The sequence below is a fragment of the Mesorhizobium sp. CA6 genome, from assembly GCF_020165035.1.
In the GTDB taxonomy this organism is placed as follows: Bacteria; Pseudomonadota; Alphaproteobacteria; order Rhizobiales; family Rhizobiaceae; genus Mesorhizobium.
Map to the genome: position 1 here is coordinate 1 of NZ_JAIUHI010000018.1, position 55,215 is coordinate 55,215.

The 55,215-nt window shown below is 64.3% G+C and carries 57 protein-coding genes and 1 pseudogene (1 of these 58 only partly in view); 30 read left to right on the plus strand and 28 right to left on the minus strand.

Annotation, left to right across the window (positions count from 1 at the left end):
- Positions 1-333 precede the first annotated feature (333 nt).
- The gene (gene argB, locus LB526_RS23935; RefSeq protein WP_140845333.1) at positions 334-1,227 is read left to right on the plus strand and encodes an acetylglutamate kinase; all 894 of its coding nucleotides are present in this window, start codon (positions 334-336) and stop codon (positions 1,225-1,227) included.
- Positions 1,228-1,270: 43 nt separating this feature from the next.
- Here the strand turns inward: argB and bchE are convergent, their stop codons facing one another.
- Together bchE and LB526_RS23945 are read right to left on the minus strand one after the other, a co-directional pair.
- Positions 1,271-2,839, minus strand: coding sequence for a magnesium-protoporphyrin IX monomethyl ester anaerobic oxidative cyclase (gene bchE / locus LB526_RS23940; protein ID WP_224630025.1), 1,569 nt, complete (start codon positions 2,837-2,839; stop codon positions 1,271-1,273).
- A 102-nt stretch (positions 2,840-2,941) separates the two neighbouring features.
- The gene (locus LB526_RS23945) at positions 2,942-3,418 is read right to left on the minus strand and encodes an Lrp/AsnC family transcriptional regulator (protein ID WP_095769494.1); all 477 of its coding nucleotides are present in this window, start codon (positions 3,416-3,418) and stop codon (positions 2,942-2,944) included.
- 135 nt (positions 3,419-3,553) lie between these two features.
- Here LB526_RS23945 and phhA point away from each other — a divergent pair, with 135 nt between their 5' ends.
- A complete protein-coding gene (gene phhA / locus LB526_RS23950) occupies positions 3,554-4,390 on the plus strand; it encodes a phenylalanine 4-monooxygenase (RefSeq protein WP_224630026.1) in 837 nt (278 codons plus the stop codon).
- 542 nt (positions 4,391-4,932) lie between these two features.
- Here the strand turns inward: phhA and LB526_RS23955 are convergent.
- The 3 genes from LB526_RS23955 to LB526_RS23965 all read right to left on the minus strand — a co-directional run bounded on the left by LB526_RS23955 (position 4,933) and on the right by LB526_RS23965 (position 7,462).
- Entirely contained in the window at positions 4,933-6,372 is a 1,440-nt protein-coding gene (locus LB526_RS23955) for a GMC oxidoreductase (protein ID WP_224630027.1), read from the minus strand.
- Positions 6,369-6,527: a hypothetical protein gene (locus LB526_RS23960; RefSeq protein ID WP_176477158.1), complete on the minus strand. Its 159-nt coding sequence runs from the start codon at positions 6,525-6,527 to the stop codon at positions 6,369-6,371. The genes LB526_RS23955 and LB526_RS23960 overlap by 4 nt, the downstream gene beginning before the upstream one ends.
- Before the next feature lie 173 nt (positions 6,528-6,700).
- A complete protein-coding gene (locus LB526_RS23965) occupies positions 6,701-7,462 on the minus strand; it encodes a GGDEF domain-containing protein (protein ID WP_224630028.1) in 762 nt (253 codons plus the stop codon).
- Positions 7,463-7,612: 150 nt separating this feature from the next.
- Here LB526_RS23965 and LB526_RS23970 point away from each other — a divergent pair, with 150 nt between their 5' ends.
- Positions 7,613-8,320 (plus strand): pyrimidine 5'-nucleotidase, encoded by a 708-nt coding sequence (locus tag LB526_RS23970; RefSeq protein WP_095769490.1) that lies wholly within the window; start codon positions 7,613-7,615, stop codon positions 8,318-8,320.
- Positions 8,321-8,716: 396 nt separating this feature from the next.
- Here LB526_RS23970 and LB526_RS23975 read toward each other — a convergent pair whose 3' ends face one another.
- The 3 genes from LB526_RS23975 to LB526_RS23985 form a co-directional block, all read right to left on the minus strand.
- Positions 8,717-9,178 (minus strand): hypothetical protein, encoded by a 462-nt coding sequence (locus LB526_RS23975; protein ID WP_224630029.1) that lies wholly within the window; start codon positions 9,176-9,178, stop codon positions 8,717-8,719.
- Positions 9,178-9,630 carry a hypothetical protein gene (locus tag LB526_RS23980; protein WP_224630030.1) on the minus strand — a complete coding sequence of 151 codons (453 nt, stop codon included), beginning with the start codon at positions 9,628-9,630 and terminating at the stop codon, positions 9,178-9,180. Before LB526_RS23980 ends, LB526_RS23975 begins: the two co-directional genes overlap by 1 nt.
- 191 nt (positions 9,631-9,821) lie before the next feature.
- The gene (locus tag LB526_RS23985; RefSeq protein ID WP_176477154.1) at positions 9,822-10,238 is read right to left on the minus strand and encodes a hypothetical protein; all 417 of its coding nucleotides are present in this window, start codon (positions 10,236-10,238) and stop codon (positions 9,822-9,824) included.
- Positions 10,239-10,461: 223 nt separating this feature from the next.
- On the opposite strand from LB526_RS23985, the gene LB526_RS23990 reads away from it, so the two are divergent.
- Positions 10,462-11,169 carry a sensor histidine kinase gene (locus tag LB526_RS23990; RefSeq protein ID WP_224630031.1) on the plus strand — a complete coding sequence of 236 codons (708 nt, stop codon included), beginning with the start codon at positions 10,462-10,464 and terminating at the stop codon, positions 11,167-11,169.
- Between the two features lie 292 nt (positions 11,170-11,461).
- On the plus strand, positions 11,462-12,085 hold the full coding sequence (locus LB526_RS23995) for a response regulator transcription factor (RefSeq protein WP_318013285.1): 624 nt from the start codon (positions 11,462-11,464) through the stop codon (positions 12,083-12,085).
- Positions 12,086-12,114: 29 nt separating this feature from the next.
- On the opposite strand, the gene LB526_RS24000 is transcribed toward LB526_RS23995, so the two are convergent.
- Positions 12,115-12,954: an LOG family protein gene (locus LB526_RS24000; protein ID WP_095769522.1), complete on the minus strand. Its 840-nt coding sequence runs from the start codon at positions 12,952-12,954 to the stop codon at positions 12,115-12,117.
- A 144-nt stretch (positions 12,955-13,098) separates the two neighbouring features.
- Between LB526_RS24000 and dapD the strand changes: the two genes are divergently transcribed.
- The 3 genes from dapD to LB526_RS24015 are packed head-to-tail and all read left to right on the plus strand — an operon-like array spanning position 13,099 to position 15,123.
- Complete coding sequence (dapD, locus tag LB526_RS24005) at positions 13,099-13,953, plus strand: 2,3,4,5-tetrahydropyridine-2,6-dicarboxylate N-succinyltransferase (protein ID WP_140845325.1); 855 nt, start codon at positions 13,099-13,101, stop codon at positions 13,951-13,953.
- A 24-nt stretch (positions 13,954-13,977) separates the two neighbouring features.
- Positions 13,978-14,349: a DUF805 domain-containing protein gene (locus LB526_RS24010; RefSeq protein WP_095769482.1), complete on the plus strand. Its 372-nt coding sequence runs from the start codon at positions 13,978-13,980 to the stop codon at positions 14,347-14,349.
- A 6-nt stretch (positions 14,350-14,355) separates the two neighbouring features.
- Positions 14,356-15,123, plus strand: coding sequence for a hypothetical protein (locus LB526_RS24015; protein ID WP_224630033.1), 768 nt, complete (start codon positions 14,356-14,358; stop codon positions 15,121-15,123).
- Here the strand turns inward: LB526_RS24015 and LB526_RS24020 are convergent.
- Positions 15,032-16,066 carry a 2-dehydropantoate 2-reductase gene (locus LB526_RS24020; RefSeq protein ID WP_224630034.1) on the minus strand — a complete coding sequence of 345 codons (1,035 nt, stop codon included), beginning with the start codon at positions 16,064-16,066 and terminating at the stop codon, positions 15,032-15,034. The two genes, LB526_RS24015 and LB526_RS24020, sit on opposite strands and share 92 nt — an antisense overlap.
- Before the next feature lie 174 nt (positions 16,067-16,240).
- Between LB526_RS24020 and dapE the strand changes: the two genes are divergently transcribed.
- Positions 16,241-17,440: a succinyl-diaminopimelate desuccinylase gene (gene dapE, locus LB526_RS24025; RefSeq protein WP_095769479.1), complete on the plus strand. Its 1,200-nt coding sequence runs from the start codon at positions 16,241-16,243 to the stop codon at positions 17,438-17,440.
- A 2-nt stretch (positions 17,441-17,442) separates the two neighbouring features.
- Entirely contained in the window at positions 17,443-18,048 is a 606-nt protein-coding gene (locus LB526_RS24030) for a transporter (RefSeq protein WP_095769478.1), read from the plus strand.
- Positions 18,049-18,383: 335 nt separating this feature from the next.
- On the opposite strand, the gene truA is transcribed toward LB526_RS24030, so the two are convergent.
- The 5 genes and pseudogenes from truA to def all read right to left on the minus strand — a co-directional run bounded on the left by truA (position 18,384) and on the right by def (position 21,436).
- A complete protein-coding gene (gene truA, locus LB526_RS24035) occupies positions 18,384-19,148 on the minus strand; it encodes a tRNA pseudouridine(38-40) synthase TruA (RefSeq protein WP_224630035.1) in 765 nt (254 codons plus the stop codon).
- Between the two features lie 23 nt (positions 19,149-19,171).
- Positions 19,172-19,678, minus strand: coding sequence for a GNAT family N-acetyltransferase (locus LB526_RS24040; RefSeq protein ID WP_224630036.1), 507 nt, complete (start codon positions 19,676-19,678; stop codon positions 19,172-19,174).
- Complete coding sequence (gene fmt / locus LB526_RS24045; RefSeq protein ID WP_224630037.1) at positions 19,675-20,610, minus strand: methionyl-tRNA formyltransferase; 936 nt, start codon at positions 20,608-20,610, stop codon at positions 19,675-19,677. Before fmt ends, LB526_RS24040 begins: the two co-directional genes overlap by 4 nt.
- Before the next feature lie 57 nt (positions 20,611-20,667).
- Positions 20,668-20,796 (minus strand): annotated as a pseudogene (locus tag LB526_RS24050) (plasmid stabilization protein); the annotation flags it as partial.
- Between the two features lie 109 nt (positions 20,797-20,905).
- Positions 20,906-21,436, minus strand: coding sequence for a peptide deformylase (gene def, locus LB526_RS24055; protein WP_040984875.1), 531 nt, complete (start codon positions 21,434-21,436; stop codon positions 20,906-20,908).
- Positions 21,437-21,539: 103 nt separating this feature from the next.
- On the opposite strand from def, the gene LB526_RS24060 reads away from it, so the two are divergent.
- Positions 21,540-22,793 (plus strand): DNA recombination protein RmuC, encoded by a 1,254-nt coding sequence (locus LB526_RS24060; protein ID WP_224532173.1) that lies wholly within the window; start codon positions 21,540-21,542, stop codon positions 22,791-22,793.
- Between the two features lie 243 nt (positions 22,794-23,036).
- Here LB526_RS24060 and LB526_RS24065 read toward each other — a convergent pair whose 3' ends face one another.
- Positions 23,037-23,441, minus strand: a complete 405-nt coding sequence (locus tag LB526_RS24065; protein WP_140845317.1) for a GFA family protein — start codon at positions 23,439-23,441, stop codon at positions 23,037-23,039.
- A 35-nt stretch (positions 23,442-23,476) separates the two neighbouring features.
- Complete coding sequence (locus LB526_RS24070) at positions 23,477-24,436, minus strand: cation diffusion facilitator family transporter (RefSeq protein ID WP_224630038.1); 960 nt, start codon at positions 24,434-24,436, stop codon at positions 23,477-23,479.
- Positions 24,437-24,634: 198 nt separating this feature from the next.
- Between LB526_RS24070 and LB526_RS29655 the strand changes: the two genes are divergently transcribed.
- Together LB526_RS29655 and sugE are read left to right on the plus strand one after the other, a co-directional pair.
- Entirely contained in the window at positions 24,635-24,760 is a 126-nt protein-coding gene (locus LB526_RS29655) for a hypothetical protein (protein ID WP_095769470.1), read from the plus strand.
- A gap of 187 nt (positions 24,761-24,947) precedes the next feature.
- Entirely contained in the window at positions 24,948-25,262 is a 315-nt protein-coding gene (gene sugE, locus LB526_RS24075; protein ID WP_140544826.1) for a quaternary ammonium compound efflux SMR transporter SugE, read from the plus strand.
- A 73-nt stretch (positions 25,263-25,335) separates the two neighbouring features.
- On the opposite strand, the gene LB526_RS24080 is transcribed toward sugE, so the two are convergent.
- Entirely contained in the window at positions 25,336-25,764 is a 429-nt protein-coding gene (locus LB526_RS24080) for a DUF6481 family protein (protein ID WP_095769468.1), read from the minus strand.
- Positions 25,765-25,992: 228 nt separating this feature from the next.
- Here LB526_RS24080 and LB526_RS24085 point away from each other — a divergent pair, with 228 nt between their 5' ends.
- Positions 25,993-27,054 carry an LLM class flavin-dependent oxidoreductase gene (locus tag LB526_RS24085; protein ID WP_224630039.1) on the plus strand — a complete coding sequence of 354 codons (1,062 nt, stop codon included), beginning with the start codon at positions 25,993-25,995 and terminating at the stop codon, positions 27,052-27,054.
- Positions 27,055-27,081: 27 nt separating this feature from the next.
- Here LB526_RS24085 and LB526_RS24090 read toward each other — a convergent pair whose 3' ends face one another.
- Both LB526_RS24090 and LB526_RS24095 read right to left on the minus strand, forming a co-directional pair.
- The gene (locus LB526_RS24090) at positions 27,082-27,921 is read right to left on the minus strand and encodes a helix-turn-helix domain-containing protein (RefSeq protein WP_224630040.1); all 840 of its coding nucleotides are present in this window, start codon (positions 27,919-27,921) and stop codon (positions 27,082-27,084) included.
- A gap of 136 nt (positions 27,922-28,057) precedes the next feature.
- Positions 28,058-28,621, minus strand: a complete 564-nt coding sequence (locus tag LB526_RS24095; RefSeq protein ID WP_095769461.1) for a carboxymuconolactone decarboxylase family protein — start codon at positions 28,619-28,621, stop codon at positions 28,058-28,060.
- A gap of 261 nt (positions 28,622-28,882) precedes the next feature.
- On the opposite strand from LB526_RS24095, the gene LB526_RS24100 reads away from it, so the two are divergent.
- The 4 genes from LB526_RS24100 to LB526_RS24115 all read left to right on the plus strand — a co-directional run bounded on the left by LB526_RS24100 (position 28,883) and on the right by LB526_RS24115 (position 32,926).
- Positions 28,883-30,049: an AI-2E family transporter gene (locus LB526_RS24100; RefSeq protein WP_224630041.1), complete on the plus strand. Its 1,167-nt coding sequence runs from the start codon at positions 28,883-28,885 to the stop codon at positions 30,047-30,049.
- 185 nt (positions 30,050-30,234) lie between these two features.
- On the plus strand, positions 30,235-31,056 hold the full coding sequence (locus tag LB526_RS24105; RefSeq protein WP_224630042.1) for an arylamine N-acetyltransferase family protein: 822 nt from the start codon (positions 30,235-30,237) through the stop codon (positions 31,054-31,056).
- A gap of 3 nt (positions 31,057-31,059) precedes the next feature.
- The gene (locus LB526_RS24110) at positions 31,060-32,058 is read left to right on the plus strand and encodes an LLM class flavin-dependent oxidoreductase (protein WP_224630043.1); all 999 of its coding nucleotides are present in this window, start codon (positions 31,060-31,062) and stop codon (positions 32,056-32,058) included.
- A gap of 67 nt (positions 32,059-32,125) precedes the next feature.
- On the plus strand, positions 32,126-32,926 hold the full coding sequence (locus tag LB526_RS24115) for an inositol monophosphatase family protein (protein WP_224630044.1): 801 nt from the start codon (positions 32,126-32,128) through the stop codon (positions 32,924-32,926).
- Here LB526_RS24115 and LB526_RS24120 read toward each other — a convergent pair.
- Complete coding sequence (locus LB526_RS24120) at positions 32,916-33,935, minus strand: LacI family DNA-binding transcriptional regulator (protein ID WP_095769456.1); 1,020 nt, start codon at positions 33,933-33,935, stop codon at positions 32,916-32,918. The genes LB526_RS24115 and LB526_RS24120 overlap by 11 nt on opposite strands.
- A 218-nt stretch (positions 33,936-34,153) precedes the next feature.
- Here LB526_RS24120 and LB526_RS24125 point away from each other — a divergent pair, with 218 nt between their 5' ends.
- The 9 genes from LB526_RS24125 (at position 34,154) to LB526_RS24165 (ending at position 44,538) form a co-directional block, all read left to right on the plus strand.
- Complete coding sequence (locus LB526_RS24125; RefSeq protein WP_224630045.1) at positions 34,154-35,749, plus strand: sugar ABC transporter ATP-binding protein; 1,596 nt, start codon at positions 34,154-34,156, stop codon at positions 35,747-35,749.
- On the plus strand, positions 35,746-37,041 hold the full coding sequence (locus LB526_RS24130) for an ABC transporter permease (protein WP_095769454.1): 1,296 nt from the start codon (positions 35,746-35,748) through the stop codon (positions 37,039-37,041). Before LB526_RS24125 ends, LB526_RS24130 begins: the two co-directional genes overlap by 4 nt.
- An 18-nt stretch (positions 37,042-37,059) precedes the next feature.
- Positions 37,060-38,028, plus strand: a complete 969-nt coding sequence (locus LB526_RS24135) for a substrate-binding domain-containing protein (protein WP_095769453.1) — start codon at positions 37,060-37,062, stop codon at positions 38,026-38,028.
- A gap of 521 nt (positions 38,029-38,549) precedes the next feature.
- The gene (gene dnaK, locus LB526_RS24140; protein WP_140845306.1) at positions 38,550-40,466 is read left to right on the plus strand and encodes a molecular chaperone DnaK; all 1,917 of its coding nucleotides are present in this window, start codon (positions 38,550-38,552) and stop codon (positions 40,464-40,466) included.
- Positions 40,467-40,668: 202 nt separating this feature from the next.
- The gene (dnaJ, locus tag LB526_RS24145) at positions 40,669-41,796 is read left to right on the plus strand and encodes a molecular chaperone DnaJ (RefSeq protein WP_095769451.1); all 1,128 of its coding nucleotides are present in this window, start codon (positions 40,669-40,671) and stop codon (positions 41,794-41,796) included.
- A gap of 146 nt (positions 41,797-41,942) precedes the next feature.
- Positions 41,943-42,548 carry a phospholipid N-methyltransferase PmtA gene (pmtA, locus tag LB526_RS24150; protein ID WP_224630046.1) on the plus strand — a complete coding sequence of 202 codons (606 nt, stop codon included), beginning with the start codon at positions 41,943-41,945 and terminating at the stop codon, positions 42,546-42,548.
- Between the two features lie 354 nt (positions 42,549-42,902).
- Positions 42,903-43,499 carry an NADPH-dependent FMN reductase gene (locus LB526_RS24155; protein WP_224630047.1) on the plus strand — a complete coding sequence of 199 codons (597 nt, stop codon included), beginning with the start codon at positions 42,903-42,905 and terminating at the stop codon, positions 43,497-43,499.
- Positions 43,500-43,522: 23 nt separating this feature from the next.
- Complete coding sequence (gene pyrF / locus LB526_RS24160; protein ID WP_224630095.1) at positions 43,523-44,206, plus strand: orotidine-5'-phosphate decarboxylase; 684 nt, start codon at positions 43,523-43,525, stop codon at positions 44,204-44,206.
- A 44-nt stretch (positions 44,207-44,250) separates the two neighbouring features.
- Complete coding sequence (locus tag LB526_RS24165; protein ID WP_095769448.1) at positions 44,251-44,538, plus strand: DUF1330 domain-containing protein; 288 nt, start codon at positions 44,251-44,253, stop codon at positions 44,536-44,538.
- Between the two features lie 298 nt (positions 44,539-44,836).
- On the opposite strand, the gene LB526_RS24170 is transcribed toward LB526_RS24165, so the two are convergent.
- From LB526_RS24170 to LB526_RS24200, 7 genes are all read right to left on the minus strand, one after another.
- Complete coding sequence (locus LB526_RS24170; RefSeq protein WP_224630048.1) at positions 44,837-45,889, minus strand: D-alanine:D-lactate ligase-like protein; 1,053 nt, start codon at positions 45,887-45,889, stop codon at positions 44,837-44,839.
- A gap of 529 nt (positions 45,890-46,418) precedes the next feature.
- Positions 46,419-47,291: an SMP-30/gluconolactonase/LRE family protein gene (locus LB526_RS24175; RefSeq protein WP_224630049.1), complete on the minus strand. Its 873-nt coding sequence runs from the start codon at positions 47,289-47,291 to the stop codon at positions 46,419-46,421.
- Complete coding sequence (locus tag LB526_RS24180) at positions 47,291-47,929, minus strand: 2-dehydro-3-deoxy-6-phosphogalactonate aldolase (protein WP_224630050.1); 639 nt, start codon at positions 47,927-47,929, stop codon at positions 47,291-47,293. The genes LB526_RS24175 and LB526_RS24180 overlap by 1 nt, the downstream gene beginning before the upstream one ends.
- The gene (locus LB526_RS24185) at positions 47,926-48,861 is read right to left on the minus strand and encodes a 2-dehydro-3-deoxygalactonokinase (RefSeq protein ID WP_224630051.1); all 936 of its coding nucleotides are present in this window, start codon (positions 48,859-48,861) and stop codon (positions 47,926-47,928) included. The genes LB526_RS24180 and LB526_RS24185 overlap by 4 nt, the downstream gene beginning before the upstream one ends.
- Positions 48,858-49,625, minus strand: coding sequence for an SDR family NAD(P)-dependent oxidoreductase (locus LB526_RS24190; protein ID WP_224630052.1), 768 nt, complete (start codon positions 49,623-49,625; stop codon positions 48,858-48,860). The genes LB526_RS24185 and LB526_RS24190 overlap by 4 nt, the downstream gene beginning before the upstream one ends.
- Positions 49,626-49,898: 273 nt before the next feature.
- Positions 49,899-51,248, minus strand: coding sequence for a putative bifunctional diguanylate cyclase/phosphodiesterase (locus LB526_RS24195; protein ID WP_140635945.1), 1,350 nt, complete (start codon positions 51,246-51,248; stop codon positions 49,899-49,901).
- Between the two features lie 246 nt (positions 51,249-51,494).
- Positions 51,495-53,288, minus strand: coding sequence for a GtrA family protein (locus LB526_RS24200; protein WP_224630053.1), 1,794 nt, complete (start codon positions 53,286-53,288; stop codon positions 51,495-51,497).
- A 128-nt stretch (positions 53,289-53,416) separates the two neighbouring features.
- Here LB526_RS24200 and LB526_RS24205 point away from each other — a divergent pair, with 128 nt between their 5' ends.
- From LB526_RS24205 to gshB, 3 genes are all read left to right on the plus strand, one after another.
- Entirely contained in the window at positions 53,417-54,421 is a 1,005-nt protein-coding gene (locus LB526_RS24205; protein WP_224630054.1) for a glycosyltransferase, read from the plus strand.
- Positions 54,421-54,795, plus strand: coding sequence for a GtrA family protein (locus LB526_RS24210; RefSeq protein ID WP_224630055.1), 375 nt, complete (start codon positions 54,421-54,423; stop codon positions 54,793-54,795). The genes LB526_RS24205 and LB526_RS24210 overlap by 1 nt, the downstream gene beginning before the upstream one ends.
- Before the next feature lie 81 nt (positions 54,796-54,876).
- A protein-coding gene (gene gshB / locus LB526_RS24215; RefSeq protein WP_224630056.1) for a glutathione synthase crosses the window boundary here: on the plus strand, positions 54,877-55,215 show its 5' end (the start). The gene runs 648 nt beyond the window's last position; only the first 339 of its 987 coding nucleotides appear in the window; it begins with the start codon at positions 54,877-54,879; its stop codon lies off the right edge, out of view.

Consider the following 55,215-nt stretch of genomic DNA (forward strand, 5'->3'; position numbering starts at 1 on the left):
GCGGCGTCGCGAAGACCCTGGAATCCATTCCGTGACCTTAGTCAAAAGTGCAGCGGAGCAGAATTCTGCACCGCGGCGGCGCTCGGACGTTACGGAATTGGATCCTCGGGTCTGCGCGCGTCGTTACGCTCCTTGCTCCGCCCGTGGATGACGAGGCAGGGCCGTTTCGGCGAGTCTCCAAGGCATGCCGCTTGCAACGCAAAGGCAGCCGGCCGTTCAAAATCCGTGTGCTGGGGAACTGGCAGATATCGTTATTGTGACCGCAAAGCCGTTTGCGACCTGCGGCAATTCCAGCTAAGAGGCCGCCATTCACGCTAGCTGGGATCGATACCGATGACGGACATCGCCGCCAACGCCGAAATGCAGGCCGCGCTGCTCTCTCGCGCGCTGCCTTATATGCAGCGCTACGAGAACAAGACGGTGGTGGTGAAATATGGCGGGCATGCCATGGGCGATACGGAGCTCGGCAAGGCGTTCGCCCGCGACATCGCGCTGTTGAAACAATCCGGCGTCAATCCGATCGTCGTGCATGGCGGTGGGCCGCAGATCGGCGCGATGCTCACCAAGATGGGCATCGAATCCAAGTTCGAGGGCGGCCTGCGCGTCACCGACCAGAAGACGGTCGAGATCGTCGAGATGGTGCTGGCGGGCTCGATCAACAAGGAGATCGTGGCGCTGATCAACGCCGAGGGCGAGTGGGCGATCGGGCTCTGCGGCAAGGACGGCAACATGGTGTTCGCCGAAAAGGCGCGCAAGACCATGGTCGATCCGGATTCCAACATCGAGCGGGTGCTCGATCTCGGCTTCGTCGGCGAGCCGGTCGAGGTCGACCGCACGCTGCTCGACCTTCTGGCGCGCTCGGAAATGATCCCGGTGCTGGCACCGGTGGCGCCCGGCCGCGACGGCCACACCTACAACATCAATGCCGACACCTTTGCCGGCGCCATCGCCGGCGCCTGCCGCGCCTCGCGCCTGCTCTTCCTCACCGACGTGCCGGGCGTCCTCGACAAGAACAAGAAGCTGATCGACGAGCTGACCGTCGCCGAGGCCAGGGCGCTGATCAAGGACGGCACGGTGTCGGGCGGCATGATCCCGAAGGTCGAGACTTGCATCGAGGCGATCGAGCGCGGCGTCGAAGGCGTCGTCATCCTCAACGGCAAGACGCCGCATTCGGTGCTGCTGGAGCTGTTTACCGAGCACGGCGCCGGCACGCTGATCGTTCCGTAAGGAAGGCAAGTTCACCATTTCCATGCAATGGTGAGCCGCCATGTCAGCCGGCTAACTTTCTTGTCGCCGGCGCGCCTCGATCTTCAATGACCGGCGCGACGGACTTGCGTGGCTGACGCCCGACGATCATCGATTCCTCCTCGGCGTCCTGCGGCGCGCCCCAGAATTCGGCTAATGTCGGCCCATCCGTGATGCGGCCGTCGCGGACCAGAAATCCCCAGACCTCGCGGAACCAGACGCGGCGGCCCATCTTCGTGTACCAGCGCATCGAATGGCGCTGCTCGGGATCGGGGTGGAACAGGATGCGCGCCAGCGCCTTCGGCCGCGACTGCACCGCCACCTCGATCAGCTTGACGGCGAAGAACAGCATCCAGGGTTTCAGCCTGGTCATGTGCAGAACCTGGTGCTTGTAATCCCACAGGCGCACATCCTGCTGGATCACCTTGCGGTCCTTGGCGATGCGGAAGAACGGCGTCCAGCGATGCGGCGTGACATAGAGCGCCTGGATCTGGTCGGGGTCATAGGCGATGAGCTGGCGGAAGCCGCGCCAGAGATCGCGCAAGGTCTCGTCCTCGAAGCCGGCAACCCAGGTCGCCATCGACAGGATGCCGTGCCGCCTGAGCAGCCGGATCGCCTCGCGGTCGGACTTCGTGCTGCCGCCCTTGCGGATCAGCGACAGCGTCTGCTCGTCGGTGTTCTCCATGCCGAGCAGCCAGCGGATGACGCCGGCCCTGCGATAAAGATGCAGGATATCGGCATCGCGCACGATATCGTCGGCGCGGGTCGAGCCGACGATCAGCACCGGCACGTTCTCGGCGATCATGGCGTCGAGAAAGGCGCGCCAGGCCTTTTTCGAGGAAGTCGGGTTCTCGTCGGCCAGATTGATCAGCTCGACGCCGTGCTCGCGATGCAGCCAGGCAATCTCTCTGGCGAATTTGACCGGGTCGCGATGGCGCCAGCGGGTCCAGAAACCGCGCTGGCCGCAATAGTTGCACAGATGCGGGCAGCCGCGCGAGAACTGCATGACCACGGCCCGCTTGCCGCCCCAATAGGAGTAGCGGCGGTGATCGATCAGCTCCCAGCCGACTCGCCAGGCATCGAGGTCGGCTATGGTCATCGCCGCCTGCGTCGCGACAGGACGGCCGAAATCGTCGCGATAGGCGATGCCGGCGACGCTCGCCACCGGCTGGCGCATCTCGATTGCCTCGACCAGCGCCGTCGCGGTCGCCTCGCCTTCGCCCCGCACGATGAAATCGAAGACGTCGCTCGCGGCGAGAATGTCGCGCCAGTGATAGGTCGGGAAGACGCCGCCATAGATGACAACGACGCCCGGCGCGCGGGCCTTGATCATTTCGGCGATCTTCAAGGCGGTCGGATGCGCCGAGGTCGAGCCGGAATGGCCGATCAGCACGAAATCCGGATCGCCGCGCAGCGCCTCGTCCACCACCGCCGCAAGTGGCATCGGACCGAACTCGGCGTCGACCAGGCGCACCTGATGGCCGGAATCGATCAGCGGCCCGCCGATGGCCAAAAGACCGAGCGGCGGCAGGTGGTCGTCGGGCACACGGCTGCCGATGGCGGTGTGCGGCGGATTGATAAGCACGATGTTCAAGGCGGACCTCCATGTTGGTCCGCTTGTGTTAATGACAGATGCCGGAGCCGCCTTGGCGCGGTTCAGCAGTTTCCACGCAGCTTTTCGCCAGATTTGACCGGATCAGCGCCGCAGATGGCTGAGCGGCACGTGGCCGGGTCCCTTGATGTTCTGCAGCACCAGTTGCGTATGGACGTCGCGCACGCCGGGCAGACGCATTAGTCGGTGCATGACGAAGGCGTTCAAATCGTCCACCGACGGCACCAAGACATGCAGCAGGAAATCGTAATCGCCTGTCATGGTCCAGCAGGACGAGACCTCGTCCATGCGCTGCACGGCGGCGATGAAGCTTTCGGGCGAGCCGTCGCTGTGGCTGACCAGCCGCACCTGGATGAACACCTCGACGGTCAAGCCCACGGCGCGGCGGCTGAGCACCGCGGCAAAGCCCTTGATGATACCGGCTTCCTGCAGGGCCTCGAAGCGGCGCGCGCAAGGCGTGGTCGACAGGCCGATCTCTTGCGCCAGCTCCGAGACGGGCTTGCGGCCATCGCGCTGCAGGATGTCGAGCATCCTTATCTCGAAATCGTCAAATTGAGGCATTTTTTCTCAGACTTGCGTTGAACTGAGCGTTTTTACCCCCAAAACAGCTAGTGTGCCATAAACAAAGCTGATTTGCCTCAGCGGTCGCTTCTAAACTCCCCTTCACGATCCGCCGATCACGATCTTGAGGAGGATATGATGACGATCAGCGTTGCCGATTATGCCGCCGAATGCGCGGCGCAAGGTCTGCGGGGCGACTATTCGGTCTGCCGCAGCGATTTCACCGTGGCGCAGGGCTACGGCTACTCCGCCGAGGAACAGGCGGTGTGGCGCACGCTTTGCGATCGCCAGACGAAGCTGACGCGTAAGCTCGCGCACCGCTCGTATCTGGACGGCGTCGCCGCGCTCGGCCTGCTCGACAGGATTCCGGATTTCGATGCCGTCAGCGAAAAGCTTGCCAAGCTGACGGGTTGGGAGATCGTTGCGGTGCCCGGCCTCATTCCGGCCGGCCCCTTCTTCGATCATCTCGCCAATCGGCGCTTCCCGGTGACCAATTGGCTGCGGACCAAGAAAGAGCTCGACTACATCGTCGAGCCGGACATGTTCCACGATTTCTTCGGCCATGTGCCGATCCTGACCCAGCCGGTGTTCGCCGATTTCATGCAGATGTATGGCCGGAAGGCGGAAGATCTGATCGCGCTCGGCGGCGACGAGATGATCACAAGGCTCTACTGGTACAGCGCCGAATACGGCCTCATCCAGGAAGCCGGCCAGCCGTTGAAAGCTTTCGGCGCCGGGCTGATGTCGTCCTTCACCGAGCTGCAATTCGCGGTCGAGAGCAAGGACGCGCACCATGTGCCGTTCGACCTCGAGACGGTGATGCGCACCGGCTATGAGATCGACAAGTTCCAGCGCGCCTATTTCGTGCTGCCGTCCTTCGATGCGCTGCGCGATGCTTTCGCCCATGGCGACCTCGCCGGCATCGTGGCGCGGTTCAAGGGCCAGCCGGCGCTCGACCCGTCAACAATCTGAGGTCGGTTTTCGCCCAACCGACATTCAGCGCGGTTCAGCTGCCGACAGGCGGCTGGGCCGCTTTGTGCTTTTTGCAATTAGTTCCCCAGCACAGGGATTTTGACCGGTTGGCTATGTTTGCGTTGGCAGATGCCATGCCTTGGCGGTTAGCCGAAACGCCCACCCAGTCGTCATCCACGGGCGGAGCAAGGAGCGAAGCGACGCGCGCGACCCGAGGATCCAGTCCGTGTCGCATGAGCGCTGCCGCGGTGCAGAATTCTGCTCAGCTGCACTCTTTGATCAGAGCCACGGAATGTATTCCAGGGTCTCCGCGACGCCGCTTCGCGGCTGCTCCGCCCTGGAATGACGAGGTTGGAAGGCTTCCGCCAATCGCCAACGTCACCGAAAGAAACGGTGAAAATCGTGCCCGTCGACAAACGGCAATTTTTCAAAATCCTGCGCTGATCCTCTGGCTATGCCTTGTCAGGCTCGGCCTTGATCCTGGCCAACTGCTCGCTCTGCAGGGCGTGTGCCGCATTGATGAATGCGCAGCACGGTCGAGATCAGACGGCGATCACCTTGCCCAGATGCTCGCCGAGGCGGCAGGCGAGCGCGGTGATGGTCGTCGTCGGATTGCACTGGCCCGACGTGCAGAACACCGACGAGCCGCCGACATAGAGATTGTCCATGCCGTGCACCTTGCAATTGGCGTCGACGACGCTCTTCAAGACGTCGGTTCCCATGCGGGTGCCGCCCATATGGTGGTGGCCGGCCGTTTCCTCATTGGTCGGGTAATCGCCGCCATTGCTGATCCAGTCGTCGATGCGGACGCGGCCGAGATTCTTCTGCGCCATAGTCGTGCCGAAAAGCTTCAGGCCTTCGAGCAGCGTGCGGCGCTCGAGCGGCGATTTCTTCCAGTGCAGTTCGATACGCGGCACGCCGGCGTGGTCGACATCGGACTTCGACAGCGCGATCTGGTTGGAGGCAAGCGGCGCCTGTTCCCAGGCGACGTAGAGCTGGGCGGCGCAGTGCAGCCTCTGGTCCAGCTGGGAAGACATCCATTCCGCCATATTGGGCGCCGTGCAGGCGAGATCGGCGATCAATTTCTTGACATTCGGATAGGGGCTCTCGATCAGGCGGATACCGAAATTCATGATCTGCAGCCGCTCCATCGCGGCAAGCGTCGGCGAGAAGAAGGCTTCTTTCGAGGCGTCGACCTCGAACTCCGAGTAATTGGCGAGGATGGCATTGCCGCCCTGGAAGGTCGGATGCTCCATCCAGTAGCGGCCGAGCGCCGCCGCATTCGGCACCACGCCGCCATTCGAGCGCTCATTCGACCACAACAGCAGCCGCGAGTTCTCCAGCCCGCCGGTGCAGGTGACGAAATAGTCCGCCGCGAAGGTGCCGGCATCCTGGCCGTTCGACCAGAGCTTCGCGCCGGTGACGCGCTTGCCGTCGCCGGTGAGCTCGGTCGCGTAGGTATTGAGCACGACGGCGATGTTCCTGCTCTTGTCGAGCTCGTCGGCGAACTTCTCGCCGAAGCGAACCGCCGGGCTCTTGATCAATTGAACCCAGCGGATGTCGTCCGAAACCGGGACGTCGGGACGGAAATCGGGCAGCTCGAGGATATTGTGAACTTCGCCAAGATAGGGCTCGATGTCGGCGCGGCCGATCGGCCAGCCGGTGTCCGGCGCCCAGGCCTTGGGCTCGAAGTCCTGTTTGTCGAGCACGCGGCACCAGCCGGCCCAGTGATTGGACGAGCCGCCCATGAAGCGCAGCCTGGTGATGTCGAGGTCGAAATAGAAATCGCCGACCGTCTTGCCGCGGTAGAAATCCTGCGAATCGTCGCTGAACTCGCGCGAACCCGCCTCCAGCACGACCACCGGGATGCCGGCTGCGCCGAGCTTCCTGGCGATCGTCGTGCCGGCCGGGCCGGAGCCGAGAATGCAGGCCTTGGGTCTGAAGCCGGCCTGCTTGTAGGCCTCGTAGCTGTCGAAGATCATGTGAGGTCGCTTCGCCGCAGGATCCAGCCATTGATCTCGACGATCTCATCGGCATCGACCACGGGTTGCTGGCTGCGAAACAGCGACAGGGCAGGAAGCGCGATCAGCGCCTGCACGATCGCGCGGCGCGACATTTTTCTCATGAACCTGCTCATGACACGTCTCTCGACAGGGGCCTCGATCCACGCATGCCGTTCCTCAACGGCACATATGCCGCCTGGGAGCCCAATTCCGTGCCAGACCCAGGTGAAAACGGCGTTACACCAGGAAGTTTAGCGCGGTTGAATATGGACATGGTTAGGGCATTCCTAACGCCTGCGGCGAGGCTTCATGCCGCCTCGGGCAATTCGCGGTCGAGGATCGAAAGATTGCGGCCGCGGCTCTTGGCTTCGTAAAGCCTGCGGTCGGCGGCGCGCATCAAATCGGATACGGTCGCGCTCTCGCCGCAGCAGATGCCGCCGATCGAAACCGTGAGCGGCACGGTCCGCTCGTCGATCGGGCGGAAACGGATCAGCTCGACCTCGCGGCGGATGCGTTCGGCGATATGCTTGGCTTCCGGTTCGCTGGCGCCAACCAGGAAAGCCGCGAATTCCTCGCCGCCTATGCGGCCGAGCAGGTCGCCGCTGCGAATGCCGCGTTCGATGGCGCCGGCGATCAAAAGCAGCGCTTCGTCTCCGGTCAGATGACCGTAACTGTCATTGATCCTCTTGAAGTGATCTGCGTCGATGATGAGCAGCGCGCCGCGATCGCTCTTGCGCCGCGAACCGTCGAGCGCGGCGAAAAAGGTCTCGCGGTTGAGCATGCCGGTCATGTCGTCCCGGCTTGCCTTTTCCGACAGGCGCCTGTGCGCCGCCGCGAGCTGCGCGTGGGCCCGGGCAAGCTCGCGATGAGCATTCTGCAACCGATCGCTCTGCCAGAAGCTGCTGGCGCTGGCGGCCCAGGCGAGGACGAGCGGACAAACCGTCGACGCCAGCCAGACCGTGCGGCTCATCGGAAAGCCCATCGCCGGCATCACAATCAGCGTCAACAACAGCGAGGCAGCGACCGAAGCGAACGCCACGGCAGCGGCCCTCAAAATTATGCGACTCATCACTTGCTCCCAAGGGTCAGCTTGTGTGCCAGCAAGCGTTAAAGGCGACCTTTCCAGGACTTTTAAAATTTGAAGCGAGGCGCCATTTTCACATTTCGTGACGCGCATAAGTTGTGGATAAATCCAGCGTCGGCATGCCATAAGAAACCCATGACAACGACACCCGATCCCGCCCGCTTCGCCCATGTCACGGACTGGGTGTTCGACCTCGACAACACGCTCTATCCGCATCACTCGAACCTGTTCGCGCAGATCGACGTGAAGATGACCGCCTATGTCGGCGAGCTGCTGACGCTTTCGCGCGACGACGCGCGCAAGCTGCAGAAGGAGCTCTACCTGGAATACGGCACGACGCTGAACGGGCTGATGAAGCGGCACGGCATCGATCCCGACGATTTCCTCGAGAAGGTGCACGACATCGACTATTCGCGGCTGGTGCCGGATCCGGTGCTGGGCGCAGCGATCCGCCAGCTTCCCGGGCGCAAGTTCATCTTCACCAATGGCGACCGCAGGCACGCCGAACGCACCGCGCGCCAGCTCGGCATACTGGAACATTTCGACGCCATCTTCGACATCGTCGCGGCGGGGCTGAGCCCCAAGCCGGAGCGCCAGACCTATGAGCGTTTTGCCGAATTGCACTCGGTGACCGGGCACAATGCGGTGATGTTCGAGGATCTGGCGCGCAATCTGGCCGTGCCGAAAACGCTCGGCATGACGACCGTGCTGGTGGTGCCGCGCAATTTCGAGCCGACCTTCTCGGAGATCTGGGAACGCGACCCCGCAAACGAGGACGACGTCGATTTCGTCACCGACGACCTCGCCGGTTTCCTGACCGCGATCGTCGACGTCGTAGCCTAACGATGTTTGCATAGGCATGCCTTGGCGATTGGCCGAAACGCCCATCGCGATCGTCATCCACGGGCGGAGCAAGGAGCGAAGCGACGCGCGCAGACCCGAGGATCCATTCCGTGACGTATGAGCGCTGCCGCAGAATTCTGCTCCGCTGCACTCTTTCATCAGGGTCACGGAATGGATTCCAGGGTCTCCGCGACGCCGCTTCGCGGCTGCTCCGCCCTGGAATGACGAGGTTCGGGCGACTTCAGCCAATCGCCGGCGTTTGCGCTGATTTCGGAAATGGGCGGTGAATATCTGGCCTAGGCCTGCGACCTTGTATCGAAGACCTAGGGCCGTCTCACGGAAACGGCGAAACGCAATTCCGGGCGGAAGACCGCTGCGCACTTTCCTGGAATTGCTCTAATCGAAATCCGGAATCGTGCCGGGCGGCAGTCCCAGCCGGCCGTTCAGCTCCTTCAAAAACCGGCACAGGTCCGGATTGCCTGCTGCTCTCGTACTGTTGCCATTGCCGTCCGACGCATAGCCGTTGCCATGGCCATTGCCGCAATTGGTGTTGCCGTTGAAGCTGCCGCCATTGAAGTTGCCGCTGAAACTTCCGGCATTGCCGTTGCCGTTGAAATTGCCGCTGTTGCCATTGCCGTTGAAGTTGCCGGAATTTCCGTTGCCGTTGAAATTTCCGGTATTGCCAAGACCGTTGGCGACACCGGCCCCGATTGGAAGCTCGGCAATCCTGACCAGGGTCGAGGCGTCGGCGGCCAGGAACGCGGCAAGCAGCGAGCCGACCGCGAGGCCGTTTCCGTCAGCGAGCCTTGCGGCCACCCGGCGCCTGCGAGGCCGGGTGGATGAGCTGAAGCCGGTCATCAGCGGTTTCCCCGGCCGTTGGAGTTGCCGTTGAAGGCGCCGACGTTGCCGTTTCCGTTGAAGTTGCCGCCGTTGAAGTTGCCATTGCCTGCACCGATGTTGCTGTTGCCGTTATATTGGCCGGTGTTGGAGTTGCCGTTGAAGGCGCCAATGTTGCCGTTGCCGCTTGTCGACGAGGTGTTGTTGTTGCCGTTGAAAGCGCCGACATTGCCGGTGCCGCTGTTGAAGGCGCCGACATTGCCCGTACCGCTGTTCTTGTAGCCGACATTGCCGCCGAAATTGCCGAGCGGGTTCATGCCCCTGACGTTCGCGCCGATGGATTGGCCGTATTTGCCGACCGCTCCCTGGACGGCCGACATGCCGAAGGCCTGGCTGCCCGTCGCGGTGTCAGCCTTCGCCGCGGTTGCGCTCAACAACCCCAGGCATAGCGCCAGTATGATGTAGCGTTTCATCTGCGAGCTCCTTCCATGGCTTAGCTTTTGAAATTGGGATCTGTTGCAAAAAGGATTGGGCGAAAAGGACTGGGACCGCCGGCGACATGTCGCGGTAGCCTTGCGCGGGGGACGGGCGCTTGGCTCGACGGTCCCAGAACCGTCAGCGTCTTTCCAAGCTGAAGCTTGGCGACGCCGGCGGTTGGGCGGGACTAGTGGTTCCCGTTGCCGTTTCCGTTGCCGTTGCCGACACCGGCGTTGCCGTTGCCGTTGGCGCTTCCGTTTCCGATACCCCAGTTCCCGTTGCCGTTCAGGTTGCCGTTGCCGAGGCCGAAATTGCCGTTGCCGTTGCCGTTGCCGTTGGCGGCGCCGGCATTGAGGTTGCCGTTATAGTTGCCGTTGAAGGCGCCCATATTGGCGTTCCCGTTCCCATTGCCGTTGCCGAAGCCGAAATTGCCATTGCCGTTGAAGTTGCCGTTGAAGGCGCCGGTGTTGGCGTTGCCGTTGCCATTGCCGTTGCCGACGCCGACATTGCCGTTGCCGTTGCCGTTGCCGCTACCGACCGAAAATGCGGATGCCGAACCGGTCAGAGCCGACAGCACGGCCGCGGCCAGGATGATCTTTCTCATGACGTTCTCCTTGGTTGGTGTTGAGCTTCCCGGCCAGTTCAAGGTGACCGGGAGGACGCTCTAAGGATGCACGCGGAAATAGCGCCCATGAATTCGGGCTGATCGGCAGGTGCGGCCGGTTTTTCTGCTGACCCCCGTGTCAGGAAAAGTTGAAGCAATCGGGAAAAAACTGACAGGCATAAAGGCGTATGCCGGGTGTATATTGCGCGCAGCATCAACCCTTGTGCCTCTTCTCGCGGGCGCGGCGTTGACGGTGGAGGGTGGCATCGACACCGGCAAAGGTGAAAGCTCGGGAAAGCGCCGTGGTCTGGCGCGGCATCTGGTTGCCGTGCAGGAAGAGCAGCGCCTGCGCCTGTCGCGCGAGCTGCATGACGATCTTGGCCAGCTGCTCGCCAGCGTCGCGCTCGAATTGCACATCGTTCGCGCCGGCTCGCCGGAGATGGACGTCCGCCTGGAGCGCGCCGCGATGCTTATCGACCAGCTGAGCGCCAGGGTGCATGACGCCGCCTGGAGCCTGCGACCCGCGGACCTCGATCACCAAGGCCTCAGAGCTTCGGTCGAGGACCTAGCCACCGTGCTTTGCGGTCAACTTGGCATTGCATGCGAGATGGATCTTGAAGCCCTGTCGAGCCCGCCGCCTGCCGAGATCGCGCTCACTTTGTACCGCATTGCGCAGGAAGCGCTCACCAATATCGGCAAGCATGCCGCGCCGGGCCGCGTAAGCGTCACGGCGCACATCCAGGACGATCGGATACGCCTGACGATCGAGGATGACGGCCGCGGCTTCGACGCCAGCGCCGAACCCGGTCCGGGCCATTTGGGCCTTGCCGGCATGAGGGAGCGGCTGGCGCTGGTCGGTGGCAAATTGTCGGTTGAAACCGCCAGGGGCAAGGGGACCACCATTTACGCCGATGTGCCTCTGGCCGGCTGATCGACGGTCCGGCCGACAAGACGCGAACAAGTCTGAAACGGCATCTTCTGCGTCAGGTGGGGTTACGTGAAGCGCTGCACATCCCGGACATTAGCGGTGGCTTACAGTCCGGCTTCATTGGGTTAGGCGGGGGATGGCTTACCCGTTGCGGCCGTTCAGGCCGCCAGAACAGACGGGCGTCCCGCGCCAGGCGGGCCAGTTGCCTAGACCATCAAGGACAAGAGGACCCTTTCCGCGTGACAGGGCCTTTGGCAGACTGATGGAGGTTAAGGTGTGCTGCAGGCGCATATTCGTGGTCGATGACCATCCGATCATCCTGTCGGGTGTCGGCGCGATGATCGACAGCCAGGACGATCTGGCGATCGTCGGACTGGCCGGAAATGCCGAGGATGCTCTTGAAGGGATCGGCAAGACGCTACCCGATGTGGCCGTGGTCGACATATCGCTTCCCGGCGTCAACGGGGTCACGCTGATCGAACGGCTTGGCGAACGCTTTCCCGAGGTCAGCTGCATAGCGCTGACGGCGCATGAGGACCCAGGGTGCCTGCGCCAGGTGCTTGCGGCCGGCGGCCGGGGCTTCGTGGTCAAGCGGTCGACGGCGACGGACCTGCTGCAGGCCATCCGCTGCGTGTTGGCCGGCGACAACTATGTCGATCCGGCGCTCGCCGCGCGTATATTGAGCCCGCGCGGCACCACCCAGGGCGATCCCGGCAATCTCAGCGAACGGGAACGGTCGGTCATCCAGCTGGTGGCGCTCGGCTACAGCAACAAGGAAATCTCATCCAGGCTCAATCTCAGCATAAAGACGATCGAGACCTACCGCACCAGGGCAACCGAGAAGCTCGCGCTGCACTCACGGGCGGCCATCGTGCGTTTCGCGCACTCGAATGGCTGGCTGGTCGAGCTGCCGGCGTAGGCAGACCGGGCAGGTTTGTCTTCCCGCCCTTAAAGCTTGTAGAAGCGGCGGATGATCTCCCAGGCCTCTTCGGCCGTGTCGACGAAATCGATGATGTCCTGGTCGCCGGGCGAGATCGTGCCCTGCTCGGCGAGGAAATCGAGATCGATCGCCCTTTGCCAGAACGCCTTGCCGAACAGGATGACCGGGACGCGCTCCATGCGTCCCGTCTGGATGAGCGTCAGCGTCTCGAAGAACTCGTCCATCGTGCCGAAGCCGCCCGGAAACACCGCGACCGCCTTGGCGCGCATGACGAAATGCATCTTGCGGACGGCGAAATAGTGGAAGTTGAAGCACAGCTCCGGCGTGACATAGGCGTTGGGCGCCTGCTCGTGCGGCAGCACGATGTTCAAGCCGATCGACGGCGCGCCGACATCGTCGGCGCCGCGGTTGCCGGCTTCCATGACGCCGGGCCCGCCGCCGGTGACGACGACATATTCACGATAATAGGAGGTGGCCGACTGCTGCGAGCACAGACGCGCGAATCTGCGCGCTTCTTCGTAATATTTGCTGTTCGCCTCGAGGTTCTTCTTCTGCGTCTCGTTCTTGGCCGCCCAGGCCTCGCCGCCTGGTTCCGGCAGGCGGGCGCCGCCGAACAGGATGACGGTCGAATGAATGCCGCGTTCGGCCAGGATCATTTCCGGCTTCAGGAGCTCGAGCTGCAGCCGCACGGCACGCAATTCGCGGCGCGTCATGAACTCGGGATCGTTCCAGGCCAGCCGGTAGGTCTCGGCACGCGTCTGCGGGGTATCCGGCACGCCTTTCGAGCGCTCCAGATCCTCGTCCGAATGCGGCAGCGGCGTCCACCCTGCCTTTTCCATGGGAGTCATCGAATCCACCCGTCCAATTCCTTCACTTGCGCCGTCCCGTGCCGCAGGCGCGATTGACCCCCATTGAGCCTTAACATAGGGTCCGCGCGACTTTTAAACAGGTTAAGGCGTGGCCCCTTAACAGCTTGGTAATGGAGCGAAATCATGTCGAAGCCCGATCTGGCGAGCCTCGAAAGAACCATCGAGAAGGCCTTCGAGGAGCGCGACGCGATTTCGACCGCGACGCGAGGCGAGACGCGCGATGCCATCCAGTCGGCGCTCGACCTGCTCGACCGCGGCGTCGCCCGCGTCGCCGAACGGCAGGACGACGGCAAGTGGCACGTCAACCAGTGGCTGAAGAAGGCGGTGCTGCTCTCCTTCCGGCTGAACCCGATGGAGATCATCAAGGGTGGTCCCGGCCAGGCCGTGTGGTGGGACAAGGTGCCGTCCAAGTTCGACGGCTGGAGCGCCGTCGACTTCGAGAAGGCAGGCTTCCGCGCCGTGCCGTCCTCGATCGTGCGCCGGTCGGCCTATGTCGCGCCGGGCGCCGTGCTGATGCCGTCCTTCGTCAATGTCGGGGCCTATGTCGACACCGGCACGATGGTCGACACCTGGGCTTCGGTCGGCTCCTGCGCCCAGATCGGCAAGAACGTGCATCTTTCCGGCGGCGTCGGCATCGGCGGCGTGCTGGAGCCGATGCAGGCCGGCCCGACCATCATCGAGGACAATTGCTTTATCGGCGCGCGCTCCGAAGTGGTCGAAGGCTGCATCGTTCGCGAAGGCTCGGTGCTCGGCATGGGCGTGTTCATCGGCCAGTCGACCAAGATCGTCGACCGTGCCACCGGCGAGGTCTTTTACGGCGAGGTGCCGCCGAACTCGGTCGTCGTCGCCGGATCGCTGCCCGGAAAGCCGCTACCCAATGGCGAGCCGGGCCCGAGCCTCTACTGCGCCGTCATCGTCAAGCGCGTCGACGCCAAGACCCGCTCGAAGACCTCGATCAACGAATTGCTGCGCGATTGATCCTCCACGACGGAGCGGACGCCATTGGCTGAACGATCGCAATTCCTCTGGCTGTTCTTCAGCCTTTCGGGGCGGCTGAGCCCGGTCGCCTACGCGCTGGCCGGGATTTTGCTGGTCCTTGTCCAGTTTTTCCCGTTCTACCAGTTCGCGCGGGTGGAGCTGAACACGACCGCCAGCCAGAACTGGGCCATGATATGCTGGGGCGTGCTGCTGATCTCGGCCTGGGCCACCTTCGCGGTGACGGCGAAGCGCTTTCATGATTTCGGCAAGCCGACCTATTTTGCACTGATCTCGCTCATCATCGGTCCTATCCTGCTCATCATCCTTTCCTGTTTCCGCAGCGATCCCGGACCGAACCGCTACGGCAGGCGCACCAACGCGCCGGGCGATAGCTGAAGTCGCATGCGCTATCGAACGCTCGACCCGGCGCGGATCATCGAGACTGCCCAGAGGCTCGAGGAGCGCGTTGCGGAGCGTTTCCCGGAAAGGGGCCTGCGCGCCGTTGCCGCCGAACTGGTGTCGCTGTCGCGCGACCTCGCCAAGGCCGCCAAGGAACTGGAAGCGCCGATCTGGTGGCTGCGCGGCGTTATCGTCGCGGCCTTCGTCGCCGGCGTGGCGATGTTCCTGTTCGTCGGCACCATCCTGCCGCTCGACCGCATTTCGGGCGCCGACGATGCCGTGCAGTCGATGCAAGGCATCGAGGCGACGATCAACACGGTCATCCTCGCCGCGTTGGGGCTGCTGGCGCTGATCCGCACCGAGGAGCGGATCAAGCGCAAGAAGGTTTTCCGGCAGCTGCACGGGCTGCGCTCGCTGATCCATGTCATCGACATGCATCAATTGACCAAGGATCCGGCGACCTTGTCGGCCGATTTCAAGCCAACCTCGCACTCGCCCGCCCGCATCACCGATGCGGCCGACCTGGCGCGCTATCTCGACTATTGCTCCGAAATGCTGTCGATCGCCGGCAAGGTCGCGGCGCTGTTCGCGCAATCGGTCAATGACGATGTCGTCGTCAATGCCGTCAACGATATCGAGAATCTGAGCTCCAACCTGTCGCGCAAGATCTGGCAGAAGATCACGCTGATCGAGGACCGCCGCCGACCGCTTCCGGCCCGAGCCCGGGCGGACCGCGCTTTTCCGCTTCCGCCTGACGCACCAGCGTCGTGACGCGTTCGTTGACCGGCGTCGGTATGCCCGTTTGCCTGGCCAGGCGAATGACAGCGCCCTGCAATTCGTCGATCTCGGTCGGGCGGCCGCGTTTCAGGTCGTCCCACATCGACGAGCGCGCCTGAGGGTCGATCGCAAGCATGCGACGCGCCAGAAGCCCGAACAGCCAGTCGGGCAGCCGCAGCACTTTCGGCAGCAGCGACGGCGGCAGGCCGGTGATGCGCGCAGGTGCTATGCCCGCCGCCCACATCGCGGCGAGCGCTTCATCGATCTGGCCGGCCAGGATGACGCGCCAGCTTCGGTCGGCCAATTGCTTCGCCAGCGGCAGGTCGGAAAGCGCGACGAGGGCATTGTTGAGGTTCATCAGCAATTTGCCCCACTGCACCGCCTTCATGTCGGCGCGCGCTTCGACGGCAAGCCCATCGACGTCGAGCAGATCGACAAGGCCGTCGACGCCGTGGTCGATCATCACCTCGCCCTGGCTGGCGCGATGCGCACGCAATGGCGCCTCGCCATCGGGCGACAGGACGACGTTGAACATCACCATGCCGGTCAGCACCCGCCGTCCAGGAAGCGCGGCGCGCAGCCTGTCCGCGTTGTCGACGCCGTTCTGCAGGCTGACCACCACGGCATCAGCGCGTCCGTGGGCGGCGACCAGCCCGGCCATCTCCTCGGTTGCGCCGCTCTTCACCGTCACCAGGATGACATCCGCATCGGGGAGCGCTGCTGCCGGATCGTCGGAGGCCGAAATCGCTTGCGCTTCGATGCGGCATTCACGGCCATCAAGATCGCTGACGCGCAGCCCGCTTTCGCGCATGGCCGCGACGACACGGCCGCGGCCGAGGAAGACGACCTTGCGTCCAGCGAGCGCCAGGCAGCCGCCGACATAGCAGCCGATGCTGCCGGCGCCGGCTATCGCGATCGTCTTCGTTTCACGGGCCATGCACTCGTCCTCGCGCGGCCGGCACCTTACTATTATGCATGTCGCTCTCCCAGAACCGCTGCACACTTGCGGGCGATATGCATTTACCCGTCATGAAAACCATATTGTCGGCGACATGAGCGGCGATCATCTGCCACCGTGACACGACAAACGCTTTCGACTATCGCTTTGCCCATGACATTGCCTACCGATCCCGCCGCGAATCTTGCCGCCCTGATCCGCTGCCCGTCCGTGACGCCCGCCGAGGGTGGCGCGCTTGCGGCGCTTGAAGACATGCTGAAGCCGCTCGGCTTTTCGGTCGAGCGTCCAATCTTCTCGGAAGACGGCACGCCGGACATCGAAAATCTCTATGCGCGGCGCTCGGGCAACGGCCCGCATCTGATGTTTGCCGGTCATACCGATGTTGTGCCGGTGGGCGACGAGGCGGCCTGGACGCATCCGCCCTTCGCCGCCGAAATCGCCAATGGCGAGATGTACGGCCGCGGCGCCGTCGACATGAAGGGCGGCATCGCCTGCTTCGTCGCCGCGGTTGCGCGCCATGTCGCGCAGAATGGCGGCCCGAAAGGCTCGGTGTCGCTGCTGATCACCGGCGACGAGGAAGGGCCGGCCATCAACGGCACCACCAAGCTGCTCGACTGGGCGGCGGCCAAGGGCGAGAAGTGGGACGCCTCGATCGTCGGCGAGCCGACCAATCCCGATGCGCTCGGCGACATGATCAAGATCGGCCGGCGCGGCTCGCTGTCGGGCAGCGTGACCGTCAACGGACGCCAGGGCCATGCCGCCTATCCGCAGCTTGCCGACAATCCGGTGCGTGGCCTGATCAGCCTTGTCGACGCGCTGCTCCATCCGGTGTTCGACAAGGGCACAAAGGATTTCCAGCCGACCAACCTCGAAGTGACATCGATCGATGTCGGCAATGCGGCGACCAACGTCATCCCGGCGAAGGCGACGGCCATTTTCAACATCCGCTTCAACGACACCTGGGACGCCGAATCGGTCCAGTCCGAGATCCACAACCGGCTCGACCAGGCCGCCGCGCGCAAGAAATACCGGCCGGGCAAGAAGGCGCCGGTCGACTACGAGCTTGTCTGGCGCGACCGGCCGAGCCATGTCTTCCTCACCCGCGACGACAAGCTGATCGATACGCTGAGCGGTTCGGTCAAGGCGGTGGTCGGCAAGAGGCCGGCGCTCTCCACCTCCGGCGGCACGTCGGACGCGCGCTTCATCAAGGATTATTGCCCTGTGGTCGAGTTCGGGCTGGTCGGCAAGACCATGCATATGGTGGACGAGCGCGTCGCGCTTGCCGACCTCGAGACGCTGACGCAAATCTACGAACGCTTTATCGAAGACTGGTTCGGACAAGGCCTTTCGTGACCATGCTTTCGGCAGACGAAACCTATGCTTCGCTGGCCGGCGCCTGGCGGCTAATGTTCGGCAAGGCTGATGGCCTGCGCCTGCTCGACCTTTCGGCCGACGGTTTCTGGAATTCCTTCTTTGCCATCGTCGTGGCGGCGCCGGCGCTGATCGTCGGCTGGGTCGGGATAGCCAATGAGGTCGGCGACCCCGATGCCTTCGCCGGGCGCCTCGGCATGCTGGTAAGGCTGGCGACCGTCGATATCGGCTCCTGGGTGCTGCCGCTGGTGGTGCTTGCGCTGGTGGCGCCCCGCGCCGGCATCGGCGGCCGCTTCGTCCACTATGTCGTCGCGTCCAACTGGGCGTCGGCGATCATCGCCTGGCTGATGCTGCCCTCGGCGCTGCTCAGGCTGCTCCTGCCTTCCGCCAGCGAGGTCAGCAGCCTGGTATCGCTGGCGCTGTTCGCCCTGTCGATGGTGCTGACCTGGCGCATGACCAATACAACCATCGGCAAAGGCGCCGCGGTGGGCACGACCGTGTTCATCGGCATGTTCGTTGCCTCGCTGCTGGTCCTGTTCGGCCTGCAGGCGCTGCTCGGCATCGACATACCGGACGGCACGACGGGTTGACGTTGCAGCGGGGGCGGCTGTTTCCAGAACAGTCGCTTCGGATTTGAATCCACCCTCGTTTTTCACCATTCAAAGTCAGCGCTGCCCATCACCTGCCTGCCGGCATCCTCTCCCCGTATAGTGACGGGGAGAGGGGCGCTGTCATCCGCGGCTTCGCCAATTGCTAACGGTGCAGGAAGGAAGCCGGCGCTGCGGCCAGCCCCTTCTCCCCGTCACTATACGGGGAGAAGTGCCCGGCAGGGCGATGAGGGGCAGCGGACGCCGACAATTCCCGTCTCCAGCACAAGTTCGAAGCTGAAACAATTGCCTCGCGTCATTGGCAGAATGAGAGGCTTTCACTTGGCCGTCTCTGTCTCCGGATAATCCACCCCGACAAGAAACAGCCCGTCCGGCGGGGCTACCTGGCCGCAGGCGGCGCGGTCGCGCGCTTCGAGCGCCGCCTTGAGATCGGCGGCGCGCCAGGAGCCGTCGCCGACGCGCTTCAGCGAGCCGACCATCGAGCGAACCTGGTTGTGCAGAAAAGAGCGCGCCGAGCTGCGCAGCTCGATGAAGTCTCCATCGCGGCTGACGTCGAGGCGGTCAAGCGTGCGGACCGGGCTTTCGGCCTGGCACTGGGTTGAGCGGAAGGTGGTGAAGTCATGCTTTCCGAGCAGCACCTTGGCCGCCTCATGCATGGCCTCGGCGTCGAGCCGCTTCGGCACCCACCAGACCTTGCCCTTTTCCAGCGCCGCCGGCGCCCGGCGGTTGAGGATGCGATAGAGATAATGCCGGCCGGTGGCGGAAAACCGCGCGTCGAAACCGTCGGCGACGACGGCAGCCTTCAGGATGGCGACACGCGTGCCCGCCACATGCAGATGCGCGTTGAGGGCGTCGCGCACCTTGTCGCCCGACCACGCTTTGGCCAGGTCGACATGGGCGACCTGCGCAGTGGCGTGCACGCCGGCATCGGTGCGGCCGGCGGCACGTATTCTTACCTCTTCGCCGCAGAACTTCTCGATCGCCTGCTCGATCGCCTGCTGCACCGAGGGCTGGTCGGCCTGATGCTGCCAGCCGGCGAATTGGCTGCCGTCATATTCGATATCGAGCCGAAAACGCGGCATGTCCTGCTGCGCTTGCCGCTCGCCTAGGCGGCTAAAGCGGTAAAGGCGGAAGCGTAGACCAGCCTGCCGGTCTCGGGCGCGTCGCCCCAGGCCAGCGCCTGCAGCGCCTCGCCCTGATACTCGCTCTCGAATCCCGCGGCGCGGGCATGGCTGTAGCCGAAGCGGCCATAATAGACCGGATCGCCCAGCACCACGGCCAGCATCTCGCCGGCTTCCTTGAGCCGCACATGCGCTTCGCGGATCAGCGCGCCGCCGATACCGGTGCCGTGGAACGACGGCTCGACCGCCAGCGGCGCCAGCGCCACGGCGTCGAACTGCTTGGTGCCGTTCTGAACGAACAGTCGCGAGAAAAGAATATGGCCGACGACCTGCCCGTCTTCCTCCGCAACCAGCTCGACGACGGCATCGCCGCCGGTGACAAGCGCGTCGACCAGGCCGGCTTCCGCCTGCTGGCCAAAGGCATGTTCTTCGACGAGGCGGATCGCCTCGCGATCCCGCGGCGTCGCCGCGCGTATCGACATCATGCTCATGTGAGTTTCGTTCCTTTTTCGATCTTGGCTCCGCGCAAAAACTCCTGCGCAGTGGCAGGCTTTCCGCCCGCCCGTTGAACTTCGACCAGCCTGACCGCGCCTGTCCCGCAGGCGACCGTCAGCCGGTCATCGAGAATTCCTCCCGACTCGCCGACGCCATCCGAGAGCGTCGAGCGAAGCAGTTTCAGCCGCTCCATGCGGCCGCCAATGTCGACCTCGCACCACGCACCCGGAAAGGGCGAGAGGCCGCGAATGTGATTGTGGACTTCGCCAGAAGGCCGCGTCCAGTCTACGCGTGTCTCCGATTTATCGATCTTTCGGGCGTAGGTCACCCCTGCCGTTGCCTGTTGGGTAAATGTCAGACAATTTATCCCCAACTGCGCGAGCGCCTCAACCATCAGCGAGGCGCCTTGAATCATCAGTCGGTCATGCAATTCGCCGGCTGTCATGTCGGGCGCGATGGCGACTTTTTCAACCATTGCCACCGGCCCGGTGTCCAGACCCTCTTCCATCTTCATGACCATCATGCCGGTCTCGGTATCGCCGGCCATGATGGCGCGCTGGATGGGAGCAGCACCACGCCAGCGTGGCAAAAGCGAGGCATGGCCGTTGAGGCAGCCCAGCCTTGGCGCGTCCAGAACGGCCTTTGGCAGCAGCAGGCCGTAGGCGACGACCACGGCGACATCGGCCTGCAGGGCTGCGAAAGCCTGCTGCTCGGCCTGGCTTTTCAGCGACGTCGGCGTCCGAATGTCGAGCGCCAGCCGCTCCGCCTCGCGCTGCACCGGCGAGGGCGTCAGCTCCAGCCCGCGCCGGCCGGCGGCGCGCGGCGGCTGGGTGTAGACGGCCGCGATCTCATGGCCGGCCTCGGCGATGGCGCGCAAGGTCGGCACGGAGAAATCCGGCGTGCCCATGAAGATGACGCGAAGCGGCATGACGGATGTGCTCCTCTTCCTACCGCCCGCTTTGGCGCTTGCTTTCGCGAATCTCGATCAATCGTCGAAATCGCGGCCGAAATCGCGCTTCCTCTGAGCCTCGATCTCATTCATCATATCGGCAAATTCGTCGCTGATCGCGTCTTCAGACACGAATGCGCTGCGGATCGCATCCCATGTGGAGACTTGTGGCTTTGGGCCAGGTTCAGGAATGTTGCTGATCGGGGTGTCGCCCATCGAAACCTTCGACTGATATCCATGATCCAGGGTTCTTTCAGGCGCGGAAAGGCGTCGCCTAGCCCACCATCTTGCCCGGCGCCTTGTCCTTGGCGAGCTTCTTGAACTTCCGCACCACCATGTCGCGCTTGAGCTTCGAGATGTGGTCGATGAACAAAACGCCATTGAGATGGTCGATCTCGTGCTGCAGGCATGTGGCCATCAGGCCTTCCGCCTGCATCTCCTGCAGCTTGCCGTCGCGGTCGAGATACTTCACCCGCACCGAAGCCGGGCGCTCGACCTCGGCGTAATAGTCGGGGATCGACAGGCAGCCTTCCTCATAGACGGACCGCTGGTCGGAACTTTCGAGCACTTCCGGATTGATGAAGACATGCGGCTGAGGCTCCTCGCCTTCCTTGGCAAGGTCTATGACCAGCAGCCGCCGCGGCTCGCCGACCTGGATCGCCGCGAGGCCGATGCCGGGCGCGTCATACATGGTCTCCAGCATGTCGTCGGCGAGCTTGCGCAAATCGGCATCGACGCGCTCGACCGGCTTGGAAACCTGGCGCAGGACGGGATCGGGAAGGATGATGAGCGGCTTGATCGACATGGCGTCTCACCTAAGACCTCGCTTGAAAAGCGTCAACCGGGGCATCTTTGACCTGTTCACGTTTTGATCTGTGCCAGGAGGCCGAATCGGTTATGCTGCCCAAATGAACGACATGACCTCCGTCCTTTCCGAGCCCATCGCGCGGCTTGGCGCCACGACCGTGACGCTTGGCCAGGCGCTGGCTTTCGGCGCGATCCTTCTGCTTGCGCTGTCCGTGGCGCTCGTCGTCGCCTTGTGGCGCGCGGCCGGGGCACGCGCGGCGGCGGCCGCCGAAGCCGCCGACCATGCCCGCGATGCCGAGGCGAGGATGGCCGACATCATGCAGGCGCAGGCAGAGATGCAGGGGCGCATGGGGGCGATCGCCGAGGTGTTCGGGGCGCGGCAGGCCGAGCTCACCCAGTCGCTCGGACAACGGCTCGACGCCATGACGGGGCGCCTCGGCCAGACCATGGCCGAGCAGACCAGGTCGACGCATGAGAGCCTGGCCAAGCTGCAGGAGCGGCTGGCGGTGATCGACACCGCGCAAGGCAACATCCAGTCCTTGGCCGGCCAGGTCGTGCAGCTGCAGGCGATCCTCTCCAACAAGCAGACGCGCGGCGCCTTCGGCCAGTCACGGATGGAAGCGATCGTCGCCGACGGCCTGCCGCACGGCGCCTACGAGTTCCAGGCCAGTCTCTCCAACGGCAGCCGGCCCGATTGCCTGGTGCGGATGCCCAACGGCGCGCCGTCACTCGCCATCGACGCCAAGTTTCCGCTGGAGGCGTGGAACGCCATCCGCGCCGCCGAGGGCGAGGCCATGCAGAAGGCGGCGGCCCAGGCTTTCCGTCGCGACATCGAGGTGCATATCCGCGATATCGCCGAAAAATACCTGATCCAGGGCGAGACACAGGACACCGCCTTCATGTTCGTGCCGTCGGAATCGGTGTTTGCCGAGATCCACGAGAATTTCGAGGCGGTGGTGCAGAAGGCGCATCGCGCTCGCGTCGTCATCGTCTCGCCCTCGCTGCTGATGCTGTCGATCCAGGTGATCCAGGCGATCCTCAAGGACGCGCGTATGCGCGAGCAGGCGCATCTGATCCAGGGCGAGGTCATCCGCCTGATGGAAGATGTGGGTCGGGTCGACGAGCGGGTACGTCGGCTGCAGACACATTTCGGCCAGGCGGCGCGCGACATCGACGACATCCTGGTGTCGACGTCGAAGGTGACCAAGCGCGGCCAGAAGATCGAGGCGCTGGAATTCGCGGAAGGCGAGACCGAGGCCGCGCGAGGTGCCGCGCCAAAGGCCGAAGGCGGTTCGCGGGTAGCAGACTCCAAGACGGGTCAGCTCAGGCTGCGCGTCGTCGAGGGCGACGAGTAGTCGCTCGACGCCGACGTTGGAACGACCGATTCTTCCTTCGCTGGCGAGGTCGCATCCCTTGGAGATTGTCTGGAACGCCTTGCATGCCATGAGGCTAACGCAATGAGACGGCTAAGAATTTTGCTCCGCCGAGCCCCTCATATCGGTCACGGCATGGATCTTCGGGTCATGCCCGAGGATGACGAAGGCGCGAAACAGTCAGCCAATCGCCGAGGCTTCCGTCAACGGGCCGATCCGACAGTGCTACTGCTCCTCGATGGTCGCCATCCCTTCAAACTCCGGCAGCCAATGCAACGCCGAGCGGTGCCAGACCTGTCTTCTCGGCACCAGTTGGTCGCGCTGGCGCGCCGTGCCCACCCTAATACCATAGATTTTCGGTCCATCGCCAACCGACGTCGCATAAAGATGCGATCCGCATTCGCCGCAAAACCCCTGCGCGCGCTTGGCCCCGCTGGATCCGGTCTTGATATAGACTTTCGGTGTGCCCTTGGTAATCCGGTAATGCTCTTCCGGCGCGCCGACGGTCACGCGAAAGGCCGTGCCGGTCAGCTGCTGGCAGTCGGTGCAGTGGCAGATCGAGGTCTTTTCCGGATCGACCTCCGCTTCATAGGCGATGGCGCCGCAATGGCATCCGCCGTCGATCTTCATAGGCCTTCCTCCTGACAAGTTCGCGTTGTCAAAATCTATCCCTCCTCCGAGGCCTCGGCCATGGCCTTGCGCCGCCGCTCCCATGTGCCAGTTGCCTGCGGCTTGACGAAGAGCCTCGATATTTGCGGCATTTCCTTCTTGAGCCTGGCTTCCAGGCGCTCGACGCAGGCCTCGATATCGGGCGCGCTGAGATGATCCTCGAATTCGATGCTCAAGCCCGCGACGATTTCCTCCGGCCCGATATGGACGCTCAGGATTCCGTTCGCGCGCTGCACCGCCGGATCGTCCTGGACGATCGCCAGCACCTTGTTCTGCACTTCGGATGAGGCAGGTTCGCCCAGCAGCAGCCCTTTGCTCTCGCGCGCCAGGAAGATGGCGGTCGCGCCGAGGATGATGGCGATGCCGATCGAGCCGAGGCCGTCGAGCTCGGGGATTTCCAGAAGCTGGGCCGACAGGATGCCGGCGAAAGCGACTGCCAGCCCGAGCAGCGCGGCGCTGTCCTCGAACAGCACCGTATAGACGCTGGGATCCTTGCTCGATTGCACGGCCTGCAGCCAGCCTTGCTTGCCCTTCTGCTGCCGGAACTCCTTCAGCGCTAACAGCCATGAGCTGCCTTCGAAGACGAAGGAGAGGGCAAGCACGATGTAATTGACCTTGGCGTTGACGAACGGCTCGGGCGCCATGATGTGGATGACGCCTTCATAGAATGAGACGCCGGCGCCGAGCGCGAACACCAGAAGCGCCACGATAAAGCTCCAGAAATAGAGCTCGCGTCCGTGGCCGAGCGGATGGGTTCGGTCGGGCGGCCGCGCGGCGCGACGCATGCCGTGGAGGAGCAGCGCGCCGTTGCCGGTGTCGACCAGCGAATGCACGCCTTCCGACAGCATGGCGGACGAACCGGTGAGGGCGGCCGCCGCGAATTTGGTCGCCGCGATCGCCAAATTGCCGGCGAGCGCGGCGTAGATCACCCGTCTCGACCCGCTATGTCCTGCCATCCGATCTCCGAGCTGCCCCGCGCCCGAGCCTAGCGGCCCGCCTCACAGACAATGCACCAGCCCTTGCGAGGTTTCGAACCGCGCTGTGCCCGGAAATCGGTTGACAGCCGGTCGACCGGCTTCGCAAAGCGGCACAGCCTCTTGCAGCCGGGCATTTCTCTTGTTTCACTCGCACGTCCACAATCGGAGGAGCGAATCATGGCTAAAGGTGCGATGAAGGCGGGCAAGGAAGCCCGCAAGCCGAAGAAGGACGCCAAGAAGCCCGCCGCGGCCCCGGCTCCGAAGGCGCCGCCGGTCAAGGCGTTGCGTATCAAGGAAAAGTAAGCGGCCGAATTCGGCCGACCCGGCTCAATGCTGACTTTGAACCGGCGGCATGACAATGCTGCCGGTGTTTTGTTGATCGAGGCCACCCCATATCAAAGGGCGAGGACGACCTCGCTTCCCCGAAAACCGGCCGGGACGACCCGCCGCCAAGCATCTCAGGCGATGCTGGAATGACGGAGTGTCTTCGATGTCCTGGATTTTTCTTTTCTTCGCCGGCCTGTTCGAAATCGGCTGGGCCATCGGCCTCAAATATACCGACGGCTTCTCCAAGCCGCTGCCGACCCTTCTCACCATCGCCTCGATGATCGTCAGCCTCGGCCTGCTCGGGCTGGCGCTGAAGACGCTGCCTGTCGGCACGGCCTATGCGGTGTGGACCGGCATCGGCACCGTCGGCACGGCGCTGCTCGGCATCTGGCTGCTCGGCGAGCCGGCGACGATCGTCCGGCTCGCCTGTATCGGCCTGATCGTCTGCGGCATCGTCGGGCTTAAACTGGTCGCCTAGCCTGCTATCCGTAGCACAAACGCGTTCAGGGCCGCTTTCGGCGACCCTGACTTAATTTCCAACGAATCCAAACCTAGCGGGCGGAGAAGCCCGGAGGCGTACGGCCGACACGTGCCTTGCGCGCGGCGTAGCGTGCGTCACGCTTGGCCTTGCGCGCGGCCTCATCGGCAAGCTCGAAAGCGATGCGCTCGGATTCCTCGGCCTCGCGGCGCTTGGCCTCTTCGGCCGCCGCCGCTTCCGCCGCGAGACGCGCCGCTTCGGCAATCGCCTCGCGCTCGGCCTTCTCGGCCGCTTCGCGTGCCAGCTTTTCCTGCTTCAGCCTTGCCTTTTCCGCCTCGCGGATGGCGCGGGCCTCAAGGATCGCCTTGCGTTCGGCCTGGCGAGCCAGCACTGTCGGATCATCCGCCGCCGGCTTTGCCTTGAAGCGCTCGAGCAGCGCCTTCTTTGCCTCGTTCGCGGCATTGCGCCGCTCGAAAATGTCTTTTTCCCTGTAGATAGCCAAGTGTACTTCCCTGCAGTCTATTCGCGACGCTTACATACGCGTGAAAGCGCTAAGTTCAAGCGCCAAAACGGTATGGCAGCCATGAAAAATCCGGGCTTGTTGCCGCAGGGATACGGCCCGGCAGCGCGATGCACTGTTCGCAGACCGCGCGTCTGGCGGGCAGAACGGGGGATAGTTACCTCTAGCGCCGACGACAAACGCTGACATGAACATTGAGGACGCAACCAGATGGAACTCGGTCTCTACACTTTCGCCGATGTCAGCCCGGAGCCGGGCCCCGGCGCGATCGGCCCGCATGAGCGGCTGCGCAACCTCATCGAGGAAATCGAGCTGGCCGACCAGGTCGGCCTCGACGTGTTCGGCCTCGGCGAGCATCACCGTCCCGACTATGCCGCCTCGGCGCCGGCGGTGGCGCTGGCCGCGGCGGCCGAGCGCACGAAGCGCATCCGCCTGACCAGCGCGGTCACGGTGCTTTCCTCCGACGATCCGGTGCGCGTCTTCCAGCAATTCGCGACGCTTGATCTTCTGTCCGGCGGCCGCGCCGAGATCATGGCCGGGCGCGGCTCCTTCATCGAATCCTTCCCGCTGTTCGGCTACAATCTCGAGGACTATGACGAGCTCTTCGCCGAGAAGCTCGACCTGTTGCTCGCCATCCGCGACCAGGTGACAGTGACGTGGCAGGGCAAGCTGCGCGCGCCGATCAACGGCCGCGGCGTCTATCCGCGTCCGTTGCAGGAAAAACTGCCGGTCTGGATCGCCATCGGCGGCACGCCGCAATCCGCCGCGCGCGCTGGCGTGCTCGGCCTGCCGCTGGCGCTGGCCATCATCGGCGGCGAGCCGGCGCGTTTCGCGCCGTTGTTCGATATCTATCGCGAGGCGGCGCGGCGCGGTGGCAACGATCCGGCCAGCCTCGCCACCAGCATCAACGTGCACGGCTTCATCGCCGAGACGACCGAACAGGCGGCCGACGATTTCTACGGACCGCAGGCCGAGGTGATGAACCGCATCGGCCGCGAGCGCGGCTGGGGCCCGACCTCGCGCGCGCATTTCGATCACGCGCGGGGTCCCAGTGGGGCCCTCTTCGTCGGCAATCCTGAGGCCGTGGCGGAAAAGATCGTCGCCCAGCACAAGATCTTCGGCAACGACCGCTTCCTGCTGCAGATGGCGATCGGCACCATGCCGCACGCCAAGATCATGAAGGCAATCGAGCTTTACGGCACCAGGGTGGCGCCGATCGTGCGCAAGGAGACGGCCAAAACCGCGCCCGCCACCGCGGCGCCGGCCGACTGAGCGGCAGTCGACGCCGGTCTCCAGATGCTAGGCCGCTGGATGCCCGGCGCCGACGGCCATCATTTCGGCATGAAGCGTCTCGGTTGCCTCGTCGGCCGGGAACATGCACTCGACACGCAGTTCCTGGGCAGCGACGGTTTGCGGCGTCCCGACCGTGGTGACCATCGAAAAGTAGTTGAGAACCCTGCCTTCCCTGACGAACCCCAGCGGAATGACTGGCGTGAAGCCCAGTGCGACCGGGTTTTTCCATTCGTTTTCAACACCCGGATAGGCGAGCAATTCCGCCAGCAGGACCTTCGTCTTCTCGTCGACAACGCGGCCGATGGATTCGCGATAGACACGCTCGAACAAGCTCCTGGCGACATCGGGCCAATTGGCGATGAACGGACGCATGCCTTGCGGATCGAACATCAGATGCAACATGTTGCGCGGTCCCTGGCGGGCGGACATGTCGATGAAGCAGCCGAAGAAGCGCGGCGCGGATTCATTGGCCATGAGCACATTCCAGTAGCGATCCATCACGACTGCTGGAAAGGGTTCGTGCTGCCGCAGGATGCGCGTCAGGGCGTCGGTAACGCTTTTCATTTCCACCGAATCCCACGCGCTTTCGGAAAACATCGGCGCATAGCCCGCAGCGAGCAGCAATGTGTTACGCTCGCGTAAAGGCACATCGAGCCCCCGGGCGATAGCCATCAGGGTTTCGCGGTTGGGCACGCTGCGTCCGCTTTCGATGAAGCTGATCTGTCGTTGGGAAATGCCGGTATCAAGCGACAGATCGAGCTGGCTTGTGCCGCGCAAATCGCGCCAGTGGCGCAAGAGCACACCCAGATCGGGCGTCATGCCTGTCCTGATATTCGACGGGTTCATGGTCAGCAATCCTCGGGCACCGCCGCTGCGGTACGCTTCAATCCGGCTCAAGTTTTGGCGGCGCAGGGATCGTGCCGATCCATGCGTCGCCAATCACGCTGAAGTGCGTCGCGCTCCAGGTCTCGGTTTATGCGGGTCAGGCTGCCACCGCGAGCGGAGACCATGCCTGCGCCCGGAAGCGCTCCTCGATCGGCGTACCGGCCATGTTGGTCGTGGTTGCCGCCATTGTCGAAACGCCGACGCCGGTCACCACCTCCAGAACTTGGGCTTTCGAGTAACCCGCCGCGGTGAACGCATCGATGTCGGCATCGGTGACGTTTCCCTTTTTTTCGATCAACGTCTTCGTCAACGCCGAGAGCGCCGCGTATTTCGGGTTGGCTGGCAGCCTGCCCTTTCGGATCGCTTGGACTTCGCCCTCGTCGATGCCGTCTTCGATGGCGAATGTCGAATGCGCGGCAACGGTCCAGGGGCACTTGATCGTCACCGCATTGGTAAGCAGCAGGACCTGCTTTTCGATTTCATCGAAGCTGCCGCCGTGAAAACTGCCGAAGGTGGCGACGAATCCGTTGAGAAGCACCGGACTGTTGGCCATAGTCGCCATGACGTTCGGAAGAAAGCCGAACTTCTCTTCCAACGCCTTGAGCGCAGGCCTGGATTTTTCGGGTGCCGAGCCGATCGTCTGGAGGTTGAATCTTTGCATTGTAACGTCCTCTTGCAAAATCGGATGTGATCGCGCGGACGAAGTCGTCGCCGCGCCAGCCTTCTGCTCTGTCGTCGCAAAAGCCTGCCCCGTATTAGGCCTGGCCGGCGCAGCGGCTCAATTACACGTCATGTAATAGCGCAACCGCATGTGCGATGCCGCGGACAGCCGGCTCATGGAACCTTGCCCGGAACTCCCGCGTTTCGCCCAAAAGCCTGCCATGCATTCATTGTTTGGGTGGTGGGCTTGCAAGGGGAACCGATGAAAGCCGAGCCGATCGTTTCGGGCGCGAGCGTTGCCGAAAGCCCTGATCCGCGTGCCAGCGCCCGGGCGGACATGCGCTTGACGCGGTCGCTGGTGATCGGGATCTTCATTCTGATGACGGCGGCGGCGCTGTACTTCGCGCGCGCCTTCTTCATGCCGGTGATACTCGCCTTCCTGCTGGCGCTGACGCTGACGCCGATCGTGCGTTTGCTGCGCAAGCACGGCATCCCTGAGGTTGTCTCGGCGACGCTGCTGGTGCTGCTTTCGATCTTCGTCTTCGCCGCCGCAGGCTATCTGCTCAGCGGTCCGGTCATCGACCTCATCAACAACAGCTATTCGATCGGCCAGCAGCTCACCGAGCGGCTGGCCCCGTTCAAGCGGCCGCTCGAACGAATGATGGACCTCGCACATCAGTTGGAGGCGCTGACGGAGACGTCTCAGGAACCCGGCCTTCAGCAGGTCGCGGTAGCGCCTTCCGGCATCCTGTCCACGGCGGCCAGCAACATCCTGGAAGCAGGCACGGCGATCACCATCGTGTTCGTGCTGTCGCTGTTCCTGCTCGCCTCCGGCACGCTGTTCTACGAGAAGATCGTCCAATCCTTCGCCAGCATGACGCAGAAGAAGCGGGCGCTGCGCATCGTCTATGACGTTGAGCGCGAGATTTCGCACTATCTGCTCACGGTCTCCATCATCAATGTAAGTCTCGGGACGGTGATCGGGCTGGGCTTGTGGGGGCTCGGCATGCCCAACCCGCTCGTCTGGGGGGCGATGGCGGCATTGCTGAATTTCTTGCCCTATGTCGGCGCGCTGATGACGGTCGTGATTGTCGCCGTCATCGCGCTGATCAGCTTCGACACGATCGCCTATGCGCTCTTGGCGCCGGCCTTCGTGGTGCTGTGCGACATCATCGAAGGCCAGTTCGTGACGCCGACGGTGGTCGGGCGGCGCCTCGAGATCAATGCGGTGGCGATCTTCATCGCCATCGCCTTCTGGTCCTGGCTGTGGGGCTTCGTCGGCGCGCTGATGGCGGTGCCGCTGCTGGTCGTTATCAAGGTCTTCTGCGACCATTTCGAGGGCTTGAGCCATGTCGGCAACTTCCTGGCGGCGCAGCAGTCCATGGCCGTCGAGGAAGAGCCGGCCGAAAACAATCACAAACCGGCCTGAAGCACGTCGCGCTGAAGTGGATTCGGGCGACGCGCTCTGGGGACCTGTGTCATCGTGGTCCCAGAACCGCTGCGCACTCCGGGCGACATGCATTGGCATGTGGCCCAATCGCAAAGCGTGGCCGTTATTTGCAGCGTTGGCGGGCAGTGCCTATATCGGGCCGGTCAAGCCGGACCTGCCCCTGAATGAGCGACTTCGATCTCGATGGCTATTTCGCCCGCATCGGCTATGACGGGCCGACCGACGTTGCGCTCGCCACGCTGCAGGCGCTGCATGCAATCCACCCGCAGGCGATCCCGTTCGAGAACATCGACGCCTTGATGGGCGTTTCCGTCGGGCTCGACATCGCCTCGCTGCAGGACAAGATTCTTGGCCAGGGCCGCGGCGGCTATTGCTTCGAGCACAATCTCATCTTCATGCATGCGCTGAAGGCGCTCGGCTTCACGACCAGCGGGCTGGCGGCGCGCGTGTTGTGGGGCCAGCCCGACGATGCCGTCACCGCGCGCAGCCATATGCTGCTGCGCGTCGAGCTCGGCGGCCGCACCTACATTGCCGATGTCGGCTTCGGCGGCCTGACGCTGACGGCGCCGCTGCTGCTTGAGCCCGGGCTGGTGCAGCAGACACCGCACGAGGCCTTCCGCATCGTCGAGACCGGCGACGATCTTCGCCTGCAAGCAGGCATTGGCAGCGATTGGCGCACGCTCTACCGCTTCGACATGAGCCAGGCCTATGAGGTCGACTACCTGGTCGGCAGCCATTTCCTGTCGACGCATCCGAGCTCGCATTTCCTGACCACGCTGGTTGCCGCGCTCGCCTTGCCCGACCGGCGCTATGCACTGCGCAACAACCGGCTGTCGACACATCATGCCGGCGGCCGCAGCGAGCAGCGCGAGATCGCGACCGCCGCTGAGCTCGCCGGCGTGCTGGAGAGCCAGCTCGCCATCGTCATTCCCGACCGCGCTGCCTTCGAGGCGAGACTGCGGGAAAAACGCATCGTGGAGACCTGACCAATGACGGCCCTTTCGGTTCTCGACCTGTCGCCGATCACGCAAGGCAGCACCGCCTCGCAATCGCTTGCCAATTCGCTCGACCTTGCCCGCCATGCCGAGCGGCTGGGCTACCGGCGCTACTGGCTGGCCGAGCACCACAACATGCCGGGCATTGCGAGCGCGGCGACGTCCGTCGTGATCGCGCATGTCGCCGGCGGGACGAAGTCGATCCGCGTCGGCGCCGGCGGCATCATGCTGCCCAACCATGCGCCGCTGCTGATCGCCGAGCAGTTCGGCACGCTGGCCGCACTTTTCCCCGGCCGCATCGATCTCGGCCTCGGCCGCGCGCCGGGCACCGACATGCTGACCGCGCGGGCGCTGCGGCGGAATCTCGAAAGCGCCGACAATTTCCCGCAGGACGTGGTCGAGCTGATGGGCTATTTCCAGCCGGCCGAGGAAGGCCAGCGCATCCGCGCCGTGCCCGGCGAGGGCCAGAGCGTGCCGGTCTGGATCCTCGGCTCCAGCCTCTATGGCGCGCAGCTCGCAGCCCTTCTCGGCCTGCCTTACGCCTTCGCCTCGCATTTCGCCCCGGCCGAGCTCGATCATGCGCTGGAGGTCTATCGCACGCGCTTCCAGCCGTCGGCGCAACTCGACAAGCCTTATGTCATGCTCGGCCTCAATGTCTTCGCCGCGCCGTCGGACGCCGAGGCGAAGCTTCTGTTCAGCTCGCTGCAGCAGGCCTTCGTCAATCTGCGCAGCGGCCGGCCCGGCCAATTGCCGCCGCCGGTCGAGAATTACGACCGCGACCTCGACCCTGCGGCGAAAACCATGCTTGCCCAAGCGCTGTCCTGCGCCGTCGTCGGCTCGCCGGAGACGGTGCGTCAAGGCATCGACGCCTTCATAAGCCGCACCGGCGCCGATGAATTGATGGTGACGGCGCAGTGCTTCGACCATGCGGCGCGCGTGCGCTCCTTCGAGATCCTCGCTGACGTGCACAAATCGATGTCGAAGGCGGCCTGACGGCGCCATGGCTTCTGACATACCCATCTGTTAAGGGCAGGCTCCCCGCCAACGCGCGAGCCTGCACATGACCCATGATCTCGACGACCGCATGCATTTTGCCATCGACCTGGCGCGGCGCGCCGGCGAGCTGGGGCTGAAATATTTTCGCGACCTCGACAACCTGGCCGTCGAGAGCAAGGGCCACCAGGACCTGGTTTCCGAGGCCGACCGCGAGGTCGAGCTGTTCATCCGCGCCGCGATCGCCGAGGCCTATCAGCAAGACGGCATCGTCGGCGAGGAGCACGCGGCGGTGACCGGAACAACCGGTCATGTCTGGGTGATCGACCCGATCGACGGCACCGCCAATTTCGTGCGCGGGATTCCCGCCTGGTGCGTGGTGATCGCCTGTGCCAGGGATGGCGAGACGATCGTCGGCGTTATCCACGAACCCTCGACCGACGAAACGTTCTACGCCCGCCGCGGCGGCGGCGCCTTCCTCAACGGCAAGCCGATCAAGGCCAGCAATGCGGCGTCGCTTTCCGACGGCGCCGTCGGCACCGGGCTCTCCAACCGCGCCTCGACCACGAATGTCGCCATTCTCATCGGCCTGATCATGGGCGAGGGCGGCGTCTTCTACCGCAATGCTTCCGGAGCGCTCATGCTTGCCTATGCGGCGGCCGGCCGGCTGCTCGGCTATCTCGAGGAGCACATGAACGCCTGGGATTGCCTGGCCGGCATGCTGCTGGTCGAAGAGGCCGGCGGCACGGTGCTGAAAGCGGACCCCAAGACGGTGATCGGCAAAGGCACCCGTGTGGTCGCCGGCGGCCGGGGCATCTTTCCGAGGCTGCAGCTGCTAGGCGAGAGCTCCTTCGGATTTACGCGCTGACGCTCTGCGCGAGCGCGCCGAGCGGCCGGCAGGAATTGCGGATCATCAGCCGGCCCTTCAGCACGAGCTTGCGCGGCGGCGCCTCCCTGTTGCCGGCCAGCCGGTCGAGCAGGAGGTTCGCCGCCTGCTCGCCGATCGCCTGCACCGGCTGCGCCACGGTGGTCAGCTGCGGCACGAACACGTCCGACCAGGGAAAATCGTCGAAGCAGGCGACCGAAATGTCTTCGGGGCAGCTGAGGCCGATGTCGCGGATCGCCTTCATGGTGCCGATCACCATCGGATTATTGGCCGAGAAAATCGCGCTTGGCCGGTCGTGCAGCGAAAGCAGCTGCATTGTGGCGTTATAGCCGTCGATCTCGTGGAAATTGCCGGAGCGTATGAGCTCCTCCGCCACGGGCAGGCCGGCGGCCTGCAGCGCCTCGCGGTAGCCGATCATGCGGTCATGCATGGGGGATATGTCGGATGCGCCGGTGATATAGCCGATGCGGCGATGGCCGAGATGGATCAGATAGGTGACGGCATCGAACACGGCGCGCTGGTTGTCCAGCACCACCGCATCGGTGTCGACGCCTTCGCAGAGGCGGTCGAGCAGCACCACCGGCACGTTGGCGTCCCCGACGATGCCCTTCAGGATGCCGCCGTCGCCGACGCGCGCTACGATCAGCCCGTCGACCATGCGGTCGAGCAGCAGCCGGATCTGGTCGTCCTGCGTGTTCAGGTCCTCGTCCGTGCAGCACAGCATGACGGCATAGCCGGCGCGGTCGAACGCCTGCTGGATGACCGAAACGACATCGGTGAAGAACGGGTTGGTGATATGCGGCACGGTCAGGCCGATGGTCCGCGTGGTGCCCATCTTGAGGCTGCGGGCAATGGCGTTGCGCTTGTAGCCGATGTCGCGGATCGCCTGCTCGATGCGCTGGGTAAGCTCCGGACTGACGGTGGCGGTGCCGTTGAGCACTGCCGACACGGTGGCCACGGACACACGCGCCGCCTCAGCCACATGCAGCATGGTCGGCGCCGTGGATTTCCGCTGTTTTTTCCGCCCTGACACCGTCATTTTCGAAACGTTTAACTGCCCCTATTTGGCCAAACCTACGCAAACCCGGCTTTTTTCGCAAGAATTGAAATGCATCAATCCTCAGCAACCAGATATGCGCTTGACACATTCGAAACGTTTAGATTAGCGTCTCAACCATCGAAGACGACGGAGGGAGGCCGTCCTTTGCCATGCAGCGCGTTTATTCGACCACGACTGGCAATGCGGCCGCCGACGGTCCAACCGTCGTCCTGAGCGCGACCGGCATTTCCAAGCGGTTCGGCGGCATCGCCGCGCTGTCCGATGTGAGCCTGGACCTCAGGCCCGGCGAGGTGCATGCGCTGATGGGCGAGAACGGCGCCGGCAAGTCGACGCTGATGAAGATCCTGTCGGGCGTCTATACCGACTACGAAGGCGCCGTGGCCATCGACGGCCGGACAATTCGTTTCACCGGCGTCCGCGACGCCGAGGACGCCGGCATCGCCATCATCCACCAGGAGCTCAACCTCGTCCCCGAGCTCAGCGTCGCCGACAACATCTTCCTCGGCCGCGAAAAGCTGATCGCCGGGCTGGTCGTCGACCGCAAGGCGAGCAGCCGCACTGCCAGCGCGCTGCTGCAGCGTCTCGGCATCGAACTCGATCCCGAGGCGCGTGTCGGCACGCTCAGGGTTGGCGAGCAGCAACTGGTGGAGATCGCCAAGGCGCTGTCGAAGTCGGCGCGCATCCTGATCATGGACGAGCCGACCTCGGCGCTGTCGCCGGCCGAGTGCCAGAGACTGTTCCGCATCATCGGCCAGCTCGCGGCAAGCGGCGTTGCGATCGTCTATATCTCGCATCGCATCGACGAGGTGATGCATCTGGCCAGTCGGGTGACTGTGCTGCGCGACGGACGCCACGTGCTGACGCGGGACATGGCAAGGCTGGACGAAGACGCCATCATCACGGCCATGGTCGGGCGCGACCTTCTCGCTTCCTCCGATCATGAGCGCGCCCCCGGCGGCGAAGCGGTGCTCTCGGTCAGGGACCTGTCGCTGTCGAAGCCCGACCGGCATGGCTGGCGCACGATGATCGACGGCATCAGCTTCGACCTTGCGGCCGGCGAGATCCTCGGCATCGGCGGGCTGCTGGGTTCCGGCCGCACCGAGATCCTGGAGGCGATCTTCGGCTCCAGCGACGGCCGCACCGGCGGCGAGATTCGGCTCGACGGCGTGCCGGTCGAGATCGGCTCGCCGCGCGAGGCCCGCCGGCTCGGCATTGCTTTGGTGACCGAGGACCGCAAGACGCAAGGCCTGCATCTCCAAGCCTCGATCACCGACAATGTCTCGCTGCCTCTGGTCGGCGCGCTGGCGCGCTTCGGCCTGCGCTCGCGCTCGGGCGAGCGCGGCCTGGCACGCGACGCGGTCGGCGCACTCGGCATACGCTGCGAAAGCATCGAGCAGGCCGCCGGCACGCTGTCCGGCGGCAACCAGCAGAAGGTGGTGATCGGCAAGTGGCTGGCGACCCGGCCGCGCGTGCTTCTGCTCGACGAGCCGACGCGCGGCATCGATGTCGGCGCCAAGCGCGAAATCTACGACCTCGTCTTCAAGCTGGCCGGCGACGGGCTGGCGATTGCCGTGATCAGCTCCGAACTGCCCGAGCTTCTGCATCTGGCCGATCGCATCCTGGTCATGGCCGAGGGCCGCCAGCGTGGAATCCTGTCCCGCGCCGAGGCCAGCGAGGAGGCGATCATGCGGCTTGCCGCGCCAAGACTTGCCACACCAAGACGGGCAGCGAGACCAGCCCCATGAACCTTATCAGCCTTGTTTCCCGCACCAAGCTGTACTGGGGGCTGATCGCCATCTTCCTGATCGGCGTGTTCGGCTCACCGATCAGCTCCAAGGGCAACAACATCTTCCTGTCCTACGGCAACCTGCTCGACGTGCTGCGCCAGGTGTCGACCACCGGCCTCATCGCCACCGGCATGACGGCGGTGATCCTGACCGGCGGCATCGATCTTTCCGTCGGCTCGCTGATGGCGATCTGCTCGGTTGTCTGCGCCATGCTGCTCACCGTGCCGGGCGTCACGCCCTCGGCAGCGCTCGGCGTGCCGACGACCGCGCTGGCGGCGCTTTGCCTCGGCGTGCTGGCCACCCGCTTCATCCTGCTCAACATCGAGAAATCCCGCGCCGGGACGGAAGCCGGACGCGACGCGCGACTGGACAAGGCGCGCGGGCTGATCATTCCGGGCGTCGTCGGCGTGGCGCTGTGCTGCCTTTCGCTGTGGTACCTGCTGCCGCAGGTCGAGACCAAGTTCGGCGTGCTCGGCGTGCTGCTGGTGGCGCCTTGCGTCGGCCTTCTGTTCGGCACCATCAACGGCTTCATTATCGTCGCCGGCCGGCTGCAGCCCTTCATCGTGACACTTGCGATGATGGTGACGGCGCTCGGCATCGCCAGGCTCACCGCCGGCCAGAACAACGCGGTGCTGCCGGTCTATACCGGCTCGAACGCCACCGCCGATTTCGAGATCCTGCGCTCGCTGGTGTTCGGCATCGTGCCGATGCCGGGCCTGTTCTTCCTCGGCGCGGTCGTGATCTACGGCGCGGTGCTGCGCTTCACGCCGTTCGGCCGCTATGTCTACGCCATCGGCGGCAATGAGGAGGCGGCGCGGCTTTCCGGCATCGCCGCCGGGCGCGTCAAGATAGCCACCTATGCGGTGTCGGGCCTGCTCGCCGGCATCGCGGCGGTGCTCTACGTGGCGCAATACCGCCAAGGCAAGCCCGATGCCGGCGCCGGGCTGGAGCTCGACGCCATCGCCGCCGTGGTCATCGGCGGCACCAGCCTGATGGGCGGGCGCGGCAGCCTGGTCGGCACCTTCTGTGGCGTGCTGATCTTCGGCCTGCTGTCAAACATCTTGCAGCTGCACAACATCAATTCGAACCTTCAGCTGGTGCTGAAGGGGGCGATCATCATCGGCACCGTGCTCGTGCAGGAGCGCAACGCCGGCGATCTTCTCAGCTATCTGCGCCTGCCCGGCGGACGGACGGCGCAAAAGGAAACGGCCGCAGCCAAGCGGCCGTCACAGGAGACCTCGTCTCTATAATCCGGAGGAAACAGGACCATGAAACGACGTGATATGCTGAAGCTCGCCACCTTCGCGGCGGCGCTTGTGACGACCACCGCGCTCTTTTCCGGCAACCATGCCTTTGCCCAAGACAAGAAGTGGAAGATCGGCTTCTCGCAGGTGACGACCATCGAACCCTGGCGCGCCCAGTTCAACAAGGACATCATCGCGGAAGCCGCCAAGCACCCGGAGGTCGAGCTGATCATCACCGACGGCGAGGACAAGACCGAAAAGCAGGTCGCCGACGTCGAGAACCTGATCCGCCAGGAGGTCGACGCGCTGCTGGTCTCGCCGAAGGAATCGGCCGGCCTGACCGGCGTGGTGCAGCAGGCGATCGACGCCAAGATCCCGGTGTTCGTGCTCGACCGCAATGTCGAAACCAAGGACTACACGCAGTTCGTCGGCGGCGACAACAAGCTGATTGGCCGGGCGGCTGGCGAATATGCCGTCGAGCTCCTGGGCGGCAAGGGCAAGGCGGCCGGCAACGTCGTCGAGATCTGGGGCGGCATGGGCACGCAGCCGGCGCATGACCGCCATGATGGCTTCCATGAATTCACCGACAAGGAGCCGGGCATCAAGTACCTGCTCGACCAGCAGTCGGGCGACTGGAAGCAGGACCAGGCCTATAACATCATGGCCAACGCGCTGAAGACCAACGAGAAGATCGATCTCGTCTACGGCCATAATGATCCGATGGCCTATGGCGCCTATCTCGCGGCCAAGGATGTCGGGCGCGAAAAGGACATCAAGTTCATCGGCATCGACGGCCTGCCCAATGAAGGCGTGCAGATGGTGAACAAGGGCGAGCTGACCGCGACCTTCACCTATGTCACGCCGGGCGCCGAGGGCCTGCGCCAGGCGATCAAGTTCCTGAAAGGGGAGAAGGTCGAGAAGACCATCACCCTGCCGACGGAAAAGATCACCAAGGACAACGCTGCCAAGATCTTGAAGGACAACGGGCTCTAGATTCTGTTTGACGCAATTCCGAACGGAAAACCGCTGCGGCTTTTCGTGGAATTGCTTGAAGTCCGCAACCCCTGCCGGGCCACGCGCCCGGCAGGGGTTTGCCCGAGCGCCAGGCGCTCCCCACAGCTTGCCGCCGGATGCGCGAAGCGTCGCCGCAATGCTGGTTTTCCGCTCTTTCGCGACCGAAAGTCACGCCCGAAACAGCAAGTCCTGACCTTCGCGGTCGGCAGATCTGTGTGCCCTAAGCGGCGCCGTTTCAAAAAAACCAAGCTGGAACAGTTAGATAGATCGACCTCGGACTGGCTCAGGCGCAGAGCGCGGCGGGTGTCTTCCGGCTCGCTGCCGAGACGTTGGACAGCTTACGCAGGATGCTTGCGCCTTGTGTCGCCTGTTCTTATATACGCGCCAGCCGTCCAGCCCTAAAAAGCGGGGACCATGACGGGATTTCTTGTGAACAGGGGCTTTCGTCGGAACGCCTTTTGAAGGGTCCAGAGAGCCTGCTTAGAGGAGAGATTAGAACAATGGCAAAAGTTATCGGTATCGATCTCGGCACCACCAACTCGTGTATCGCCATCATGGATGGCAAGGACCCCAAGGTGATCGAGAATGCTGAAGGCGCGCGCACGACGCCTTCCATCGTCGCCATTTCGAGCGACGGCGAACGTCTCGTCGGCCAGCCGGCCAAGCGCCAGGCGGTCACCAATCCGGAAAACACCATCTTCGCGGTCAAGCGCCTGATCGGCCGCCGCTATGACGACCCTGTGACGGAGAAGGACAAGAAGCTTGTCCCCTACAAGATCGTCAAGGGCGACAATGGCGACGCCTGGGTCGAGGCCGGCGGCAAGAAGCAATCGCCCAGCCAGATCTCGGCCATGATCCTGCAGAAGATGAAGGAGACGGCGGAAGCCTATCTCGGCGAGAAGGTCGAGAAGGCGGTCATCACCGTTCCGGCCTATTTCAACGACGCCCAGCGCCAGGCGACCAAGGACGCCGGCAGGATCGCCGGCCTCGAGGTGCTGCGCATCATCAATGAGCCGACAGCCGCCGCACTTGCCTATGGCCTGGAGAAGAAGGACGGCAAGACCATTGCCGTCTATGACCTTGGCGGCGGCACCTTCGATATTTCCGTGCTCGAAATCGGCGACGGCGTCTTCGAGGTGAAGTCGACCAATGGCGACACCTTCCTCGGCGGCGAGGACTTCGACATGCGCCTCGTCGAATATCTGGCGGCCGAGTTCAAGAAGGAACAGGGCATCGACCTCAAGGCCGACAAGCTCGCGCTGCAGCGCCTCAAGGAAGCCGCCGAAAAGGCCAAGATCGAGCTGTCGTCGACGACGCAGACCGAGATCAACCTGCCCTTCATCACCGCCGACGCCAGCGGCCCGAAGCACCTGACGATGAAGCTCACCCGGGCGAAATTCGAAAGCCTGGTCGAGGATCTCGTGCAGCGCACCATCGACCCCTGCAAGGCGGCGCTCAAGGATGCCGGCCTGAAGGCGGGCGAGATCGACGAGGTGGTCCTGGTCGGCGGCATGACCCGCATGCCCAAGATCCAGGAGATCGTGAAGCAGTTCTTCGGCAAGGAGCCGCACAAGGGCGTCAACCCGGATGAGGTCGTGGCGCTTGGCGCCGCCATCCAGGCCGGCGTGCTGCAGGGCGACGTCAAGGACGTGCTGCTGCTCGACGTGACGCCGCTGTCGCTGGGCATCGAGACGCTGGGTGGCGTGTTCACCAGGCTGATCGAGCGCAACACCACGATCCCGACCAAGAAGAGCCAGACTTTCTCGACCGCCGAGGATTCGCAGTCGGCGGTGACGATCCGCGTCTTCCAGGGCGAGCGCGAGATGGCGGCCGACAACAAGATGCTTGGTCAGTTCGACCTCGTCGGCATCCCGCCGGCGCCGCGCGGCGTGCCGCAGATCGAGGTCACGTTCGACATCGACGCCAACGGCATCGTCAACGTCTCGGCCAAGGACAAGGGCACCGGCAAGGAGCACCAGATCCGCATCCAGGCTTCGGGCGGTCTGTCCGACGCCGACATCGAGAAGATGGTGAAGGACGCCGAGGCCAATGCCGACGCGGACAAGAAGCGCCGTGCCCTCGTCGAGGCCCGCAACCAGGCCGAAGCGCTGGTGCATTCGTCCGAGAAGTCGCTGAAGGACTATGGCGACAAGGTCTCGGAGGCTGACCGCACCGCAATCTCGGATGCCATCGCCGCGCTGAAGACCGCGGCCGAGGGCGACGACCCGGCCGACATTGAGGCCAAGTCGCAGTCGCTCGCCGAAGTGTCGATGAAGCTCGGCCAGGCCATGTACGAGGCCTCGCAGAAGGAAGCGGCCGAAGCCGACGCCAAGGCGGACGCCGCCAAGGATTCGGACGTGGTCGATGCCGACTTCGAGGAAATCGACGAAGACGACGAGAAGAAGAAGTCGGCCTGAGCCGGCCGACGGCGGATCATGCGAAAAGCCCGGCGGAAGGCCGGGCTTTTTTGCAACCCCAGTCGAAAAAGTGACAGAAAAAACCCGGAGCGGCCCGGCTTAGTACTAGCATCCGGGAAACATCGCTCCTAAATCCAAGAACGTGCCGGCAAACGTCGCCAACAATGCTTGAAGACATTGAGCATCCGGACAGCGGGAAAAAATGAAAGCTGATTTCTACGAAACGCTGGGCGTGCAAAAAGGCGCCGACGACAAGGAACTCAAGAGCGCTTTCCGCAAGCTCGCCATGCAGTTCCATCCCGACCGCAACCCCGGCGACCACGCCTGCGAGCACAAGTTCAAGGAGATCAACGAAGCCTACGAGACGCTGAAGGACCCGCAGAAGCGCGCCGCCTATGACCGTTTCGGCCACGCCGCCTTCGAGGGCGGCATGAACGGCGCCGCGCACGGTTTCGGCGCCGGCGGCTTCGCCGACATCTTCGAGGATATTTTCGGCGACATGATGGGCGGCCGCCAGCGCCGTTCGTCGGGCGGCCGCGAGCGCGGCGCCGACCTGCGCTACAACATGGAGATCACGCTGGAAGAAGCCTTTTCCGGCAAGACGGCGCAGATCCGCGTGCCGGCCTCGATCTCCTGCTCGGAATGCTCCGGCAGCGGCGCCAAGCCCGGCACGCAGCCGGTGACCTGCTCCATGTGCCACGGCCACGGCAAGGTGCGCGCCACGCAAGGCTTTTTCTCGATCGAGCGCACTTGCCCGCAATGCCAGGGTCGCGGCCAGACGATCAAGGACCCCTGCCCGAAATGCGCCGGCCAGGGCCGCGTCACCGAGGAACGCTCGCTGTCGGTCAACATCCCGGCCGGCATCGAGGACGGCACCCGCATCCGGCTGGCCAATGAGGGCGAGGCGGGCCTGCGCGGCGGACCGCCCGGCGACCTCTACATCTTCCTGGCGGTCAAGCCGCACGAATTCTTCCAGCGCGACGGCGCCGATCTCTATTGCAAGGTGCCGATCTCGATGACGACGGCGGCCCTTGGCGGCTCCTTCGAGGTCACTACGCTCGATGGCACCCAGACCAAGGTCAAGGTGACGGAAGGCACGCAGAACGGCCGCCAGTTCCGCTTGAAGGGCAAGGGCATGCCGGTGCTGCGCCAGCCCAATGTCGGCGACCTCTACATCCAGACGGCGGTCGAGACGCCGCAGAACCTGACGCGCCGCCAGCGCGAACTGCTGGAAGAGTTCGAGCAGATCTCCTCGAAGGACAATTCGCCCCAGTCGAGCGGCTTTTTCGCGCGCATGAAGGACTTCTTCGAGTCGTTCGGCGAAAACTGATTGCCGCAGGCGCGCATTTCGCACGGCATCGGGGGCGATCCGGTGCCCAAGCGTCATCAACACCTTATGCCAGCTTGACGCCTTGCCTTGTCCCACCCACCTGCTAAGTAGCGGAGCGGGAGGCTGAGCATTGAGGAGAGCTCGTGATGGCACGTAGTCCCGGGTTGCGCAAAGCGCTGGCCGAAAAATTCGACGACGAGCTGAAGTTCTTCAAAGGCTGGATCGACAAGCCGAAAACGGTCGGCTCGATCGTTCCCACCAGTTCCGTCACCGCCCGCAAGATGGCGTCGATCGTCAATCCGAGATCGGGCCTTCCGGTGCTCGAAGTCGGGCCCGGCACAGGTGTGATCACCCGCGCCATCCTGGCCCAGGGCGTGAAGCCCGAAAACCTCTACGCGGTCGAATATTCGACCGACTTCGTGCGTCATCTGCGTGGGCTCTATCCCGGCGTCAACGTCATCGAGGGCGACGCCTTCAATCTCAATGCCACGCTCGGCGACAAGCGCGACATGGTGTTCGATTCGGTCGTCTCCGGCGTGCCGCTGCTCAATTTCCCCGTTGCCCAGCGCATCGCCTATATCGAAAGCCTGCTCGACCGCATTCCCGCCGGACGGCCGATCGTGCAGCTGACCTATGGCCCGCTGTCGCCGATCCCAGCCGGGCGCGGCGACTACACGGTCGAGCATTTCGATTTCATCTTCCGCAACATCCCGCCGACGCAGCTGTGGATCTACCGGCGCGCAGGCCATTAGTTTCTACCTGCGAAAGTGTTTCGGGCATCGCCAGTGGCGGCAGCGTGCTGGCGACTGGCCGAAACGCCCGTCACGTCGTCATCCACGGGCGGAGCAAGGAGCGAAGCGACGCGGCGCAGACCCGAGGATCATTCCGTGACTTCGAAGCGTTGCGACGATCCAGAATTCTGCCCCGCTGCGCTCTGCGATTGGGGTAACGGAATGGATCCTCGGGTCTTCGCGACGCCGCTTCGCGGCTGCTTCGCCCGTGGATGACGAAGTTGGTAGGTGGCGACCAATCCTCGAACGTTTTCTGCCACCCCTCGTTGATTTGAATGCTCCTTGGCTGTACCTGTCCCCGAACAAGGGTGGCCAATGGCAGTGATCCCACGAATTCTCGTCTTCGCCGGCTCGGCCCGGAGCGGCGCCTTCAGCGGCCGGACCGCCGATGTGGCGCAGAAGGAACTGGCCATGCAGGGCGCGGAGGTGACGCGCATCTCGCTCGGCGACTATCCGCTGCCGATCATGGACGAGGACCTGGAAAAGGAAAAAGGCATCCCCGAAAACGCCATCAAGCTCGGCCGGCAGATTACCGCGCATGACGGGCTGCTGATCGCGACGCCCGAATATAACGGCTCGATCCCGCCATTGCTCAAGAACTCGATCGATTGGGTGAGCCGGGTACGGCGCGAGGGCAGCCATACGTTCAGGCCGCTTGCCGGCAAGCCGGTCGGGCTCTGTTCGTCCTCAGGGGGCAAGTTCGCCGGCATACGTTGCATCAACCATTTGCGCGCGGTGCTGGTGCGCTGCCAGATGGAGGTGATCACGCCCGAATGCTCGGTCTCCGAGGCCGGCGAAGCATTCGCCGAGGACGGACAATTCAGGGACGCCAGACTACAGCAATCGATGGAGCGCCTATGCCGTACACTGATCGAAACCTCGCGCATGCTGTCCACCCGGATCGAGGCGTGATCAATTTCGCGGAGGCCGACACTATGCGGGACAGGCTGATCGTTGGGCTGGACCTGCCGACGCTGAAGGAGGCTGAGAGAGCGGTGCGCGAGCTCGAAGGCGCTGTTTCCTTCTACAAGATCGGCTACCAGCTCGCCTTCGCCGGCGGATTGGACTTCGCGCGGGAGCTCGCCAGCAGCGGCACGAAGGTGTTTCTCGACATGAAGCTGCTCGACATCGACAACACGGTCGCCAAGGGCGTCGAGAACATCGTCAAGATGGACATGACGATGCTGACGCTGCATGCCTATCCAAAAACCATGAGAGCGGCTGTCGAGGCGGCCAGGGGCAGCGAGCTCTGCCTGCTTGGCGTGACGGTGCTGACCTCGATGGACGAGCAGGACGTGATCGACGCCGGCTATGAATACGACCCGCACACGCTGGTGCTCAGGCGCTCCGAACAGGCGCTGCATGCCGGCATGGGCGGCATCGTCTGCTCGGCTGAGGAGGCCGAGGCGGTGCGCCGCATCGTCGGACCCGATCTGGCGGTGGTGACGCCGGGCATCCGGCCCGCAGGCAGCGCCCATGGCGACCAGAAACGCGTGGTGACGCCGGCGCAGGCGATCCGCAACGGCTCCAGCCACCTTGTCGTCGGCCGGCCGATCGTCGCCGCGCCGGACCGGCGCGCCGCGGCAGAGGCGATTCTCGCCGAAATGCAATCCGCCTGAGGACCGGCCCTCTTTCGCAAAAAAACACACAGGAGAAAAAAAGAATGCCGAAGGGATATTGGATCGCCCGTGTCGATGTGCGCGACGCCGAGGGCTACAAGGACTATGTCGCCGCCGCGAAGCTCGCATTCGACCGCTTCGGCGCGAAGTTCCTGGCGCGCGGCGGCGAGCACGAAAAGGCCGAAGGGCCGGGGCGCGCCCGCAACGTCATCATCGAGTTCGAATCGCTGGCCGTGGCGCATGACTGCTACCACTCGCCGGAATACCAGCGCGCCGCCGCCATCCGCCAGAAAGTGGCCGATGGCGAGATCGTGCTGGTCGAGGGCGTCTAGGTTCGGCGAAGCAGGCAGATCGGCTGTTGCTGCGCGGCTTACATTGGAGATTGCCGAAAACGCCCAGCTGTCGTCATCCACGGGCGGAGCAAGGAGCGAAGCGACGCGCGCAGACCCGAGGATCCATTCCGTGACTTCGAGGCGCCGCTACGATCCAGAATTCTGCTCCGCTGCACTCCGTGGCCAAGGTAACGGCATGGATTCCAGGGTCTGCACGCGTCGCTTCGCTCCTTGCTCCGCCCTGGAATGACGAAGTTGTTAGGGCTCAGCCAATCATGAAGGTCACGACTTCAACCTGTTAGCCGAAGAGCCGGTTGGCCGCCGTCTCCGCCATCCCATCGGCGAGTTCCATGCCCCACTGCTTTCGGCAATAGTCGCGGAAATCGAAGCAGGGCAGGCCGGGGCAGACTTCGAACTCGATGAGGTGCACGGTATCGTCGGCCTCGACCCTGAAGTCGACGGAAAAGACGTCCCCCAGGCCCAGAGCGCTTATCAGCTTCTGCGCGATGGCGCGGATTTTTCGATCCGCCTCAGGCTGACTGGCGCCCACGGCCTCAAGTTCCGGCTCGGCATAGGTGCCAGCATCCTTCGCCGCCTGACCGGTCTGGCCATAGAGTGCCATCGAGTCGACCATGGTCTGGAAGTCGCCGCCGGAACCGACGAAGAATATGCCCAAAGCCTCGACGCCGGTTTCTTCCTTCAACCCAAGAAAGCTCGCCCGCACGTTGCGGCCGGCGACATAGGGCTGGACGACGACATCGTCGCGGTAATGCGAAAAAACGCGGCGGCTAAGCTCCAGCGCATGGCCGAGATCGGCGGTGCGCGAATCCGGCCAGATGCCGATCTTGGCGCCGAGCCGGTTGGGTTTCACGAACCAGCCCTTGGGCGAGGCCGGCGGCTCGACCAGCCATTCGCCGTTGCGCGCCAGGCCGGCCTGCGGCGCCGGCAGGCCGAGCGCGCCGAGCACGGCGCCCGAACGCAGCTTGTCCTGGCAGAGCGCGAACAGCGAATCGTCGGCGCCGATGGTGCGCAGCCCCTTTAGCCGAGCCAGCGCAGGTGCTGCGCCACCACGGAAGTAGGCGATACCGTCGGTAAGCGTCCAGACCAGCGTCGTTGCCGGATCGGCATCCGCCAGAACCGGCGCCGCGTTGTCGAGCTCGACAGGCTTGAAGGCGAGGCCGCGCCTTTCGCAAGCCTCGGCAAGCTGGTTGAATTCCGGTGCAAGGTCGGTCGACTGCGCCAGATAGGACGAGATCTCGATGGCGCGCTCTGCCGGATGACCATGGGCGACCAGCCGGTCGAAACAGGCCTTTTCCGGTTCGTAGACAAGGATCAAGGTCGGCTGCGGCATCGAAAGCTCCGGGAAATCAGGCGCGTACCATCGCATGCCCGAAGTGGCCGGCTTGCGGGAAACCGACCGAACCGAGGCGATTGCGCGACAGTAAGCCGGCCGCCGCATCTCTTGTCTTGATGCAATTCCGGATGGAACACTCCGGCGAAGATTGCTCCCATACCCCAGCACGGATTTGACCGCGGGCTATGTTTGCCTTGGGGAGCAGCCTTGGAGATTAGCCGAAACCCCGTCACGATCGTCATCCACGGGCGGAGCAAGGAGCGTAGCGACGCGCGCAGACCCGAGGATCCATTCCGTTACATCGAGGCGCCGCTCACGGTGCAGAATTCTGTTCCGCTGCGCCCTTCGGCCGAGGTCACGGAATGGATTCCGGGGTCTGCGCGACGCCGCTTCGCGGCTGCTTCGCCCTGGAATGACGAGTTGAGAGGCTCGGCCAATCTCCGGCGTTTGCGCTGATTTTCATGGAATGAAAGGTGAAAACCTTGCCTGCCGACAACCGGGACCTTCAAAATGCCTGTGTCGGAAACTAGCCGATCAGCACGCGCGGCTCGAAGCGCCCCTTGACTGGAATGTCGAGCAGGAAGGTCATGCCGGCCTGCGGGTCGAGCGCGCGCTGCTTCTCGTCCTTGCCTTTCCAGGCGGAGGTCACCGCCAGCCGGTCGGCCTTTGCACCGACAAAGGCCGGGCAGGAAGCCTGCGTCACCGGCATGGCGATCTCGCGCAGCAGCGTGCCGTCCGGCGCATAGGCCTTCACCGCCTTGCCGCCCCAGACGGCGTTCCACAGCACGCCGTCGCGGTCGACGACCGAACCGTCAATATAGCCTTTCGAGGAGCGATGGTCGACGAACACTTTCACCTCGCCGGCCGGCAGGCCGGTCGCCGGATCGCAGGCGACACGCATCAGAAGCCCGGTCGCGGTGTCGGTGTAGTAGGCGATTTTGCCGTCCTCCGAGAAGCAGATGGAATTCGAGACTGTGATGCCCGAAAACAGCCGGCGCAATTCGCCCTTGAAGAACCAGTAGATCGACCCGGCGCCCTTCTGCTCGTCCTTGCCCATCGTGCCGGTCCACAAGGCGCCGCAGGAATGAACGCGCGAATCGTTGGAGCGCGTCAGCGGATTGTCGGCCTCGATCGGCGTGTGCAGCGTCAGCTTGCCGGTCTTGATGTCCCGGACTTGCAGGCCGACTTCGGTGGCAATGAGCTGCCGGTCGGCGTCGATGACCGCGATGGCGCTGGCCATGACGCCTAGATCATGCACTTTCAGCGCCCCGGCGAGCGGCTTTTCCAGAAGCTTGCCGTTGACGATGTCGAACCAGAACAGCGTGTCGGTGGCGGGATCGTAGCTCGGACCCTCGCCGAGCTCGCAGATATGGTCGGAAAAAACCGAAACGCCATTCATCACGCCACTCCGAAAGCTTCATCCCAGGCGGCGACCGCGGCGCGGGCGCGCTGCGCCACGTCCTCGACGCTCGCACCCGGCTTGTAGAGGCTCGATCCCAGCCCGAAGATACTGACGCCGACCGCTTTGTAGCCGGCGAAATCCTTGTCGGAAACGCCGCCGACGGCGCCGACAAGCGTCGTTGCCGGCAGCACGGCGCGGATCGCCGCGATGCCGCTCGATCCAAGCACGCTTGCCGGGAAGAATTTCAGCGCCGAGGCGCCGAGGCGGATCGCCTGGAAGGCTTCGGTCGGCGTGAACACGCCCGGCATCGTCACCATGCCGTATTGCATGGCGCGGCCCATGACCTCGGCATCGATGTTGGGGCTGACCAGCAACTTGCCGCCGGCCTTGTGCAAGGCATCGACGTCCGTCGCCGTCAGCACCGTGCCGGCGCCGATCAGCGCGCTTTTCGGCAGCGCCTTGACCAGATCGGCGATGGAGAGGAACGGCTCCGGCGAATTGAGCGGCACTTCGATCGCCTCGATGCCGGCATCGTGGACCGCCCGGCCGATCACCACCGCCTCGGACGGCTTCAGGCCGCGCAGGATGGCGACAAGGCCGCGCTTCAGTTTCGGGAAGGGTGCGGTCTGGCTCATGAAGCGCCTCCAATCATGCCGTTCTCGCGCGCGGCTTCGACGAGGCCGGCGCGCACCGCTTCATCGGCGTCCACGCTGCGAAAGGCAAGGCCGGCGAGGTCGAGCGCTGTGCCATAAAGCTCGGCCAGCGCGCCGGAGGCGATCAGCGCCACCGGCGCTTCGCTGGCGCCGTAGCGCCGCCTTGCCGAGGCGATTTCGCCGCCGATCAGCAGCCCGGACAGGCAGGCCGCCGCGTCAGTGGGCTGCAGATCCTGCAGAAGCCCGGCGGCGCGGATGGCAAACAGTTTCGAGGTGACGTCGCCGCCTTCGCCCAAAGCCCGCTCGCACCACTGACGGAAGAACGGACTGCGCGCGGCAACCGGAGCGGGATGCTCGCCGAGCGAATGTTTCAGGATCGAGTGTGTGGCCAGCACGGAGAACAATTCGCCGGTGGGCCAGGTGCCGAAGCCCGTGACCACGCCGTCCGCGACCGCGACCCATTTCGAATGCGTGCCGGGCATGCAGACGAGGTGGCGTCCCTTTGCCGGCAAACCGGCGCCGGCAAGCTGGGTTTCCTCGCCGCGCATCACGTCGGGCGCGTCGGCCAGCCGCTGGGCGAGACCGGGCACGATGCGCATGTCGCGGCCCGAGCCCGCGATGCGGGCGGCGCCGCGCAAGATCGCGCCGATCGGCGCCGGCACGGTGACGTAAGGCGCCTCGATCCAGCCCTGCCGGGAACCGGCCATGCCGCAGATGATGACCGGCAACATGTCCGGCGCGCCCATCGCGGCAAGATGGCCTTCCAACACGTTCGAAAAGCCCTTTTCGCGGGCGGTGATCAGCCCGTCGTCGCCGCGCCGCTCGGCAAGCACCTTGCCCGAGCCGTCGAGCAGCCAGGCCCTGAGCCTGGTCGTGCCCCAGTCGAGCGCAGCGACCGCTGGTGCCGGGCTCACAGGAAGCCTCCATCGACGATCAGCATCTGGGCTGTCAGCATGCGCGAGGCGTCCGACGCCAGGAACAGCACCGTGCCGACCATGTCGTCGGGCTGCATGACATCCTTGATGCACTGCTTGGCGACATGGGCGGCGAGCGCCTCGTCAGTGACCCAGAGCTTGCGTTGCCGTTCGGTGATGACCCAGCCTGGCGCCACCGCGTTGACGCGGATTCGGTCGGCGCCGAGCTTGCCGGCGAGGCCCTTGGTCAGGCCGAGGATGCCCGCCTTGGCCGCGGTGTAGGCCGGCATATCGGGGTGGTTGATCAGATAGGAGGTGGAGGTGAAGTTGATGATCGAGCCGCCGCCGACGCGCTTCATGCCGGGCGCCACGGCCTGGGCGGTGAAGAAATGCGGGCGCAGGTTGATCGCAAGGTTGTTGTCCCAGAATTCGACGGTGACGTCTTCCACTGCGTGACGCTCGTCGAGCGCGGCATTGTTGACCAGCACCGTGACGTCGCCATGCGCCTCGGCCGCTTTGGCAACGGCGGCGCGCAGCGCCGCGATGTCGCGCAGATCGGCCCTGAGGTAGAGCGGGCGGCGGCCGAGCTCCTTCTCCAGCCGGTCGGCAAGGGCGGTGCTTGGCTCGTCGGCGATGTCGATGAAAGCGACCTTGGCGCCCTGCCGCACAAAGCCTTCGGTGAGCGCAGCACCAATGCCGGAACCGCCGCCGGTGATCAGCACCGAGGCGCCGTCGAGGTCGGCGAAACGCGCCGATGGCATCATGATCCGTTCTCCCGTTTTGCCGGCGCGCATCCTAGCCACGCCGGGCCCGGGAGCAAGGACGAAATGGCGGTTTCGGTAGCTTATGTCCGACAAATGAGGTCTGCACCTCCGCCTCCCGGAAGCGGCTCAAGGTTTGTTGAGATTCAGGTCAGGCCGAATCGAAAATGGTGGGTTCCGAGAACCGGAGCGGGGCGTGCTTAAAGTACGTGAGCACCGGAAGCGCAGGAGACCGCCATTTGCAAACCGGCCTCACCTGAATACCAACAGACCTTGTCAGATCGCCTTGGCGTGCAGCGCTCCGCGATAGGAATCGCGCAGATAGCCGAGCGTGGCGTCGGCATCGGCCGGCTTGCCGAACAGATAGCCCTGCCCGCCGGCGCAGCCGAACTGGACGAGGCGGTCGGCCTGCGCTTCGTCCTCGATGCCTTCGGCGACGACATCCATGCCGAGCCCTTCGCACATTGCGAGAATGGCGCGGATGATGTGCTCCGACGGCCTATCGTCGAGGATGGAGGAGACGAAGGCGCGGTCGATCTTGAGCTTGTCGAAATGGAACTCGCGCAAGCGGCCGAGCGACGACTGGCCGGTGCCGAAATCGTCGAGCGAGACGCGGATGCCGACGCGGCGCAAATCCTCGACGATCTTCTCGGCCGAGGCCGGATCGTTCATCAGGCCAGTCTCGGTGATCTCGATCTCCAGCCGGCGTGGATCGAAGCCGGTGCGGTCGAGGATGGCCAGGATATGCAGGCCGGTGTTCTGGTCGACGAGCTGCGAGGGCGACAGGTTGAAGGACAAGAACAGCTCCTTCGGCCAGCTGCGCGCCGCCTCGGCCGCCTTGCGCAGCACCAGCTGCGACAGCGGGCCGATGATGCCGCGTTCCTCGGCGATCGGGATGAAGACGGATGGCGGCACGACGCCGAGGTCGCGGTCGGTCCAGCGCGCCAGCGTCTCGAAGCCGATGGTGCGGCGGCTGCTCAAATCGACGATCGGCTGGAAATGCGGTTCGACCTCGCCGGCCGAGACGGCGCGGCGCAGCGCCTGCTCGATGCGGGTGACGCGCTTGGCCGCCTCTTCCATCTCGCGGGTGTAGACGACGACGCGGCCGCGGCCCGAACGCTTGGCGTGATAGAGCGCAGTCTCGGCCTTGTTGAGAAGGATCTCGGTGGTCTCGTCGCCGGAATAGAACAGCGAGCAGCCGACCGAGGCCGAAAGCCTTGCGGTGCGCTCGCCGACATCATAGGGCGCCGACAATATCTCGATCAGCATGCGCGACGTCTCGGCCGCCTGCTCCTCCGAGAACACCATCGGATAGAGGTAGGCGAACTCGTCGGCGCCGATGCGGCAGACGGTGGAATAGCCATCCATCGAAGCGCGCAGCCGCATCGCCACCTGGATCAGGATGTCGTCGCCGGCCTTGTGGCCGAACAGGTCGTTGATCGGCTTGAAGCCGTCGAGGTCGAGGATGCCGACGGTAAAGGGCGCGGGATCGTCGGCGCGGTCGCTGATCAGGCGATCGACCTTGTCGAAGAAGCGACGATGGTTGCCGAGCCCGGTCAACGAATCCGTGAAGGCCAGATCCGTATTTTCCTTGCCTGGCTGGCCGGTGCCAAACGTCGTTTGCATCATGCCTCTGTTCTGATGTCGGTATTTATGGCCAGAGTGGCAGCAAAGCGTTTAGGAAAAGTATCGGAAAATCGATTTTTCCATCGTCCAGAAGCTGCTTGGCACATCGCCGGCTCAGCTTTGGACAAGAAATGGCAGCCCAACCTCCAATATTCGTTTATGCACAATTGCTAATATAAGTATCGAACGGTCTCTTCTGGAATGCAATTGCGCAGCAAACGCCGTTTCGCACCTTCGGGAATTGCTTTAGCCAGCTTGCTTTAGGCGATAGAGCTCGATCGGGCTGCCCTTCTCGCCGATCGGCTCGAGCCAGTCCGGCACGGAGCCGCGCAGCAGGCCGGCAAGGAAACCCTGCGGCGCCTTCCGGGTCAGGATCAGGGTCTCGACATTGCCGGGGCAGATGGCGACGAGGCCGACGCGATGCGCCTCGACGATTGCCCGCGCGTCATCGGCCGAGCCGAGAAAGGCGTCCAGCGCCAGGAGATTGCCGGCGACGTTGCGATGATAGGGGCCGGCGAAAACGCGATGGCCGCTATAAGCGAGGACCGGCGCTCCGAGATTGGAGATCGTCAGCACGGTGGTATCGGCCATGCCGCCGAGTGGCGCAAAACTGGCCTTCTTCTGGCAAGTCCTGTCCGAGGCGCCGCCGTCCGCGACGGGTTTGCCTTTCTCGAACGCCACCGAGGCGGCCGCGGCGACGCCCGTCCAGACCGGGTTGATCGAGACCAGCCAGACGGCCGCAAGGCGCAGCGCCACGCCGAGCGAGGAGCTGGCTTCGGCCCGCGCCCGCCATTTTGCGATCCAGGCCGACAACGGAACGACGGCAAAGGCGATCGAGAAGGTGGTGCCGCGCACCTGCCAGGCGCCGATCGCGAAGGCGACGACGAGCAGTGCCGCAACGAGACTGTCCTGCCGCCGCCAGCCGCCGCGGCGCAAGTGCCGTGCCATCAGGACGATCGCGACCAGCGGCGTCGCGTAACGCGCCGCCACGCGCGCCGGATCGCGGACAAGCAGCGCGAACAGCGACTGGGCCTCGTCGATATGGTCGAGCCACAGTTCCTTGAGGCGCGGATCGAGGGAGGCATAAGGCGCGGAGAGGCATTGCGGGAACAGCACCGCCACGACCACGCCGAGCACGACCCCCAGAAGCGCAAGCGACCCCAGCCTGCGCCGCCAGCTGCCGGCGGCAGGCTCTATGAAGGCGATTGCGGCAAGCCACACGCCCGCAATGGCCGCGATGACAAACTGCGCGACCGAGAAGGCGTCGCACTGCGCCACGCCCCATGCGGAAGGCGGAACGGTGACGGCGAAGACAAGCGCCGCGACACCGGCAAAGCCGAGGCCGAAATTCCGGGCGATCGCCCGTTCGCCGCCTGGATCGGCGACGAACAGCAGCGCCACGCACACGCCGATGGTGGCGACATAGGGCACGGTTTCCATGCCGACGGCGAGCGTCAGCGCGGCGCAGAGGCCGGACAACAACGCGGCCCAGCGTCGGGAGGGCGCCTCGAGCAGCAAAGCGAGGCTCGCCATGGTCAGCATCAGCTGGGCGTTGTGGTGATCGAGCGCGCCGGGGTCATAGATGCCGATGAAATAATAGCCGGCGGCGCCGATCAGGATGGCGGGCAGCACCGCGCCGCCACCGCCGAAGCTGCGCGCGGCGCGGGCGGTGAAGAACAAAGTCGACCAAAAGAGCAGCGCCGGCCAGAGTACCTGCGCCACGTCCTCGCCGAGCGGCCTGCTGCCGGTGAGCGCCGAGGCGGCAAATGCGATGGCGGCGATCGGCGCGTCGACCAGCCGCGACCAGTGCATGACGAAGCCGCCTTCCAGCCCCATCCGGTATTGGTGCAGGTCGAACCAGCCCTGGCCGGCGAGCAGGTCGCGGACCTCGACGAGGCGCAGCAGATTGTCGTTGTCGCCGCCGGCATCGGTCAGTTGGCCAAAGCCGGCCCATGCATCGATAACGAATGCGAGCAGGGCGGCAAGCAGCGCCAGCGTCAGATCGGACTTCCAGGCGGCGCCGGTCTCGGCTGTGCCCATTGCGGTGGCCTTTGAAGGGAGAGGATCGGTTTTAAACCTAGCCTTAACGGCTTCAATAAATAGTAAAACGGCTCGACAGGGCCGGCATGAGCACGGCCGGAGGCTGGATCGAGCGTCCGGAGACAGACATGCCGCATGCAGTCCGCCACGAGCCGGTCATCGCCGTGCTCCTGCCTTGCTACAACGAGGAGCTGACGATCGGCGAGGTCGTGCGGCGCTTCCGCGAGACGCTGCCCTCGGCCGCGATCTATGTCTACGACAACAATTCCAAGGACCTCACGGCGCTGAAAGCCCGCGCCGCCGGCGCCGTCGTCGTGCGCGAGCCGCGCCAGGGCAAGGGCAATGTGGTGCGGCGCATGTTCGCCGACATCGACGCGGATATCTATGTGATGGCCGACGGCGACGGCACCTATGCGCCGGAGGATGCGCCGCAGCTGATCAACGTCCTGCAGACCGAGCGCTCCGACATGGTGGTAGGCACCAGGCGCGGCGTGAGCGACGATGCCGGCCGCAACGGCCACGCTTTCGGCAACCGCCTCTTCAACCGCCTCTACAAGGGTCTGTTCGGGACCGACTTCACCGATATCTTCTCCGGCTACCGGGTCTTTTCGCGCCGCTTCGTCAAAAGCTTTCCGGCCGTTTCCGGCGGCTTCGAGATCGAGACCGAGATGTCGGTGCATGCCTCGCAGCTGAAGCTGCCGGTGAGCGAGATGGCGCTCGATTACGGCCGCCGCCCGGAAGGCTCGTCGTCGAAGCTGTCGACCTTCCGCGACGGCGCCAGGATATTGTGGATGTTCGCCATGCTGGTGAAGGAGACGCAGCCATTGCGCTTCTTCGGCACGTTCGCGCTGTTCTTCCTGGCGGCCAGCATCGGCCTGATGATCCCGGTGCTGGTCGAGTTCGCGCAGACGGGGCTGGTGCCGCGCATGCCGACCTGGGTGCTGTCGATCGGCATGCTGCTGTTGGCCATGCTGTCGATGATGACCGGGCTGATCCTCGATTCGGTGTCGCGCGGGCGGGCCGAGCAGAAGCGCATCTTCTATCTGTCGATTTCCTCCGGCCGGGCCGAGCGCGGAATATCCGGACAGGCCTCGCCCAAGAGCGAGGCGGGCAAGTCCTCGCGGGCGGCATAGTGGACCGCCTCGTCCGCTTCATCCTTACCGGCGGCATCGGCTTCGTTGCTGACGCCGCGGCGCTCTGGCTGCTGCTTGCCGCCACGCCGCTCGGCCCGATGGCGGCGCGCCTGCTGTCGATCGGCTTCGCGCTCTGCGTCACCTGGCAGATCAACCGCCATCTGACCTTCGCGCCGTCGAGCCGGGGCATCGCGCAGGAAGGCGCCCGCTATGGCGGTGTCGGCGTCGCCGCCGGCGTCGTCAACTATCTAGTCTATTGCGCCGTCCTGTTCGCCCTGCCGGCGCTGCCGCCGCTGGCCGCGCTGGCCTTTGCCTCGATCGTCGCGATGGCGCTGTCCTTCCTCGGCTACTCCAGGCTGGTCTTCGACCGCTGAGCGTCTGCACCAAGCGAGCACGATTGGCAGGCGCCGCCGATTTCCCTATATCGGGCGTCTGAGTTCCCCGGAGAGCCGCAAATGCCGTTGAAGATCGCCGTCCAGATGGACCATGTCTCCACCGTGTCGATCGCCGGCGACACGACCTTCGCGCTGTCGCTGGAGGCGCAGCGGCGCGGCCACAAGCTTTTCCACTACACGCCCGACCGGCTGTCGATGGTGGGCGGCAAGGTGTTCGCGCGCGTCGAGGAGATGCAGGTGCGCGACGAGAAGGGCAACCATTACGCGCTGGGCGAGAAGGTGCGCACCGACCTCTCCGACATGGACGTCGTGCTGCTCCGCCAGGACCCGCCCTTCGACATGAATTACATCACCACCACGCACATATTGGAGCGCATTCATCCGAGGACGCTGGTGGTC

Excerpts from the sequence above, each read along its gene's own strand:
- LB526_RS24155 (WP_224630047.1), top strand. The coding sequence starts at position 42,903 with ATGGCAGTGATCCCACGAATTCTCGTCTTCGCCGGCTCGGCCCGGAGC.
- LB526_RS24135 (WP_095769453.1), top strand. The coding sequence starts at position 37,060 with ATGAAACGACGTGATATGCTGAAGCTCGCCACCTTCGCGGCGGCGCTT.
- LB526_RS24070 (WP_224630038.1), bottom strand. The coding sequence starts at position 24,436 with ATGGCAGGACATAGCGGGTCGAGACGGGTGATCTACGCCGCGCTCGCC.
- phhA (WP_224630026.1), top strand. The coding sequence starts at position 3,554 with ATGATGACGATCAGCGTTGCCGATTATGCCGCCGAATGCGCGGCGCAA.
- LB526_RS23955 (WP_224630027.1), bottom strand. The coding sequence starts at position 6,372 with ATGATCTTCGACAGCTACGAGGCCTACAAGCAGGCCGGCTTCAGACCC.
- LB526_RS23965 (WP_224630028.1), bottom strand. The coding sequence starts at position 7,462 with ATGAGTCGCATAATTTTGAGGGCCGCTGCCGTGGCGTTCGCTTCGGTC.
- LB526_RS23945 (WP_095769494.1), bottom strand. The coding sequence starts at position 3,418 with ATGCCTCAATTTGACGATTTCGAGATAAGGATGCTCGACATCCTGCAG.
- LB526_RS23985 (WP_176477154.1), bottom strand. The coding sequence starts at position 10,238 with ATGAGAAAGATCATCCTGGCCGCGGCCGTGCTGTCGGCTCTGACCGGT.
- LB526_RS24105 (WP_224630042.1), top strand. The coding sequence starts at position 30,235 with ATGAGCGACTTCGATCTCGATGGCTATTTCGCCCGCATCGGCTATGAC.
- LB526_RS24175 (WP_224630049.1), bottom strand. The coding sequence starts at position 47,291 with ATGAATGGCGTTTCGGTTTTTTCCGACCATATCTGCGAGCTCGGCGAG.
- LB526_RS24195 (WP_140635945.1), bottom strand. The coding sequence starts at position 51,248 with ATGCAAACGACGTTTGGCACCGGCCAGCCAGGCAAGGAAAATACGGAT.
- LB526_RS24190 (WP_224630052.1), bottom strand. The coding sequence starts at position 49,625 with ATGATGCCATCGGCGCGTTTCGCCGACCTCGACGGCGCCTCGGTGCTG.
- truA (WP_224630035.1), bottom strand. The coding sequence starts at position 19,148 with ATGCCGCGTTTTCGGCTCGATATCGAATATGACGGCAGCCAATTCGCC.
- LB526_RS23970 (WP_095769490.1), top strand. The coding sequence starts at position 7,613 with ATGACAACGACACCCGATCCCGCCCGCTTCGCCCATGTCACGGACTGG.
- LB526_RS24095 (WP_095769461.1), bottom strand. The coding sequence starts at position 28,621 with ATGCAAAGATTCAACCTCCAGACGATCGGCTCGGCACCCGAAAAATCC.
- LB526_RS24205 (WP_224630054.1), top strand. The coding sequence starts at position 53,417 with ATGCCGCATGCAGTCCGCCACGAGCCGGTCATCGCCGTGCTCCTGCCT.
- LB526_RS24200 (WP_224630053.1), bottom strand. The coding sequence starts at position 53,288 with ATGGGCACAGCCGAGACCGGCGCCGCCTGGAAGTCCGATCTGACGCTG.
- LB526_RS24120 (WP_095769456.1), bottom strand. The coding sequence starts at position 33,935 with ATGCTGCATGTGGCTGAGGCGGCGCGTGTGTCCGTGGCCACCGTGTCG.
- LB526_RS24065 (WP_140845317.1), bottom strand. The coding sequence starts at position 23,441 with ATGAAGATCGACGGCGGATGCCATTGCGGCGCCATCGCCTATGAAGCG.
- LB526_RS23975 (WP_224630029.1), bottom strand. The coding sequence starts at position 9,178 with ATGACCGGCTTCAGCTCATCCACCCGGCCTCGCAGGCGCCGGGTGGCC.
- dnaJ (WP_095769451.1), top strand. The coding sequence starts at position 40,669 with ATGAAAGCTGATTTCTACGAAACGCTGGGCGTGCAAAAAGGCGCCGAC.
- def (WP_040984875.1), bottom strand. The coding sequence starts at position 21,436 with ATGTCGATCAAGCCGCTCATCATCCTTCCCGATCCCGTCCTGCGCCAG.
- LB526_RS24085 (WP_224630039.1), top strand. The coding sequence starts at position 25,993 with ATGGAACTCGGTCTCTACACTTTCGCCGATGTCAGCCCGGAGCCGGGC.
- LB526_RS29655 (WP_095769470.1), top strand. The coding sequence starts at position 24,635 with ATGGCTAAAGGTGCGATGAAGGCGGGCAAGGAAGCCCGCAAGCCGAAG.
- LB526_RS24125 (WP_224630045.1), top strand. The coding sequence starts at position 34,154 with ATGCAGCGCGTTTATTCGACCACGACTGGCAATGCGGCCGCCGACGGT.
- fmt (WP_224630037.1), bottom strand. The coding sequence starts at position 20,610 with ATGCCGCTTCGCGTCATCTTCATGGGCACGCCGGATTTCTCCGTGCCG.
- LB526_RS23980 (WP_224630030.1), bottom strand. The coding sequence starts at position 9,630 with ATGAAACGCTACATCATACTGGCGCTATGCCTGGGGTTGTTGAGCGCA.
- sugE (WP_140544826.1), top strand. The coding sequence starts at position 24,948 with ATGTCCTGGATTTTTCTTTTCTTCGCCGGCCTGTTCGAAATCGGCTGG.
- LB526_RS24030 (WP_095769478.1), top strand. The coding sequence starts at position 17,443 with ATGCTTTCGGCAGACGAAACCTATGCTTCGCTGGCCGGCGCCTGGCGG.
- LB526_RS24000 (WP_095769522.1), bottom strand. The coding sequence starts at position 12,954 with ATGACTCCCATGGAAAAGGCAGGGTGGACGCCGCTGCCGCATTCGGAC.
- argB (WP_140845333.1), top strand. The coding sequence starts at position 334 with ATGACGGACATCGCCGCCAACGCCGAAATGCAGGCCGCGCTGCTCTCT.
- LB526_RS24170 (WP_224630048.1), bottom strand. The coding sequence starts at position 45,889 with ATGCCGCAGCCGACCTTGATCCTTGTCTACGAACCGGAAAAGGCCTGT.
- LB526_RS24060 (WP_224532173.1), top strand. The coding sequence starts at position 21,540 with ATGAACGACATGACCTCCGTCCTTTCCGAGCCCATCGCGCGGCTTGGC.
- pmtA (WP_224630046.1), top strand. The coding sequence starts at position 41,943 with ATGGCACGTAGTCCCGGGTTGCGCAAAGCGCTGGCCGAAAAATTCGAC.
- LB526_RS24180 (WP_224630050.1), bottom strand. The coding sequence starts at position 47,929 with ATGAGCCAGACCGCACCCTTCCCGAAACTGAAGCGCGGCCTTGTCGCC.
- LB526_RS24115 (WP_224630044.1), top strand. The coding sequence starts at position 32,126 with ATGACCCATGATCTCGACGACCGCATGCATTTTGCCATCGACCTGGCG.
- LB526_RS24020 (WP_224630034.1), bottom strand. The coding sequence starts at position 16,066 with ATGGCCCGTGAAACGAAGACGATCGCGATAGCCGGCGCCGGCAGCATC.
- LB526_RS24100 (WP_224630041.1), top strand. The coding sequence starts at position 28,883 with ATGAAAGCCGAGCCGATCGTTTCGGGCGCGAGCGTTGCCGAAAGCCCT.
- dapD (WP_140845325.1), top strand. The coding sequence starts at position 13,099 with ATGTCGAAGCCCGATCTGGCGAGCCTCGAAAGAACCATCGAGAAGGCC.
- LB526_RS24090 (WP_224630040.1), bottom strand. The coding sequence starts at position 27,921 with ATGAACCCGTCGAATATCAGGACAGGCATGACGCCCGATCTGGGTGTG.
- LB526_RS24165 (WP_095769448.1), top strand. The coding sequence starts at position 44,251 with ATGCCGAAGGGATATTGGATCGCCCGTGTCGATGTGCGCGACGCCGAG.
- LB526_RS24040 (WP_224630036.1), bottom strand. The coding sequence starts at position 19,678 with ATGAGCATGATGTCGATACGCGCGGCGACGCCGCGGGATCGCGAGGCG.
- dnaK (WP_140845306.1), top strand. The coding sequence starts at position 38,550 with ATGGCAAAAGTTATCGGTATCGATCTCGGCACCACCAACTCGTGTATC.
- LB526_RS24110 (WP_224630043.1), top strand. The coding sequence starts at position 31,060 with ATGACGGCCCTTTCGGTTCTCGACCTGTCGCCGATCACGCAAGGCAGC.
- pyrF (WP_224630095.1), top strand. The coding sequence starts at position 43,523 with ATGCGGGACAGGCTGATCGTTGGGCTGGACCTGCCGACGCTGAAGGAG.
- LB526_RS23960 (WP_176477158.1), bottom strand. The coding sequence starts at position 6,527 with ATGAGCAGGTTCATGAGAAAAATGTCGCGCCGCGCGATCGTGCAGGCG.
- LB526_RS24130 (WP_095769454.1), top strand. The coding sequence starts at position 35,746 with ATGAACCTTATCAGCCTTGTTTCCCGCACCAAGCTGTACTGGGGGCTG.
- LB526_RS24015 (WP_224630033.1), top strand. The coding sequence starts at position 14,356 with ATGCGCTATCGAACGCTCGACCCGGCGCGGATCATCGAGACTGCCCAG.
- dapE (WP_095769479.1), top strand. The coding sequence starts at position 16,241 with ATGACATTGCCTACCGATCCCGCCGCGAATCTTGCCGCCCTGATCCGC.